Source organism: Herbaspirillum sp. DW155 (genome assembly GCF_037076565.1).
Classification (GTDB): Bacteria; Pseudomonadota; Gammaproteobacteria; order Burkholderiales; family Burkholderiaceae_D; genus Herbaspirillum.
In genome coordinates this window covers 1-57,671 of sequence record NZ_AP029028.1, presented here as the reverse complement: position 1 = coordinate 57,671, position 57,671 = coordinate 1, and the positions used below count along the sequence as shown (strand labels likewise).

At 62.9% G+C, this 57,671-nt stretch carries 45 protein-coding genes and 2 pseudogenes (1 of these 47 running past the window's edge); 25 read left to right on the top strand and 22 right to left on the bottom strand.

What is annotated here, in order from left to right:
• Positions 1 to 969, top strand: partial view of an IS1182 family transposase gene (locus tag AACH55_RS00235; RefSeq protein WP_338714814.1) — the 3' portion only. 498 nt of this gene lie to the left of the window's left edge; 969 of the gene's 1,467 nt are visible here — the last part of the coding sequence; its start codon lies beyond the left edge, outside the window; the stop codon is at positions 967 to 969.
• A gap of 95 nt (positions 970 to 1,064) precedes the next feature.
• On the opposite strand, the gene AACH55_RS00230 is transcribed toward AACH55_RS00235, so the two are convergent.
• Complete coding sequence (locus AACH55_RS00230) at positions 1,065 to 1,415, bottom strand: hypothetical protein (protein ID WP_338717417.1); 351 nt, start codon at positions 1,413 to 1,415, stop codon at positions 1,065 to 1,067.
• Between the two features lie 163 nt (positions 1,416 to 1,578).
• Complete coding sequence (locus tag AACH55_RS00225; protein ID WP_338717416.1) at positions 1,579 to 2,322, bottom strand: glutamine amidotransferase; 744 nt, start codon at positions 2,320 to 2,322, stop codon at positions 1,579 to 1,581.
• A gap of 494 nt (positions 2,323 to 2,816) precedes the next feature.
• On the opposite strand from AACH55_RS00225, the gene AACH55_RS00220 reads away from it, so the two are divergent.
• The 4 genes from AACH55_RS00220 to AACH55_RS00205 all read left to right on the top strand — a co-directional run bounded on the left by AACH55_RS00220 (position 2,817) and on the right by AACH55_RS00205 (position 4,805).
• Entirely contained in the window at positions 2,817 to 3,221 is a 405-nt protein-coding gene (locus tag AACH55_RS00220) for a DUF4148 domain-containing protein (RefSeq protein WP_338717415.1), read from the top strand.
• Between the two features lie 519 nt (positions 3,222 to 3,740).
• Entirely contained in the window at positions 3,741 to 4,031 is a 291-nt protein-coding gene (locus AACH55_RS00215) for a DUF4148 domain-containing protein (RefSeq protein WP_338717413.1), read from the top strand.
• Between the two features lie 104 nt (positions 4,032 to 4,135).
• A complete protein-coding gene (locus AACH55_RS00210) occupies positions 4,136 to 4,459 on the top strand; it encodes a hypothetical protein (protein ID WP_338717412.1) in 324 nt (107 codons plus the stop codon).
• On the top strand, positions 4,452 to 4,805 hold the full coding sequence (locus tag AACH55_RS00205; RefSeq protein WP_338717411.1) for a DUF4148 domain-containing protein: 354 nt from the start codon (positions 4,452 to 4,454) through the stop codon (positions 4,803 to 4,805). Before AACH55_RS00210 ends, AACH55_RS00205 begins: the two co-directional genes overlap by 8 nt.
• Before the next feature lie 93 nt (positions 4,806 to 4,898).
• Here the strand turns inward: AACH55_RS00205 and AACH55_RS00200 are convergent, their stop codons facing one another.
• The 3 genes from AACH55_RS00200 to AACH55_RS00190 form a co-directional block, all read right to left on the bottom strand.
• Positions 4,899 to 6,026, bottom strand: a complete 1,128-nt coding sequence (locus AACH55_RS00200; RefSeq protein ID WP_338717410.1) for a mechanosensitive ion channel domain-containing protein — start codon at positions 6,024 to 6,026, stop codon at positions 4,899 to 4,901.
• Positions 6,027 to 6,110: 84 nt separating this feature from the next.
• Positions 6,111 to 8,279, bottom strand: a complete 2,169-nt coding sequence (locus AACH55_RS00195) for an FUSC family protein (protein WP_338717409.1) — start codon at positions 8,277 to 8,279, stop codon at positions 6,111 to 6,113.
• Between the two features lie 266 nt (positions 8,280 to 8,545).
• Positions 8,546 to 9,442: a LysR substrate-binding domain-containing protein gene (locus AACH55_RS00190; protein ID WP_338720420.1), complete on the bottom strand. Its 897-nt coding sequence runs from the start codon at positions 9,440 to 9,442 to the stop codon at positions 8,546 to 8,548.
• Positions 9,443 to 9,624: 182 nt separating this feature from the next.
• Between AACH55_RS00190 and AACH55_RS00185 the strand changes: the two genes are divergently transcribed.
• Complete coding sequence (locus tag AACH55_RS00185) at positions 9,625 to 11,127, top strand: acetyl-CoA hydrolase/transferase family protein (RefSeq protein WP_338717408.1); 1,503 nt, start codon at positions 9,625 to 9,627, stop codon at positions 11,125 to 11,127.
• A gap of 46 nt (positions 11,128 to 11,173) precedes the next feature.
• Here the strand turns inward: AACH55_RS00185 and AACH55_RS00180 are convergent, their stop codons facing one another.
• Both AACH55_RS00180 and AACH55_RS00175 read right to left on the bottom strand, forming a co-directional pair.
• Entirely contained in the window at positions 11,174 to 11,377 is a 204-nt protein-coding gene (locus tag AACH55_RS00180; RefSeq protein ID WP_338717407.1) for a hypothetical protein, read from the bottom strand.
• 230 nt (positions 11,378 to 11,607) lie between these two features.
• Positions 11,608 to 12,582, bottom strand: coding sequence for a LysR substrate-binding domain-containing protein (locus tag AACH55_RS00175; RefSeq protein WP_338717406.1), 975 nt, complete (start codon positions 12,580 to 12,582; stop codon positions 11,608 to 11,610).
• 134 nt (positions 12,583 to 12,716) lie between these two features.
• Between AACH55_RS00175 and AACH55_RS00170 the strand changes: the two genes are divergently transcribed.
• The 3 genes from AACH55_RS00170 (at position 12,717) to AACH55_RS00160 (ending at position 15,178) form a co-directional block, all read left to right on the top strand.
• Positions 12,717 to 13,952 (top strand): MFS transporter, encoded by a 1,236-nt coding sequence (locus AACH55_RS00170; protein ID WP_338717405.1) that lies wholly within the window; start codon positions 12,717 to 12,719, stop codon positions 13,950 to 13,952.
• Positions 13,953 to 14,230: 278 nt separating this feature from the next.
• Positions 14,231 to 14,479, top strand: a complete 249-nt coding sequence (locus AACH55_RS00165) for a hypothetical protein (RefSeq protein WP_338717404.1) — start codon at positions 14,231 to 14,233, stop codon at positions 14,477 to 14,479.
• 60 nt (positions 14,480 to 14,539) lie between these two features.
• A complete protein-coding gene (locus AACH55_RS00160) occupies positions 14,540 to 15,178 on the top strand; it encodes an ATP-binding cassette domain-containing protein (RefSeq protein WP_338717403.1) in 639 nt (212 codons plus the stop codon).
• A gap of 88 nt (positions 15,179 to 15,266) precedes the next feature.
• Here AACH55_RS00160 and AACH55_RS00155 read toward each other — a convergent pair whose 3' ends face one another.
• The gene (locus tag AACH55_RS00155) at positions 15,267 to 16,169 is read right to left on the bottom strand and encodes a LysR family transcriptional regulator (protein WP_338717402.1); all 903 of its coding nucleotides are present in this window, start codon (positions 16,167 to 16,169) and stop codon (positions 15,267 to 15,269) included.
• Between the two features lie 144 nt (positions 16,170 to 16,313).
• Between AACH55_RS00155 and AACH55_RS00150 the strand changes: the two are divergent.
• The 6 genes and pseudogenes from AACH55_RS00150 to AACH55_RS00125 all read left to right on the top strand — a co-directional run bounded on the left by AACH55_RS00150 (position 16,314) and on the right by AACH55_RS00125 (position 23,260).
• Positions 16,314 to 17,357: pseudogene (locus tag AACH55_RS00150) on the top strand (cupin domain-containing protein).
• 69 nt (positions 17,358 to 17,426) lie between these two features.
• Positions 17,427 to 18,620 (top strand): 3-hydroxybenzoate 6-monooxygenase, encoded by a 1,194-nt coding sequence (locus AACH55_RS00145; RefSeq protein ID WP_338717401.1) that lies wholly within the window; start codon positions 17,427 to 17,429, stop codon positions 18,618 to 18,620.
• A gap of 14 nt (positions 18,621 to 18,634) precedes the next feature.
• Positions 18,635 to 19,276 carry a maleylacetoacetate isomerase gene (maiA, locus tag AACH55_RS00140; RefSeq protein WP_338717400.1) on the top strand — a complete coding sequence of 214 codons (642 nt, stop codon included), beginning with the start codon at positions 18,635 to 18,637 and terminating at the stop codon, positions 19,274 to 19,276.
• A 53-nt stretch (positions 19,277 to 19,329) separates the two neighbouring features.
• Positions 19,330 to 20,034 (top strand): fumarylacetoacetate hydrolase family protein, encoded by a 705-nt coding sequence (locus AACH55_RS00135; protein ID WP_338717399.1) that lies wholly within the window; start codon positions 19,330 to 19,332, stop codon positions 20,032 to 20,034.
• Positions 20,035 to 20,122: 88 nt separating this feature from the next.
• Entirely contained in the window at positions 20,123 to 21,451 is a 1,329-nt protein-coding gene (locus AACH55_RS00130; protein ID WP_338717397.1) for an aromatic acid/H+ symport family MFS transporter, read from the top strand.
• Between the two features lie 204 nt (positions 21,452 to 21,655).
• Positions 21,656 to 23,260, top strand: coding sequence for a methyl-accepting chemotaxis protein (locus tag AACH55_RS00125; protein ID WP_338717396.1), 1,605 nt, complete (start codon positions 21,656 to 21,658; stop codon positions 23,258 to 23,260).
• Positions 23,261 to 23,300: 40 nt separating this feature from the next.
• Here AACH55_RS00125 and AACH55_RS00120 read toward each other — a convergent pair whose 3' ends face one another.
• The 6 genes from AACH55_RS00120 to AACH55_RS00095 form a co-directional block, all read right to left on the bottom strand.
• Positions 23,301 to 23,567, bottom strand: coding sequence for a PAAR domain-containing protein (locus AACH55_RS00120; RefSeq protein ID WP_338717395.1), 267 nt, complete (start codon positions 23,565 to 23,567; stop codon positions 23,301 to 23,303).
• 63 nt (positions 23,568 to 23,630) lie between these two features.
• Positions 23,631 to 24,686: a T6SS immunity protein Tli4 family protein gene (locus AACH55_RS00115; RefSeq protein WP_338717394.1), complete on the bottom strand. Its 1,056-nt coding sequence runs from the start codon at positions 24,684 to 24,686 to the stop codon at positions 23,631 to 23,633.
• Positions 24,683 to 26,413 carry an alpha/beta hydrolase gene (locus tag AACH55_RS00110; RefSeq protein ID WP_338717393.1) on the bottom strand — a complete coding sequence of 577 codons (1,731 nt, stop codon included), beginning with the start codon at positions 26,411 to 26,413 and terminating at the stop codon, positions 24,683 to 24,685. The genes AACH55_RS00115 and AACH55_RS00110 overlap by 4 nt, the downstream gene beginning before the upstream one ends.
• A complete protein-coding gene (locus tag AACH55_RS00105) occupies positions 26,410 to 27,471 on the bottom strand; it encodes a T6SS immunity protein Tli4 family protein (RefSeq protein WP_338717392.1) in 1,062 nt (353 codons plus the stop codon). The genes AACH55_RS00110 and AACH55_RS00105 overlap by 4 nt, the downstream gene beginning before the upstream one ends.
• Positions 27,468 to 29,189 carry an alpha/beta hydrolase gene (locus tag AACH55_RS00100; RefSeq protein WP_338717391.1) on the bottom strand — a complete coding sequence of 574 codons (1,722 nt, stop codon included), beginning with the start codon at positions 29,187 to 29,189 and terminating at the stop codon, positions 27,468 to 27,470. Before AACH55_RS00100 ends, AACH55_RS00105 begins: the two co-directional genes overlap by 4 nt.
• 3 nt (positions 29,190 to 29,192) lie before the next feature.
• A complete protein-coding gene (locus tag AACH55_RS00095) occupies positions 29,193 to 31,934 on the bottom strand; it encodes a type VI secretion system Vgr family protein (protein WP_338717390.1) in 2,742 nt (913 codons plus the stop codon).
• 307 nt (positions 31,935 to 32,241) lie between these two features.
• Here AACH55_RS00095 and AACH55_RS00090 point away from each other — a divergent pair, with 307 nt between their 5' ends.
• Positions 32,242 to 33,888 carry an acyl-CoA synthetase gene (locus AACH55_RS00090; protein ID WP_338717389.1) on the top strand — a complete coding sequence of 549 codons (1,647 nt, stop codon included), beginning with the start codon at positions 32,242 to 32,244 and terminating at the stop codon, positions 33,886 to 33,888.
• 21 nt (positions 33,889 to 33,909) lie between these two features.
• Here AACH55_RS00090 and AACH55_RS00085 read toward each other — a convergent pair whose 3' ends face one another.
• The gene (locus AACH55_RS00085) at positions 33,910 to 35,190 is read right to left on the bottom strand and encodes a DUF445 family protein (RefSeq protein WP_338717387.1); all 1,281 of its coding nucleotides are present in this window, start codon (positions 35,188 to 35,190) and stop codon (positions 33,910 to 33,912) included.
• Between the two features lie 259 nt (positions 35,191 to 35,449).
• Here AACH55_RS00085 and AACH55_RS00080 point away from each other — a divergent pair, with 259 nt between their 5' ends.
• Positions 35,450 to 35,710, top strand: coding sequence for a helix-turn-helix transcriptional regulator (locus AACH55_RS00080; protein ID WP_338717386.1), 261 nt, complete (start codon positions 35,450 to 35,452; stop codon positions 35,708 to 35,710).
• Positions 35,711 to 35,909: 199 nt separating this feature from the next.
• On the opposite strand, the gene AACH55_RS00075 is transcribed toward AACH55_RS00080, so the two are convergent.
• Entirely contained in the window at positions 35,910 to 37,325 is a 1,416-nt protein-coding gene (locus AACH55_RS00075; RefSeq protein ID WP_338717384.1) for a heavy metal sensor histidine kinase, read from the bottom strand.
• The gene (locus tag AACH55_RS00070; RefSeq protein WP_338717383.1) at positions 37,322 to 37,993 is read right to left on the bottom strand and encodes a heavy metal response regulator transcription factor; all 672 of its coding nucleotides are present in this window, start codon (positions 37,991 to 37,993) and stop codon (positions 37,322 to 37,324) included. The genes AACH55_RS00075 and AACH55_RS00070 overlap by 4 nt, the downstream gene beginning before the upstream one ends.
• 221 nt (positions 37,994 to 38,214) lie before the next feature.
• Here AACH55_RS00070 and AACH55_RS00065 point away from each other — a divergent pair, with 221 nt between their 5' ends.
• The 5 genes from AACH55_RS00065 to AACH55_RS00045 all read left to right on the top strand — a co-directional run bounded on the left by AACH55_RS00065 (position 38,215) and on the right by AACH55_RS00045 (position 44,841).
• Positions 38,215 to 38,505, top strand: a complete 291-nt coding sequence (locus AACH55_RS00065) for a DUF4148 domain-containing protein (RefSeq protein ID WP_338717382.1) — start codon at positions 38,215 to 38,217, stop codon at positions 38,503 to 38,505.
• A 115-nt stretch (positions 38,506 to 38,620) separates the two neighbouring features.
• Positions 38,621 to 38,992, top strand: a complete 372-nt coding sequence (locus tag AACH55_RS00060; RefSeq protein WP_338717381.1) for a cobalt transporter — start codon at positions 38,621 to 38,623, stop codon at positions 38,990 to 38,992.
• 66 nt (positions 38,993 to 39,058) lie between these two features.
• Positions 39,059 to 40,327 (top strand): TolC family protein, encoded by a 1,269-nt coding sequence (locus AACH55_RS00055; protein ID WP_338717380.1) that lies wholly within the window; start codon positions 39,059 to 39,061, stop codon positions 40,325 to 40,327.
• An 8-nt stretch (positions 40,328 to 40,335) separates the two neighbouring features.
• The gene (locus tag AACH55_RS00050; protein ID WP_338717379.1) at positions 40,336 to 41,604 is read left to right on the top strand and encodes an efflux RND transporter periplasmic adaptor subunit; all 1,269 of its coding nucleotides are present in this window, start codon (positions 40,336 to 40,338) and stop codon (positions 41,602 to 41,604) included.
• Positions 41,605 to 41,664: 60 nt separating this feature from the next.
• On the top strand, positions 41,665 to 44,841 hold the full coding sequence (locus tag AACH55_RS00045) for a CusA/CzcA family heavy metal efflux RND transporter (protein WP_338717378.1): 3,177 nt from the start codon (positions 41,665 to 41,667) through the stop codon (positions 44,839 to 44,841).
• Between the two features lie 5 nt (positions 44,842 to 44,846).
• Here AACH55_RS00045 and AACH55_RS00040 read toward each other — a convergent pair whose 3' ends face one another.
• Positions 44,847 to 47,180 (bottom strand): EAL domain-containing protein, encoded by a 2,334-nt coding sequence (locus AACH55_RS00040; protein ID WP_338717377.1) that lies wholly within the window; start codon positions 47,178 to 47,180, stop codon positions 44,847 to 44,849.
• A 48-nt stretch (positions 47,181 to 47,228) separates the two neighbouring features.
• Positions 47,229 to 48,146, bottom strand: coding sequence for a hypothetical protein (locus AACH55_RS00035; RefSeq protein ID WP_338717376.1), 918 nt, complete (start codon positions 48,144 to 48,146; stop codon positions 47,229 to 47,231).
• A 257-nt stretch (positions 48,147 to 48,403) separates the two neighbouring features.
• On the opposite strand from AACH55_RS00035, the gene AACH55_RS00030 reads away from it, so the two are divergent.
• From AACH55_RS00030 to AACH55_RS00020, 3 genes and pseudogenes are all read left to right on the top strand, one after another.
• Positions 48,404 to 50,017: a TonB-dependent receptor gene (locus tag AACH55_RS00030; RefSeq protein ID WP_338717375.1), complete on the top strand. Its 1,614-nt coding sequence runs from the start codon at positions 48,404 to 48,406 to the stop codon at positions 50,015 to 50,017.
• 147 nt (positions 50,018 to 50,164) lie between these two features.
• Positions 50,165 to 50,548, top strand: a pseudogene (locus tag AACH55_RS00025) (integrase core domain-containing protein); the annotation flags it as partial.
• A gap of 86 nt (positions 50,549 to 50,634) precedes the next feature.
• Complete coding sequence (locus AACH55_RS00020) at positions 50,635 to 51,552, top strand: restriction endonuclease (protein WP_338717374.1); 918 nt, start codon at positions 50,635 to 50,637, stop codon at positions 51,550 to 51,552.
• Between the two features lie 319 nt (positions 51,553 to 51,871).
• Here the strand turns inward: AACH55_RS00020 and gyrB are convergent, their stop codons facing one another.
• The 3 genes from gyrB to dnaA all read right to left on the bottom strand — a co-directional run bounded on the left by gyrB (position 51,872) and on the right by dnaA (position 57,671).
• On the bottom strand, positions 51,872 to 54,370 hold the full coding sequence (gene gyrB / locus AACH55_RS00015; RefSeq protein ID WP_338717373.1) for a DNA topoisomerase (ATP-hydrolyzing) subunit B: 2,499 nt from the start codon (positions 54,368 to 54,370) through the stop codon (positions 51,872 to 51,874).
• A gap of 136 nt (positions 54,371 to 54,506) precedes the next feature.
• Positions 54,507 to 55,613, bottom strand: coding sequence for a DNA polymerase III subunit beta (gene dnaN, locus AACH55_RS00010; protein ID WP_338717372.1), 1,107 nt, complete (start codon positions 55,611 to 55,613; stop codon positions 54,507 to 54,509).
• 657 nt (positions 55,614 to 56,270) lie between these two features.
• A complete protein-coding gene (dnaA, locus tag AACH55_RS00005) occupies positions 56,271 to 57,671 on the bottom strand; it encodes a chromosomal replication initiator protein DnaA (protein ID WP_338717371.1) in 1,401 nt (466 codons plus the stop codon).

The window sequence follows — 57,671 nt, the reverse complement described above, 5'->3', positions numbered from 1 at the left end:
ACACCCTCGGCCTATCTGGCCGAACTGGATGCGGCTGTGGATATCGACCGTGCCGAGCATGGCAAGAAGCCGCTCAAACGTGACGATGATGATGAGCCGCCCACCAAAGAGATCAAGGTTAGTCGCACCGATCCCGAGAGCGGCTACATGGTGCGCGACGACAAGCCCAAGGGCTTCTTCTACCTGGATCACCGCACCGTCGATGCCAAGCATTGCATCATTACCGATACCCATGTCACGCCCGCCTCAGTCCATGACAGTCAACCTTATCTGGCACGCCTGGATCGTCAGCGCCAGACGTTCGGATTTGATGTACAGGCCGTTGGCCTGGATGCTGGCTATTTCACACCGGCCGTCTGCCAGGGACTGGAGAATCGCGAGATCAGCGGCGTGATGGGCTACCGCACACCCAACCACAAGCCGGGGACATTCTTTAAACGGGCGTATGAGTACGATGCCTACCGTGACGAATACATCTGCCCGCAGGGCCAGTCCTTGCACTACAGCACCACCAATCGGCAGGGGTATCGGGAATACAAATCCAAGCCTGAACAATGCCGGGGCTGCAAGGTACGCGAGCAATGCACCAATAGCGCCAATGCGGTCAAGGTGGTGACGCGCCATGTGTGGGAGCGTTCCAAGGAGAAGGTGGATGATCGGCGTCGTACCGAATGGGGCAAGCGCATCTATGCCCGACGCAAGGAAACGGTAGAACGCAGCTTCGCCGACGCCAAGCAATTGCACGGACATCGCTATGCCCGCATGCGCGGCTTGCGCAAGGTCGCCGAGCAGTGCTTGTTGGCGGCGGCGGCCCAGAACATGAAGAAGATTGCCCTGCTGGTGGCGCGCTTGCGCGCGCTTTTACCGGGCTTGAACGCCTATGCCAGCGTACAAAAGTGGCTACAGAGAAAAATGAGCGCATTGCTTGGCTTCTGCGCCATCGACCATCTGCAAATTACCTGCGCCTGAAAAACAAAACCCCGTGTTCGAAAACACGGGGTTCGTCATCAACCTGAATCCCCGGCCGCAGCCGGGGATAATCCTCAAGAATTCAGACGGTCAACTCAGGGAGTCCGGTCGGTCTTGGTTGCCGGCGAGGTCGCCAGGGCTTCGTTGCGCTGCGCGGTCGATTCCATCTTTTCCTGCTTCAGTTGCTCCTTGGCCGCCTTCTTGTCGGCCTTGTACTCCTGCTTGGCGGCCTTCTTCTGTGCCTTGTACTCGGCCTTGGCGTCGGCGTCAGCCTGGCGCTTCTGCACGAAGGGATCATTGGACGGCACGGCCGACGGCGTGGTGGTCGAGGCGGCGCTCATCGGTGCGGCCGCCACGGCGTTGCCGCTGGTCGGTGCATTTTGCGCCATCGCGCTACCGGCCAGGGCCATGAACAGGGACGAGATCAGGATGTGACGAGTCTTCATGCTTACCTCCTTGCATTGTGTTTATCGGAAAGCCCGAGGGGTCATGCAACCCGGGATGCTGGATCGGCGATCCATGCAGCCACTATAGGCAAGCTTGCTGTTGCGCTATGTCGGACAAGGACTGATTTGGCGCCTCTCCGATGCCGCAAATGCATGAGCGATTTCAGGTATCGCCCTGCGCCAGCGCCGCCGACTGGCCCGGCAGGCTCGCCAGCCATCCCTGCCAGAAGCGCCGCACTGCGGTCTCGAACTGCCGGCCGTGGCGCTGGGCGTCAGCGCGCAAGCTGGCCAGGCTGATGTTGCGCGTATGCGCGATCTCATGCGCATGGCTGATGAGCCAATGCTCCACCGTGCGCACGTCCACCTCGGGATGAAACTGCAGGGCCAGCCCATGCCGGCCCCACGCAAAGGCCTGGTTGGGATAGCGCGCCGAAGAAGCCAGATGGCGCGCTCCCGGCGGCAGATCGAAGGTATCGCCATGCCAGTGCAATACCGGTGTCTGCTGGTCCACCAGTTCCTGCAACCAGGGCGAATCGGCCAGATGCTGCCCGGCCTGCAGGCTGGCCCAGCCGATCTCCTTGCCGCAACTGCCGGGATAGACGCGCGCATGCAAGGCCGACGCCATCAACTGCGCGCCCAGTCCTATGCCCAAGGTAGGCAAGTCCTCCAGCAGGCGCGCGCGCAACCACGCGACTTCCGGACGCAGCCAGGGATAAGCCTCGCTGTCATAGACCGCCACCGGACCGCCGAGCACGATCACCACGGCCGCATCCAGCGGCGAGACATCGGCAAAGGCATCCACCCCCACATCGAAGTAGCGGATCTGGTAGCCATTGGCCGACAGCAACGGATACAACTGGCCGAGATCTTCATTGGCGACGTGACGCAGGGCGAGGGCGGTGGGCATCGGGCTGTCCTGTGATCGGGTGATGGAAGAAGGGGAGGCAAGGTATCGGCTAGATCGACATAGCGCTATATCTTATCGTATACAACGTGTGCCTGAAAAACTTGCTCAAATAGATTGAACAAGTTATTGGTATTCTCTATTGGGACGATTGAAAAATCTTTGCGGCATCGCAAAATCGGTGGCACCTCGAAAATGGCCCCATGAAGGTTTATTCCTGCCTTTTCCTTGAAAATCAATCACTTGAGTCGCATACATCGATGCAAGATATGCAATTTCTTGTCAAAAATCGATGTGCAGATGCGGCGTAAAAATCCCGGTACAGCCTCGAAAAAATTGATTGTTCGCGTTTCTGGAATGATGTATTCCGCTTTGTCTTCTTTTTCCGGGCGCGATGAATCCCTACACTTGGTTTCACGATGACAGCACACAACGACTGAACCACAAGGGTAGTCACAGGTTGCGGTGCTCATCCTCTTACTCACAAAGGAACGATCATGAACACCAAGAACATTGCCAAGAATCTGTTTGCCGGTCTGCTGTTGACCACCGCCGTCGGTGCCGCGATGGCCGAAGCACCGTATCCTCCTGCCAACCAGATCGTCTCGACCAAGAGCCGTGCCGAAGTGATCGCCGAGCTGAAGCAGGCACGCGCCAATGGCGACATGCTGGTCAGCGACCAGTATCCGGTGGACAAGCCCTTCGTCTCCACCAAGACCCGCGCTGAAGTGCGCGCTGAGCTGCAGCAAGCCCGCGCCAACGGCGAACTGCTGGTGACCGATCAATATCCGGCGGACAAGCCGTTCCACTCCACCCTGACCCGCGCCCAGGTGCAAGAGCAACTGCAGCAAGCCCGTCAGGACGGTAGCGCCATCAGCAACAGCCAGGCACCTGCACTGTAATCAGCACGCCCGCATTGCCCCGGCTCAAGCGCCGGGCCGATGCCGCAGCAAGCGCAGCGGCGATCCCGCTGCGGCAGTTTCTCCCCAGGCGGATCTCACGAAAGCGACATTCTCTCCCCTCGGTCGCCGGTAGCGGGGTCCGCCTGACCTTTTTCCGGGTCTTCGCCTCTGCGCATGCGTCCCGTTCCTCATTCCCCATTTTCTAAGTTTCCGGCAGCGTATTGCGCCTGCCAGAATGACGTATTTCCCCTATGAGAATGCGCCATTATTTGCCATTTTCATATTTCACAAATACTTATATTTCGTGTTTTACGTTTCTAAGTTTTCATTATTTGTGTTTCTAAGTTTTTATACGGACCATCTTGTTCGGAATTCCGGAATGATGAATTCCGGTTTGGCCGCTTTATCCGCCCCGCGTGGATCTCTACACTTGATCCCAAGATGACAGCACACAACGACTGAACCACCAACGCCGGTCCGGGTTGAAGTGCTCATCTCCACACTCACAAAGGAACGATCATGAACACCAAGAACATTGCCAAAAACCTCCTCGCCGGCCTGCTGTTGACTACCGCCGTTGGCGCCGCCATGGCCGAAGCCTCGCGCGTGCCCGACACCAGGTTCGTCTCCACCAAGACCCGCGCCGAAGTCATCGCCGAACTGCAGCAAGCCCGTGCCACCGGCCAGTTGCTGGTCACCGACCGCGACCAGGACGTGAAGACTGTGGCCTCCGCCAGGAGCCGTGACGAAGTGCGCGCCGAACTGGCCACCGCGCGTGCCAACGGCGAGCTGGCCATCTCCAATCAGTAAGCGGCAGCACGCAGCATCTCCATCGCGCCGGCGACACCGGCACCAGCGTTTCTCCCCAGGCGGGCCCACGAAAGCGACACTCTCTCCCCTCGGTCGCCGGTAGTGTGGCCCGCCTGCCTTTTCTGCGTGATCATCGGATCGCGCCAGATCATTTCTGCCGTTCCTCCCGCGACATCAACGATCTCATTTCTCTAAGTTTCTGGACACCGTCATTCTTAGAGATGGCTTTTCCTCTTTCTAAGTTTTTTATTTCTTTCCGACAGCAAAAATCCCGGCGTCTCTCCTCTGCTTTCCGGGCCATGTCCGGCAATCCTGCAAGGATGAAAATTGTTAGTGTTTTCCGGAACAATGAATTCCGGATTTTCGGCTTTTTCTTTGAGGCGCGGATCTCTACACTTGGTTTCACGATGACAGCACGCGATGACTGATCCCCCTTCGGAACGGGTTGACGTGCGCATCTTCTCTCACGAAAAGGAAGCCATCATGAACACCAAGACCATTGCCAAGAACCTGTTTGCCGGCCTGCTGCTGACCACCGCCGTTGGCGCTGCCATGGCTGAAGCCCAATACCCCGCTGAAAGCCGTTTCGTCTCCACCAAGACCCGCGCCGAAGTCGTCGCCGAACTGCAGCAAGCCCGTGCCACCGGTCAGCTGCTGGTCACCGACCGTGACCAGGACGTGAAGGCCGTGGCCTCCACCAAGAGCCGCGATGAAGTGCGCGCCGAACTGGTCCAGGCCCGCGCCAATGGCGAGCTGGCCATCTCGAATCAATAAATTGAAGTCGCAAAAAAGGCGCGCCGGACCAGCCGGCGCGCCAGATTCCCCCTCCAGGCGGGCCCCACGCAAGTGCGGCCCGCTTCGTTTTGTTCAGCCGGTTTTTTCTCCCGGCGCACCGTCGATAATGGTGTCGGGCGCTTCCGGCCGGTTGCGCGCCTCCACGTCGGCACGCAGGCGGGGCAGGGCGCCCGGATAATTCGCCGCGATGAAACCGATCATGTGTTCGCGGATCTGGCAGCGCAGGTCGAAGGCACTGCCGGAATCCCGCGCCGAGACCAGCAGGCGGATCTGCATGCTGCGTTCGCTGGTATCGGTCACGTGCATCACGCACACGCGCTTGTCCCATAGCGGCAGGGTCTGGCAGACCCGCTCGAATTCGGCACGGATGGCCGCCGTCGGCACCGAGAAGTCCAGCCACAGGAAGACCGTACCGAGCAGGGTAGAGGACGTGTGGGTCCAGTTCTCGAAGGGATTTTCGATGAACCATTGCAGCGGCACGATCATGCGCCGCTCGTCCCAGATCCTCACCACGACGAAGGTGCCGGTGATCTCTTCCACCCGACCCCATTCGCCCTGGACGATCAACACGTCATCGATGCGGATCGGTTGCGAAAACGCGATCTGCAGGCCCGCAAAGAAATTGCCCAGCACCGGCTTGGCGGCAATACCGGCGACGATGCCGGCGACCCCGGCCGAGGCCAGCAGGCTGGCGCCGAACTGGCGCGCACCGGGCAGGGTGAGCAGGACGAAGGCCAGGCCCAGCAGCGCGATGATGAAATAGGCGCTGCGCGAGAGCACGCGGGTCTGGGTCAGGATGCGGCGCGCCTTGAGATTGTCGGCCACGTCGTAGGGATTGAGACTGATGACGGTCGTGCTGACCGATTTCACGCAGCGCATGAGGAACCAGGTCAGCGCCAGGATGAAGGCCACCGAGGTCAGATAGGAAATCCGCGTGAGGCCCGGCGTGTTGTCCGGGGCACCGGCCAGCACCAGGCGCAGCATGAAGAGGATCACGCAGGTGCGGCTGGCATTGAAGGTGACGCGGGTGGCCGTGGTGGTGAAGGGCCGCCCGTGCGCGAGGCGCCGCACCAGGGCGATGCCCATGCGATGCAACAGGATCGCCACCAGTACTGCCACCACAGCCACGCCCAGTACGATCAGGCCGGAGCGCAGCGGCCCCTCGTTCATGTTGTACAGAAAACCGAGATCCAGATGCATTGTTTCCCTTCCATCCAATGTTGTTGAAGCGGTAGGCGCGTTGCGCTTTTCCGGTTCGAACGGGGAAGGGGAATTTTGTTTCCGCTAATTGCCCGCAGGCTGTGCATCGGCTGCCTGCGCGGCCTCCAGCGCCGCCACCAGCAGGCAGGCGGTCTCCACTGCGGCCGCCTGGGCCAGTTGCACCGGGGCAGGGCGCTGGCGCGTGAGAGCGTGCAGCGCCGCCGTGTCCTGCTCCTGCAGAGCTTGGGTCAGCGCACGCAGCCACTCCGGCAAGGCCGGCTCGACCGCATGCGGATGCGCCCACACATGGCTGGCGGCCGCCGCCAGGCGGCGCGACAGGGCCACGGCGGTGCGGCCACGGCCCTGGTCGCGCTCGGGCCAGCCGCGTTCGCGTGCCTGCCGCTGCAACAACAGACCGGCCTCGACATTGGCCACGCAGGCCTCGCGCCGATGTGCGTGCAATTGCGTCAGCCGGGTCTTGTCCGACACCGCATCGCGCCCGGCCAGCGCGGCCGTGAGATAGGCCAGGTTGAGCCGGGCCATGGCGCGCAGCTGGCGTTGCGGGTCGTCCTGCTGGCGACGCGGCCAGAACAGATAACTGGCCAGCACCGCCACCAGCGCACCGATGACGTTGTTGCCGGCGCGCAGCGCCGCATTGGTCAGTTCATGGGCAGGGTCGCCACCGACATCGGCCACCAGCACGAAGACCGGCGTAAGGAAGGTGGCATACAGCCCATAGCTGACCGGGCGCAGCGCCATGGTCAGCACGGTCAGCGGAAACACCAGCAGCGCCAGGCCCAGCGGCGAGTGCACCACCAGACAGACCGCCATCGCCAGCACGCCGCCGACTACGCTGCCGACCGCGCGCTCCATGCTGCGCGACCAGCTGTCGGCGATGCTCGGCTGCATGACCAGCATGGTGGCCATGGTGGCCCAATAGCCGAAGGGCAATTCCAGCAGATGCACGATCAGGTAAGTGGCACCGGCAGCGGCCGCACAGCGCCAGGCGTGATGCCATTCGGCCGAGCCGGCGCGTACGTGCAGCGCGGCCTTGCGCGCCAGCGCGCGCACCAGATGCAGCACGGTCGCCATGCCGCCACGCTCGGCACGCGCCGTGCGGGCCGCCTGCTTGAGACGGGCAGGGTCGTCGGCGCCCAAGGCCAGCGGCATATCGAGCTGTTGCAGCAGCCGTGCGGTCCCGCTGGGCAGGCGCGCCACCAGCTGGCGCAGGCGCAGCATGATGCGGGCATCCTCGTCGGCGGCGATGGCCTGGCCGCGCTGCATCTCCCGCTGCATGGCCTGCAACTGCTGGGCAATCGCACCCAGCACGCGGGCGCTGCGCTGACGCGCGCGCAGCGGCTGGTAATGCGTGAGTTGCAGATCGGCCAGTACGGTGATGCCATCCAGCAGCGCGTCCGCACGGGCCAGACGCACCAGCAGGTTTTCATACAGGCGGCGCGATTCGGTGCGTTCGATCGCGACCGCTTGCAGCGCCCGATGTGCCGCCGCCAGATCGAAGCGCGCATGACGGCGGGTATGGGCGGCCAGTTCGGCGGCATGCACGGCATAGGCCGCATCCTCCAGGTCGGTGGCCGCGGCAATGGCCGCCAGCTCGGCCAGCGTGCCATAGGCACGCGCGACGGCCTGACGCGCCGGCGCGAAGGGGTGGATGCGCCACACCGTCAGGCCCAGCAGCAGCGCCCACAGGCAACCGGCAAAGTAGATCAGCACGTGGCTCTGCGCCAGCGGCCACAGCACCACGGGGGCATCGGCCATGATGGCCGAGACGCCGGCGGCCAGCATCAGCACCAGTCCGGCGGCGGCACCATAGATGCGCGAGAAGCCGGCCACGCCGGCACAGGCCATGATGGCCAGCAAACCCGCCTCCACGCTCCAGCCGGCCGCGCTGGCGGCGACCATGCCACCCAGGGTGGAGGCCAGCGCGAAGCCGCCCATGGAGGCCAGGCGCGCGCGGTTGGACCCGGCACTATCGGCCAGGCAGGTCAAAAAGGCGCCGATGGCGGCCCAGGAGAAAAGGGGATTGCCCAGCCACTCGCCCAAGAGCAGCATGGCCGCCGCCCCGCAGGCCGCACGCAGGCCCTCGGACAGGTTGGCATGGCGCAGCGGGAACTGCATGCGCCAGCGCTCCACGCGGGTGCGGCAGCGGCGGCAGTAATGGAGCAGCAGGAAACGGTACAGCGAAAAACGCGAAAACAAACGCGAAGAAAAACGCGACGACAAGAGCGGCGGCATGATCGTGCTGGCGAGAGAGCGGATGGTGGAGGGCAACGCACTGCGTGGAGGTTGCCGACACCCGTGCGCTCACGCGCTATGACGTCATTCCGGTTCCATCTTCACGGGTGAGGGGGGTGCGGCAGGTGTCGGCATGATCAGTATAGGAAACCGCTTCATGCACAGCATGACTTAAATTCACCGATTCCATTCCAAAATGGAATGCATTGTCTGCGCCCTCACATGGCCTGAAAAATCCGCCTTGATATCGCCTGTCCCCGTGGGGGTCATTTCCGTGAACGGCCACCGGCAAACAAGTCTTCGCTCAGGGCCATCCACGCCCGCGCCGCGTGCGAGAGATAGCCGCCCCGCGTGACGTAGGCCACCTGCCACTGCACTTCCGGCTCCACCAGCCGCACCGCCTGCAACTGGTCGCTGGCCAGGCGGTGGATGAAGGGCTCGGGCAGCAGGGCCGCGCCCATGCCGGCCAGGGCCATGGCCACCAGCCAGTCCCACTGGGCGCTCTGGGCGACGATCTCGGGGGCGATGTCCAGCTCCCGGAACATGCCGCGCAGGCTGCGGGTGAGGCCGAACTCGTTGTTGAGCAGCACCAGCGGCATGCCATCGAGCTGGGCGCAGCGCAGGGTGGCGCGGTTCTTCTGGAAGCGCCCAGCCCGGGCCACCGCCCACATGGGATAGCGCGCCACCGGCAGGGTCTGCAACTCCAGCTCGGGGTCGGCCGGCAGCACGGTCATGCCGATCTCCAGTTCGCCATTGGCCACGCGCTGTTCGATCTGCGGGCCGGTGTCTTCGGTGAGCACGATGGCGATCTCGGGATGGCGCTCGCGGAAGGCCTTCAATACCGGCGTGCAGAGGATGTTGATCATGGGCGGGATACCGATCTCCAGGCGGCCGCAGCGCAAGGCCTTGGTATCACGCACTTCGGCATCGAGCCGCTGCATGGATGCCAGGATCTGCTGGCCCTGTTCATAGACCACGCGCCCGGTATCGGTGAGCAGCAGGCGGCGGCCATCGCGCACCAGCAGCGGGGCATCGACCTCTTCCTCCAGTTGCCGCACCATCTTGCTGACGGTGGACTGGGTGACATGCAAGGCATCGGCGGCACGGCTGAAGCTGGCCAGGCGGACCGTTTCGGTGAAGTAGCGCAGGGCGCGGATGTCCATGGCAGCGGCTTTGAGCGTGGTGGTTGGGGTCGGGGAAGTATGCATTTTCCGACTGGAACAGCGGAATTTTAATCATACAGCGCATACCTCGCGGCTCCTATACTTGGGCCAAACAAGATGCAAGAAGTCCGTCAAGGATGCACTGCACATCCCCTAAAGAACCCGAGCAGGAGCACACTCTCATGGATAGCCAGCGCATCCGCCAGCCCGCCTTGGCCGGCAAAGTCATGTCCGCCGCGCAGGCGGCGACCTTCTTCCACAACGGCATGACCATTGGCCTGAGCGGCTTTACACGCGCCGGCGACGCCAAGGCCATGCCACGCGCGCTGGCCGACCGGGCGGCGCAGGAAGAACTGCATTTCACCGTCATCACCGGCGCCTCGCTGGGCAATGGCAGCGATGGGCTGATGGCCGAAGCGGGCCTGCTGGCCCGGCGCCTGCCGTTCCAGGTCGACCCGACGCTGCGCAGGAAGATCAATGCGGGCGAAGTCATGTTCATCGACCAGCACCTCTCGGAGACGGCCGAGCAGCTGCGCAGCGGCACACCCTCGCGCATCGACATCGCCGTCATCGAGGCCGCCGCCATCACCGAAGAGGGCATCGTCCCCACCATGTCGGTGGGCAATTCGGCCAGCTTCGTGGAGCAGGCACGCCACATCGTCATCGAACTCAACACCAGCATGCCGCTGGCGCTGGAGGGCCTGCACGACATCTACCTGCCGGCCGCGCGTCCCGAGCGCAAGCCGATTCCGCTGACGGCGGCGGGCGACCGCATCGGCCGTCCGGTGATTCCTTTCGATGCGGACAAGGTGGTGGCCATCGTGCTCACCGAGACCCCCGACAGTCCGTCCTCCGTGCTGCCGCCGGACGATGAAACCCGCGCCATCGCGCGCCACGTCATCCATTTCCTCGAATGCGAAGTGGAAGCCGGCCGCCTGCCGCACACCCTGGCGCCGCTGCAGGCCGGTATCGGCACGATTGCCAATGCGGTGCTGCACGGGCTGGTGGACTCTCCCTTCCGCAACCTGGTGATGTATTCGGAGGTGTTGCAGGACAGCGCCATCGATCTGCTCGACTCGGGCCAGCTGGCCTTTGCCTCGGCATCCTCGATCACGCTGTCGCAGGCCAAATACGCCCACTTCCTGACCAACATCGAACGCTACCGCGACAAGCTGGTGCTCCGTCCGCAGGAGATCAGCAATCATCCCGAGCTGGTGCGCCGGCTGGGCATCATCGGGCTGAACACGGCGCTGGAATTCGATCTCTATGGCAACGTCAATTCCACCCACGTGGGCGGCACGCACATGATGAACGGCATCGGCGGCTCGGGCGACTTTGCGCGCAACGGGCAGATCTCGATCTTCGTGTCCAAGTCAGTGGCCAAGGACGGGGCGATTTCCAGCGTGGTGCCGATGGTCTCGCATGTGGACCACAGCGAGCACGACGTCGACGTGCTGGTGACCGAATGGGGCCTGGCCGACCTGCGCGGTCTGGCACCGCGCGAGCGGGCGGTGAAGGTGATCGAGCAGTGCTGCCATCCGGATTACCGGCCGCAATTGCGCGACTACTTCGAGCGGGCCTGCCAGGCCGGCGGGCATACGCCGCATCTGCTGGGAGAGGCGTTCTCGTGGCATCAGCATTACGCACGGCATCGCACCATGCGGCTGGATCAACAGCGGGGATGACGTCTTCGATCCGACAAGGAGATGTAAAGCAAGAACCTCATGCGTATCAGCATGAGGTCTTCCTGGCCCTGGCAATTGCCGCCACGGCCACGGCTTGAGCAGAACCGTCTGCGTGGACGCCGGCAAGAAGCGCGATGTCTTCAAACGTCGATGTCAGGCTGTCCATGATTTCCTGAATCCTGTTGAGCTGATCGACCAGCTCTTGTGAACGGTGGCGGGCAAGATCGCCGCCGGCTTCTTCGATACCCATGTTCTTGTTCTCCGCTTGAGCAAGCCGATAGGAATGGCGATCCCTGCGCCTCTTTGCAAGTCATCATTCATTTCCAAAGTTGCTCTGGCCGGCGGGCTCGTCTGCGGCCGCCATTCCGAAAGGCAACTTCTCGGCTGCACTATAGACGCCCGGCTCATCCTTGAACCTCAGGCGTTTCCTGAAGGAACCACATGGCCGTGCGGGTTGGCGAGGATTGGCGCGACCAGCACTCAGGCTCCGTGCGCACCCCAGCCCACCGCCCTGTGCACCACGGCCGGCATCGCTTCCTTCATGGTATCGATGAAGTGGCGCAGCCGCGCCGGATAGAAACGCGCATAGGGATACATCAGCGACACCGGCAGCGGTGCCGGTTCCCACTCCGGTAGCAACTGCACCAGACGACCCGCCGCCACGTCTTCGGCCAACACCCACGACGACCCCACGGCCACCCCCATGCCTTCGATGGCGATGTTGCGCAGCGCATACAGGCTGTCGGTCACCAGTTGTGGCCGCAATGCCACACGGCGCTGCTCGCCGCTGGTGGCATGGGTCAGCGTGATCTCGCGGCGATAGAAAGCGGGAATAGCAATCCACGGAAAAGCGGCCAGGTCCTGCGGGCGGCGGGGCAGGGGGCGGCCCCGCAGCAGCGCGGGCGCCACCACCGTCATGCGCGGCACCTCGGCCAGGTGGATGGCGACCACCGAGGGATCGCTGACTTCGCCGACCTGGATGGCGCAATCGATGCCCTGGCTGATGAAGTCCGCCGCGCGGTCATGCAACAGCCATTCGACGGTGATGCGCGGATGGCGCTGCATGAACTGCAACAAGGGCGCGATCAGCTGCTTCTGACCGAAGGCGTGCGGCACCACCACGCGCAGCGTGCCTGCGGCGTGCTGGCGGGCGCCGCGCAATTCGCTTTCGAATTCATCCCAGCCGGCCAGCAATTCCTTGGCGCGCTCGTAGCAGCGCTCGCCATCCTCGGTCATCTTCATCGCATGGGTGGAACGCTGCAGCAGGCGCACGCCCAGCGAGCGTTCCAGCGCCTGCAGGCGGCGGCTGACGGTGGGCTGGGTGGTCGCGAGCTGGGCAGCGGCGGCCGAGAGGCTGCCGGCCTCGACGATGCGCACGAAGGTCTGGATCAGTTCGATGCGGTCGGTCAGGCCGGTGGCCGAGAAGCTGGAGGCAGGGGAGGGCGGCTTGGTCATACGGCTAACGTATAACAATTCTGCCAGCTGCGCTACTACCGGATGCGAGCCGGGAAGCGGACAATCCGTTCCAACGCTGGCAAAGAGGGGATTTCCCGGGCCGGCCGCCAGACCCACTTTATCGAGGTGCCATCATGAACAGCATTCCCAAGACGCATACAGCCGCCCCTGCAGCGGCTTCCTCCCACGCCCACGGGCTATCGACCGGACTGATCGGCCTGTTGGCCAGCGGTGCCGGCCTGGCCGTGGCTTCGCTCTACTATTCGCAACCCATGCTGGGTGTGCTGGCCGATGACATCGGCGCCTCCGAGCGCGCCGTGGGCATGGTGCCGATGTCGACCCAGCTCGGCTATGCGCTGGGCATCCTGCTGCTGGCCCCGCTGGGCGATCGTTATGACCGCCGCCGCATCATCCTCATCAAGGCCGCCATCCTGACGGTGGCACTGCTGCTGGCCGGCGCGGCCTCGGGCGTGGCGACCCTGCTGGCGGCCGGCCTGGCCATTGGCCTGACAGCCACGCTGGCGCAGGATATCGTCCCGGCTGCCGCCACCCTGGCGCCGGAACAACATCGCGGCCGCATCGTCGGCACCGTCATGACCGGCTTGCTGCTGGGCATCCTGCTCTCGCGCGTGGTCAGCGGCTTCGTGGCCGAGCACTTCGGCTGGCGCGCCATGTTCGTGGGCGCGTCGGCCAGCATCGCCCTGATCGGCCTGGCTGCATGGCGCGGACTGCCGCGCTTTCATCCGACCACGCATCTGTCGTATGGCGCACTGCTGGGTTCGCTCGGCACCCTGGTGAAAAAGCATGGCGCGCTGCGTCGCGCTGCACTGGCGCAAGGTTTGCTGTCGGTGGGCTTCTCGGCCTTCTGGTCGACTCTGGCGCTGATGCTGCATGGCGCTCCGTTCCACCTGGGCAGTGCCGCTGCCGGTGCCTTCGGCCTGGCCGGTGCTGCCGGTGCCCTGGCTGCGCCGCTGGCAGGCCGCATTGCCGACAAGAAGGGCCCGGAACTGGTGACCCGTCTGGGCGTGGCCCTGGCCGCCCTGTCTTTTGCATCGATGGCCCTGTCGCCGTGGTTCTCGACCCAAGGTCAACTGGTGCTGCTAGCGCTGGCCGCGATAGGCTTCGACCTCGGCGTGCAGGCCACGCTGGTGGCGCACCAGACCATCGTCTACAGCATCGAACCGGGCGCCCGCAGCCGCTTGAACGCCGTGTTGTTCGTGGGCATGTTCATCGGCATGGCCGCCGGTGCCGCCCTGGGCAGCCTGGCTCTGGCGCAGTGGGGTTGGATCGCGGTGGTGGCGCTGGCAGTGATGGCGTCCGTGCTGGCCCTGGTGGTGCGGATGTGGCCGGGGGCTGCCAAGGCGCGTTGATCAAGGCGGGTACGTTTCCAGTACCAGGGAGCAACGGTTCCGGCATCTGCCGGGACCGTTTTTTTTATATTTTTTCCACAGGTCCGTCATCCCGCACGGGCAGGCTCAAGCATGTTTGCCGGGTGGGAAGATGCGCCGCCGCCTCGCCCCGGCTGGCGACATCTTTTATAATCGCGCTCAGGAGACAACCCATCGCCAGCATCCTGCCCGCTAGTCAGTACGCCCCCTGCGGCGCGACACCCGGGCCATGCGGCGAACGACAAAGCAGGGTGAATGGCATGGCACTGTATTTCAAGAACAAGCGACAGAAGACCTTCCTGGGTGCGCCCGTGGGATGGCCATTGATGTGCCTGATGGCGGTGGACCTGTGCATTGCCGTGCTGATGTTCCTGTCGGACCATGACTGGAGCGGCCTGATCCTGCTGTATCCGCCGCTGGCACTGGCACTGGCGATGCTGGCCGATGCCAGGAAGGAAAAGCAGGCCGCCGAAGAGGCCCGGCGTCAGGCTGCACGCCAGCGCCGCTGATTACCCGCACGGCCGCGAATGCAGCGTGCCGGTTTCACCGACTCACCACGATCCGCAACGATGACCCAAGCTTCCGACCGCGCAGCGCTGCTGCTGGTATCGCGCCTGAATTTTTCCTATCCCGGCCTGGACCTGTTCCAGGATTTCTCGGCCCGTATCCTGCCCGGCGTGAACCTGGTACGCGGTGGCGATGGCCGCGGCAAGACCACGCTGCTCAAGCTGCTGGCCGGCTTGATGCCGGCGCGCGACGGGGTGCTGGAGTTGAACGGCCTGCGGCTGGACAGCGAGCCTGAGAACTATCGTCGCCAGGTGTTCTTCATCGATCCGCGCAGCGAAGCTGATGACCAGATGACGCCGCCGGAAGTATTTGCCGCATTGGCCCAACGCTATCCGCATTTCGATCACGCGCGCTTGCCGGCGTTGATCGAAGGACTGTCACTGACGCCGCATCTGGAGAAAAAGCTCTTCATGCTCTCCACCGGCAGCAAGCGCAAGGTCTACCTGGCCGCCGCCTTTGCGGCACAGGCCACGCTGACGCTGCTGGACGATCCCTATGCCGGCCTGGACCGGGCTTCCATCAACTTCGTGGCGGCGACCCTCGATGAGCATGCCGGGGATATGCAGCAGGCATGGGTCGTAGCGATGTACGAGACGCCCCAGGCGATCCGGCTGGCGGGGACCATTGACCTGGGTGACTGAAGGCCGGCCTGCCGTAGCGGGCCGATGAAGATGGTATCAGCTGTTACCAATCCGACCTTACTTTTTCCGACGGCGCACGGCACACGACTCAACGTCGCGCTGTCGACAACAGATCCGACACCACCCCGCGTAACCAACGATGACCCGGATCGTGATGGTAGCGCTCGTGCCAGTGTTGCTTGACCGCATAATCGGGCAGCGCGAAAGGCACCGGGAAGACCTTGAAACGTCCGCGTCCTTCCAGGACTTGCGCCAGGCGTTCCGGGATGGTCACCAGCATGTCGGTCTGCTCGATCACAAAGGCAATGCCGAGGTAATTCGGCACGCGCAGGGCGATGTTGTGACGGATGCCCTGGCTGGCGATCTCCTTGGCCAGGATCAGGTGACCGGTGCCGGAGGAGGTGACCACGGCGTGCTCCTCGCGCTCGAACTGCCTGAGCGTCAGGCGCTGGCGGATGCGCGGATGGTCGGCGCTGGCCACGCAGACGTAGCGCTGGCGAAACAGCGATTGCTGATAGAAACCCGCCTCCAGTTGCGGTACGAAGCCCAGGGCCAGGTCGGCTTCGCCGGACTCCAGCAGACGCGGGGTCTGCTCCGACAAGGGCACGATGTCGATATGGACGCCCGGCGAGGTGCGCCGCAGGTGTGCCCACAGGCGCGGCAGCAACACCAGCTGACTGATGTCGGTCATGCTGATGGTGAAGGTGCGCTCGGCCCGGGTGGGGTCGAAACTGCTGCGGTAACCAAAGACCTGTTCCAGCGAAGCCAGGGTGCCATGCACCTGCTCCTGCAACTCGCAGGCCAGCGGCGTGGGTTCCATCACGTTGGCGATGCGCACGAACAGCGGATCGTTGAAATGCGCGCGCAGACGCGCCAGGGCGATGCTCACCGCCGGCTGGCCCAGCCCCAGATGCTCGGCCGCGCGGGTCACGCTGCGGGTCTTGTAGATCTCGTCGAATACCTGCAGCAGGCGGATGTCTGCGGTTTGCATGGGTCTCGCTTTATTCGTTATTCGAATGGAATGCATTAATACCATTGCATAGACCGAATGTCGATGCGGCGCGTACATTTCCGGCATCAGAAAAAAATCAGCACTGGCCGACGCGCCAGGCGTGACAACGACACTGGAGATACCATGCTGCAACTCGGCACCCTGGATGACCTGCCATCCGACTATCGTGACGCCCTCACCCGGCAACATCTGGTCCCGCTGTGGCCCAGCCTGCGCAAAGTGCTGCCGCCGGGCAAACCGATCCCGCAAACGCGCCCGGCGCACTGGCGCTACGAGAGCCTGCGCCCGCTGTTGATGCAGGCCGGCGAACTCACGCCGATGGAAAAGGCCGAGCGGCGCGTGCTGGTGCTGGCCAATCCCGGCCACGGGCTGGAAAAGATGCAGGCCAGCGCCGCCATCTAACTGGGCATGCAATTGCTGCTGCCGGGCGAATGGGCGCCCGCGCACCGTCACACGCCCAATGCCGTGCGCATGATCGTCGAAGGCGAGGGCGCCTACACCACCGTGGAGGGCGAGAAATGCCTGATGCAGCGCGGCGACCTGATCCTCACACCGACCGGCCTGTGGCACGAGCACGGCCACGATGGCAGCGAACCGGTGGTCTGGCTGGACGTGCTGGACCTGCCGCTGGTGCATTACCTGGAAGCTTCCTACGTGCAGGAAGGCGCGCCGCAGAAGGTCAGCCGGCAGGGCCAGGAGCGCGCCTATCGCAGTGGCGGCGTGGTGCCGGCGCCGCTGTTCGTGCGCAGCCGGCAGTCCTATCCCATGCTGCGCTATCCCTGGTCGGAAGTGCGCCAGAGCCTGCTCGCACTGGCGCAATCGCAGCCAGCCGGCGAGGCGGTGCAGCTGGCCTACATCAACCCCGAGAGCGGAGGCGATTGCCAGAACATTCTCGGCTATTCGGCACTGATGCTGCGGCCCGGCGAATCGCTGCGGCTGCCGGCGCGCTCGCCGGCGGCGGTGCTGCACCTGATCGAGGGCAGTGCCAGCGTCCAGACGGCGCAGGCGCAGTTCACGCTGGCCCAGGCCGACACCTGCTGCGTGCCGGGCTATGGCGCCGTGCAGTTGCGTAACCGTTCGGCCAGCCAGCCGGCCTTTTTCTTCATCGCCGATGAGAGCCCGCTCCATCGCAAGCTGGGGCTTTACGAGGTGCGCAGCGAGGATTGAGGCGGCCGTCTTCCCGGCATCGGCTGACGCAGGCCGCTTTTCACTCCCTATGAACAAAAAGGATATCCCATGACGCAATCCCTCCCCGTGATCGTCGCCGGTGGCGGCATTGGCGGCCTTGCCGCTGCCCTGGCCCTGGTGCGCCAGGGCTTCGATGTGAAGGTATTGGAACAAGCGGCCGAGATCGGCGAAATCGGTGCCGGCATCCAGCTCGGCCCCAATGCCTTTCATGCCTTCGATGCCCTGGGCGTGGGCGAGAAGGCGCGCGCGCGTGCGGTCTATACCGATGAGATGGTCATGCACGATGCCATCGATGGCGCCCTGGTGGGGCGCATTCCGACCGGAGAGGCCTTCCGCCAGCGCTTCGGCAATCCCTATGCGGTGATCCACCGGGTCGATGTGCACCGCTCGCTGCTGGAAGGCGCGCAGGAAAGCGCACGCGTGAGCCTGGTCACCTCCACCCGCGTGCAGCAGGTAGAACAGGATGACCACAGCGTGACCGTCTACGACCAGCATGGTCAGGCCCATCGCGGGCTGGCGCTGATCGGTGCCGATGGCACCAGGTCGGTGGTGCGCGCGCAATACGTCAACGATGCGGCGCGCGTGACCGGGCACGTGGTCTATCGCGCCGTGGTGGAGCGGCAGGATTTCCCGGTCGACCTGCAGTGGAATGCGGCCAGCATCTGGGTCGGTCCCAACTGCCATCTGGTGCATTACCCGCTGCGCGGTGGCGAGCAATACAACGTGGTGGTGACCTTCCATAGCCGCCAGCAGGAACAGTGGGGGGTGACCGAAGGCAGCGCCGAGGAAGTGCAGAGCTATTTCCAGGGCATCTGTGCGCAGGCGCGCCAGCTGATCGACCTGCCCCGGAGCTGGAAGCGCTGGGCCACGGCTGACCGCGAGCCGATTGCGCAGTGGAGCTTCGGCCGCGCCACGCTGCTGGGCGACGCCGCCCATCCCACCACGCAATACATGGCGCAGGGCGCCTGCATGGCGCTGGAAGATGCGGTGACGCTGGGCCAGGCGCTGCGCGCGCATGACAACGACTTCCTGGCCGCCTTCGATCTGTACCAGCGCTCGCGGGTGGCGCGCACGGCGCGCATCGTGCTGTCCTCGCGCGAGATGGGGCGCATCTACCACGCCAAGGGGGTGGAACGCCTGGTGCGCAACGATCTGTGGAAGGGCCGCTCGCCGGAACGCTTCTATGACGCCATGCAATGGCTCTATGGCTGGAATGCCGAGCGCTGCCTGGCGCGCGACTGAGCAGGAGAAGCTTGATGCAGCTCTACAATTTTTTCCGCAGCGGCAGTTCGCACCGCCTGCGCATCGCCCTGAACCTCAAGGACCTGGCCTACGATTACATCGCCGTTGACCTGCGCAGCGAAGAACACCTGGGCGAGGCCTTCCGCGCCGTCAATCCGCAGGCGATGGTGCCGGCGCTGGTGGCGGACGAACTCACGCTGATCCAGTCGCCGGCCATCCTGGAATGGCTGGAAGAACGCCATCCGGCACCACCCCTGCTGCCCGCCGATGCCGATGGCCGGGCCCGGGTGCGGGCGCTGGCGGCCATCGTCGGCTGCGATATCCACCCGGTCAACAACCGCCGCATCCTGCAATACCTGCGCAAGACGCTGGGCTGCGACGAGGCCAGTGTCAACGCCTGGTGCCGGCAGTGGATCAGCGAGGGATTTGCGGCGCTGGAAGCCCTGCTGGCGCAGGATCTGCAGCGCGGCGAATTCTGCTATGGCCAGCAGGTCACGCTGGCCGACGTTTACCTGATTCCGCAGGTGGAAAGCGCACGCCGCTTTGCGCTGGACCTCGCCCCCTATCCGCGCATCCTGGCCGTCGAGCGCGCCTGCCTGGCCCTGCCGGCTTTCCAGCGCGCAGCGCCGGCGGCGCAGGTGGATGCGACCTCCTGATATCACCACGTTCCGTTCTGACCCTGACCTACCTTGACCCGGAAATTCTCTCCATGAACTATCTCTTCGCTCCCATGACCGTAGTCGGCCTGCCGGTGGCCGACAGCCCCTCCTTGTTCCCGGTGCGCCGGGTCTACTGCGTGGGCCGCAACTACGCCGCGCACGCGCGTGAAATGGGCTTCGACCCTGATCGCGAACCGCCTTTCTTCTTCTGCAAACCCAACGACGCGCAATCCATCGTCCCGGTGCCGGCCGGTCAGTGCGTACGTCTGCCGTATCCGGACCAGACCAGCAACTATCACCACGAAATCGAACTGGTGGTCGCCATCGGCAAGGCCGGCAAGAATATCGCCGTGGACCACGCGGCTGCGCACATCGCCGGCTATGCGGTGGGACTGGACATGACCCGGCGCGACCTGCAGATGAAGATGCGCGAGATGGGTCGTCCCTGGGAAATCGGCAAGGCCTTCGATTATTCGGCGCCGGTCGGTCTGCTGCATCCGATCACCCGGACCGGTGAAATCACGCGCGGGGAAGTGGTGCTGGAGGTCGATGGTGTGACACGCCAGAGAAGCGATCTCACCCACCTGATCTGGTCGGTCAACGAAATCATCGCCAATCTTTCGACGCTGTTCGAACTGCAGCCGGGCGACCTGATCTTTACCGGCACCCCGGATGGCGTGGGCGCCGTCCAAGCCGGCCAGACCATGACGGCACACATTGCCGGGCTGACCCCGATCACGGTGGCCGTGGCCTAGGGCCGGTCATCACGCATTCCGCTTTTTCCCTGCACACGAAGCCGCGCCCATGTCGCGCGGCTCACCCTATCCAGAGAGGAGACATGCCATGCAAACCAGGCAAGACGTACAGCAATTCATCGATGCACTGCCTTTCTCGCGGCTGCAGCGGCTCACGCTGTGGCTGTGCTTTTTCGTGGTGACGGTCGATGGTTTCGACACCGCCGCCATCGGCTTCATCGCCCCCGCCATCCGTGCCGAGTGGCAACTGAGCGCGGCCGCACTGGCACCGCTGTTCGGGGCCGGCCTGTTCGGTCTGATGGCCGGCGCCCTGGTCTTCGGTCCGCTGGCTGACCGCCTGGGGCGCAAGACCATCCTGGTGTGTTCGGTCCTGTTCTTCGGCCTCACCAGCCTGGCGGCGGCCTGGTCACCCAGCCTGGGCTGGCTGGTGGCGTGGCGCTTCCTGACCGGGCTGGGCCTGGGCGGCGCCATGCCCTGCGCCATTACCATGACCTCCGAATACTGTCCTTCGGCGCGACGCTCCACACTGGTGACGCTCATGTTCTGCGGCTTCACCATCGGCTCGGCCGTGGGCGGACTGGCCTCGGCGCATCTGCTGGCCAGCGTGGGCTGGCGCGGCGTGCTGCTCGCCGGCGGGATCCTGCCGCTGCTGCTGGTGCCGGCCCTGGTGCTGTGGCTGCCGGAATCGCTGCGCTTCCTGGTCAGCCGGCAGGCCGCGCCCGCGCGCATGCAAGCGCTGCTGCGCCGTCTGGCCCCGGCCCTCACGCAGACGCCACTGCTGAGCGTGGACGAGAAGGCCAGCGGCACACCCGTGCGCGCGCTCTTCAGTGCGCAATATGCGATGGGGACGATATTGCTGTGGATCAGCTTCTTCATGAGCCTGTTGATCATCTATCTCATTTCGAGCTGGTTGCCCACGCTGCTGACCAATGCCGGGGCATCGATGAGCAAGGCCTCGCTGGTAACATCCACCTTCCAGATCGGCGGCACGCTGGGAGCCATCGTGCTGGGCCGCTGCATGGACCGTGCCGGTGCGCATCGCACCCTGTCGCTGGCCTATGTCCTGGGTGCGGTCAGCGTGGTGGCCAGTGGCCTGAGCGGCGGCCATCTGTGGCTGCTGGTGCTGGCCATCTTTGGCGTCGGCATCTTCGTCAGCGGGACACAGGTCGGCGCCAATGCCCTGGCCGCCCAGTTCTATCCGACCCACAACCGCGCCACGGGCGTCAGCTGGGCCAATGCGGCGGGTCGCTGCGGCTCGGTGGTGGGATCGCTGTGCGGCGGCTGGATGATGTCGATGAACCTCGGCATGGAGTTGATCCTGGCCATGCTGGCCGTGCCTGCCCTGGTATCGGCACTGGCCATTGCCGTGCTGGGCAGGCGGGCGCCGCAACGGCCGCTGGTTCCGGCCGCTACCTGATCGCTCTCGCGCTGCCTGGTCTGCGCCGCCGCCTTGTGCTGCGGCGTTTTTCACGGACCGGGCCTGGCCGTGCTTGGCTTCCTCCTGCTTGTCTCCTATGCTGAAGCTGCCGCACGGCAAGCAGGATGCCACTCAACGATTGATTTCCTGTTACGCCACGGCATCGGTTTGCCTGACGACAACCAACGATAACAGGGGAATTCCATGCAGCTTTCCAACGTCACCATTCGTCTCCGCCTGTGGCTGGGCTTCGGCCTGCTGATGGTACTGATGCTGGCCATGGCCGCCAACGGCATCGTCCGCCTGGGGCAGCTCAACGTACAGATGAAGGATGTGATCAACGACAAGTATCCCAAGACCGTGGTGGCAGGGGATATCGTCGACCAGCTCAACCTGATCGCGCGCTCGGTACGCAACATTCTGCTGTTGAAACGGGAGCCGCAGATCAAGAGCGAGTACGAGCGCATCACCGGCGCCGACCGTGCCATCAAGGAGGATCTGGCCCAGCTGGACAAGCTGCTCACCGATGAGGACAGTCGCACTGCGCTCAACAAGCTGGTGACGGCCCAGAGCGCCTATTTCGAGAAACGCGACAAGGTGCTGGCCATGGTGCAGCAGGGTGGCAAGGAGGGCGCCATCGACGTGCTGATCGACGAAGTGCGCCCGGTGCAGAGCGCAACCATGAATGCCGCCGACGCCCTCATCAAGCAGCAGCACGCCATGATGGAAGCGGCCGGCAATGAGGTCGAAAGCAATTACGTGCAGGCCCGCACCCTGCTGCTGGCCCTGGCCGCTGCGGGTCTGGCTGCGGCTGCAGCGATTGCCTGGATGATCACGCGCAGCATCACCGCGCCCCTGGATCGCGCGGTGCGCGTGGCCGAGACGGTGGCCGCCGGGGACCTGACCTCGGCCATCGATGCGCATGGCCGCGATGAAACCAGCATGTTGCTGCGGGCACTCAAGAAGATGAATGACCGGCTGCTGGAAATCGTCAGCCAGGTGCGCGTCTCGACCGATACCATCGCCACGGCCAGCAGCGAAATCGCGCGCGGGAACCTCGATCTGTCCTCGCGCACGGAAGAGCAGGCGGCCTCGCTGGAAGAGACGGCTTCTTCGATGGAACAGCTCACCGCCACCGTCAAGCAGAACGCCAGCCATGCCGGCCAGGCCAACGAACTGGCCGGATCGGCCAGCGACATTGCGCGCCAGGGTGGCGACGTGGTGAATCAGGTCGTGGAGACGATGGGCGCCATCGATGCCTCTTCCAAGAGAATCGTCGACATCATTGCGGTCATCGACGGGATCGCTTTCCAGACCAACATCCTGGCCCTGAACGCCGCCGTGGAAGCGGCCCGCGCCGGTGAGCAGGGACGCGGCTTTGCGGTGGTCGCGTCGGAAGTGCGCGCGCTGGCACAGCGATCGGCCACCGCCGCGCATGAGATCAAGGCGCTCATCGCCGACTCGGTGGCGCGCGTAGGCAATGGCAGCAAGCTGGTCGAACAGGCCGGGCGAACCATGCACGACGTGGTGCAAAGCGTGCAGCGGGTCGGCGAGGTGGTCAACGAGATCAGCGCCGCCGGCCAGGAGCAGAGTGCGGGGATCGAACAGGTCAACCTGGCCATCGTGCAGATGGACCAGGTGACGCAGCAGAATGCCGCACTGGTCGAGCAGGCTGCAGCAGCGGCGCAATCCTTGCAGGACCAGGCGGCGCAACTGGCGCGACTGGTGTCGGTGTTCAAGCTGGAGGGCGGAGCGCCGGCACTGAAGGTGGTCGCGGCGCCATCGACTGCGCGATTGACCTATGCCTGAGATGCACTGGCCGGAAAGGTGAGGGCGTGGCGGTACGCTGTCACTGTGCGCTGAAGTAGCCGGTACTGGCGATGAGCGTGGCCCCGCAGCTGGTCTTGTGGCCTTCGTAGGCGACGGCGATGCCATCGATCTTGTGATGGGGATGTCCTTCGGCGATGGTGCAGTTGTCGTGTCCTTTTTGCGGACAGCTGCAGGCATCGCCGACCCGCGCGACGGGTAAGCCGCCGACCGTGAAATGGGTGGCGCTCACTTGCGTGACCTGGCCTCCGTGGGAAGTGGCGTCACCCAGGCGGATGATGTTGGGCATGGTGGATTCCTTTCGATAGGTATCAGGAAGCAGTAGCGACAAGACGGCGAAGGGCGACGCTGGCTACGTCGGCGTAAGAGAGGCTGGCACAGCCCGGATCGGGCGCAGGCGGAAACTGTCCAGCACTTCGTCCCACAGCTTCATGGCTTGTTCATCGGTCAGCCTGGTTTGTTGCGGATTGCCGTTCTTGTCACGATGGCCGGTGGTCAATTCGATCTTCAGCGCGGGGGTATCGAGCGTGCCTTCTCCTTCGGTCTCCCAGATAAAGCTGTGGCCGCGCAGACCGCCGCTGTTGGGCGCACTCACCAAAAATTCCTGACCCTTGTAGGGGCCGACCTGGCGGTCGCCTCGACGTAACACGTGCACCGAGGTCGCCATGCGACCCAACATTTGCAGCACGTCACCCATGCGATCCAGCAGGGGACGGTCGTGCTTGCTCATTGCCAGTGGATAGAACCAGACAGAGACAAAGGCATCGGGGTGGCCGGCGATGTCGATGTCGATGCCGGCTTCTTCGTTTTCCCACTCTGGATTGGCGATGAAGCCGCCTTCGAAACAATATCCGGGCTCGGTGGGAATATCGTCTTCGGGTCGATAACGGAGGTTGAACAGCAGCTGTCGCATCGCATCCAGACCTTCCGAGTGGTGATCATCATCGACTTTCATCGAGAAGGAAAAACTGCGGCCCTCCGTCCAACGATAGCCAGTCATCGACATCACTACGGTGCTTGCATCATGGTTCCAGGAAACCAATATCGCACTATCGTGGTCCGGCCGGATTATGTCGATCAGCATTGGCGCACCGGAGTCATGCTGTGTAGTTCGCAGATACGTCGCTCTAGCCAGTACCTCCTTTTCAAAGTCATCCTTGCCCATCGTCTTCGGTGCTTCAATGCGGGCAAAAGCATATTGGTAGTTTCCCCCGCTTAGTTGGGAACCTGCCGGAAGATCGATCAGAAATCTGCCCGTACAAAATGTGCGGACCGGCGTTTCATTGTTTGTGTCCATATTTTTATTCATCATGTGCGAGCTGGCTCGGCCGGGTGACTGATCAAATGCCGTTGTCGCGCTCAGAAGCGTCGATACGAGGATCAAAACGATAAGTTTCTGGAGCTTCACGACTTGGCTGAAGAACGTGTAACCAGGTCGGACTCGGAGACCATCTTGACGATGCAATACAAGGTCACTGCCTGAGTGGTTGGGGAGTTATACGAATACTGATGGTCGTAGGAGTCGTGACCGCTGGACCGTCCACCATGCCTGAAGATTTGAACGACATGCTTTTTCGCACTTGCGGCCGATTCGGCCGGCACAGTGCCATCTCCATTCCCGCTACCACCTTGAATCAGAAAACGGTATCGTTTGTTACCATTGAAGAGCAATTCTATGGAACCGTTTAAATCATCTTCCGCAAGTAAAGCGTAGCGAGGATCGCCAGGCACGGGCGTCTGACATTTCCACTGCACCTCATTCCAAGTCAACCTTTCTGGATCGCTGGCGTAATATGCGTAGCTATTTGAGTGGTATCGATCTTTGATGATCGAATGAAGCTTCCGAGAGACGTCGAGATTGTCCTGGAATTTTTTAAAGTCGGAGGCCGGCTCTTTTGCCTTGTCTTTTCCCGCGCTTCGCAATTTCGCCCTGTCTTCTCTTCCAGCCGGATCGATCAAATCTTCGCGGATCAACTTCCACCAATCCGCAGTATTGTTCAGATAAATCTTCGCGTAAGGATCTCCCTCACCCAGGAAGCTTTCCATCTCCTCAGGCATCCCACGCTGTCCGATACCCACATAACTGACCCGCAGCCAATGCCGTTCTCCTTTATTGCTCCAGGTCTTGTATTGCGCCGTCGGCAGCAATTCCAGCGGGCCAGGTGCATTGGCCATCACCGCCGAACACTCGGCGCCATTGCGCCCCAGAATCACCTGCGCCGCGCCTTCAAACCCCGCCCGGATACGCTTGTAGGTCGCCGGGGCGCCGATGGCCGGCATCACACCATGCACCACACCCAGGATACGTTCGGCCATCTGCGGCAACTGCGCGCAAGCTCTCGCCACCAGGCCGCCCATGCTGTGCGTGACCAGAATCACCTGCTCGCAACTTTTCCCCTTGCTGCGGTAATACGCAGTGATCCGTTCGATCTGGTCAGCCAGCCGCTGTGCCGACACCTTGTTGCTCTGCAGCCAGTTATAGCCCACCGCATGCACCGGATAGAGCAGTTCGGCAGCGTCCTGCAACTGCTTCTCCTGCAGTGGTGTGAACGGCTTCTGCGCGCCTAGCCTGGTCGCATCCTGGCGCGCCATCACCAGTTCCTGCCAATGTGAAGTGAGTTTCTTGCCCTGGCTGGCCGGATCGAAGATCAGCGCCATGCTCGTCTCCAGCAGTGAAAGAATCGGCAAATAACTGTCCGCATGAAGCTGCCCCCAGCCACGCCACTTGATGCGCTCGGCATCAGTCTTGCCAGGGGCGAAAGCCAGCAGCGTCTTGCTGATGTCGTCAGGATAGGCCGGCCCGTCTTGATCCACCTCGGTGGTATCGGGGTTGAGCAAGCGCTGGCGGTCTGCAGCAGTGCGGCAAAAGTGCTTGAGCAGCAGCACGACGGCTTCCCATTTGGCCTCGGGCGGGAACCATGCCGGACCCTTGTCACGCCCGATGACCTTGAGCCTGGTCCCCATGATGCCCGGTACGAACAGGATCGGGACCACCACATCCGGTGTGGTCAGGCACAAAGCGCGCACCTTCATGCGCTTGCCAGTCAGCACCGATTGCGCCACATCATTGCCCTCTTCATCCCAGGCTGTGCCGACCAGGCGGGTCGGTTCGATGCCGGCTGTCGAACGCGTCATGGTCGCGTCTCCTGCGCACTGACGACGGGACGCAGGCGGAAACTGTCCAACACGTCGTCCCACAGCTTCATGGCCTGGGCGTCGGTCATCCTGGTTTGTTGAGGATTGCTGTTTTCGTCGTGATGGCCGGTGGTCAATTCGATCTTGAGCGCGGGGGTATCGAGCGTGCCTTCTCCTTCGGTCTCCCAGATAAAGCTGTGACCGCGCAGACCGCCGCTGTTGGGCGCACTCACCAAAAATTCCTGGCCCTTGTAGGGGCCGACCTGGCGGTCGCCTCGTCGTAGCACGTGCACTGAGGTCGCCATACGACCCAACATTTGCAGCACGTCACCCATGCGATCCAGCAGGGGACGGTCGTGCTTGCTCATTGCCAGTGGATAGAACCAGACAGAGACAAAGGCATCGGGGTGGCCGGCGATGTCGATGTCGATGCCGGCTTCTTCGTTTTCCCACTCTGGATTGGCGATGAAGCCGCCTTCGAAACAATATCCGGGCTCGGTGGGGATATCGTCATCTTGACGGGTTCTCAGGTTGGCGAGCGTCTCTCGCATTCGGGCAACGGCGTAGTCTTGGCGACTGCTGATCCCGGGGGGTGGCGCACTCATTCCGGCCTGGGTCTTCAGTAAAAACTGGACACCGTTCGTCCAGAGATAGCCATCAACCTCGGCAACGGCAGTGATATGGGCGCTCTGCCAGTAGACATATATTCTGGAATAGGTGTCCGGTATTTCCACCAGACGTAGAAGGCTCGGTTCGCTCTTGTGTTTTTCCTCTCTGAGAAAGCGCTCCCTTTCGGCATGACGGGCGGAAAATGCCTCGACCTCCATGGCCTGCGGTCGCTCTATCCGCGTGAAGTCGTAGAGATAATTTCCGCCACTCAGCGTTGAGCCTTGGGGAACATCAATCAGAAAACGCCCAACACAAAAGGTCGTCACGGGGCCAAGTGATTTGTTCATGCTTGCAGATCCAGAATAAATTGACAGGTCTCCAGACAGCGCAAAGGTACACAACACCATGGAGAGGCCATTGATGAAAGACAGGCTGTTGAAATTCATCATTTCTTGAATTCCCTTCGCACCCATGCCGATTCGCTGACGATGCTCACGATGGAATACAGCGTCGCTGCCTGCGCGATCCTGCTGTTGTAGGAATACTGATGGTCGTAACTGTCATGCCCTTTCGCGTTTCCTTCGTGCTTGAACATCTGCAGGACATGAGGAGTAGGCGCCGCACCCGATTCGACCGGTACGGTACCGTCACCTGGTCCTGTCGGTTCCTGCAAGACAAAACGGCGTGCACTCCCTTTCCTGAACGCCAGGAAAATCTCGCGATTCAGGTTGTCATCCCTGAGCATCGCCGTTTTAATATCGTCCGGAACAGAAACTGGACACTTCCATTGCACTTCATTCCAAGAAGGTCGTTGAGGATCCGCCGCATAGTAGGCGTAGGTTCTTGCGTGGTACTTTTGGTGGATGAGTTCGTGCAACTCACGGGCCTTCTGCAAGTTCAAAGCAAACCTGTCGAAGTCTGGCTTGCGGAGATCGTTATCAGGGATGCCCGTTCCTCTTGCTTTGCTCGCCGCCTTTTCTTCCCGCCCTGCCGGATCAATCAGATCCTCCCGAATCAACTTCCACCAATCCGGCGAGTTGTTCAGATAAATCTTCGCGTAAGGATCCCCCTCACCCAGGAAGCTTTCCATCTCCTCAGGCATCCCACGCTGTCCGATACCCACATAACTGACCCGCAGCCAATGCCGTTCTCCTTTATTGCTCCAGGTCTTGTATTGCGCCGTCGGCAGCAATTCCAGCGGGCCAGCTGCATTGGCCATCACCGCCGAACACTCGGCGCCATTGCGCCCCAGAATCACCTGCGCTGCGCCTTCAAACCCCGCCCGGATACGCTTGTAGGTCGCCGGTGCGCCGATGGCCGGCATCACACCATGCACCACACCCAGGATACGTTCGGCCATCTGCGGCAACTGCGCGCAAGCTCTCGCCACCAGGCCGCCCATGCTGTGCGTGACCAGAATCACCTGCTCGCAACTTTTCCCCTTGCTGCGGTAATACGCAGTGATCCGTTCGATCTGGTCAGCCAGCCGCTGTGCCGACACCTTGTTGCTCTGCAGCCAGTTATAGCCCACCGCATGCACCGGATAGAGCAGTTCGGCAGCGTCCTGCAACTGCTTCTCCTGCAGTGGTGTGAACGGCTTCTGCGCGCCTAGCCTGGTCGCATCCTGGCGCGCCATCACCAGTTCCTGCCAATGTGAAGTGAGTTTCTTGCCCTGGCTGGCCGGATCGAAGATCAACGCCATGCTCGTCTCCAGCAGTGAAAGAATCGGCAAATAACTGTCCGCGTGCAGTTGCCCCCAGCCACGCCACTTGATGCGCTCGGCATCGGTCTTGCCAGGGGCGAAGGCCAGCAGCGTCTTGCTGATGTCGTCAGGATAGGCGGGCCCGTCTTGATCCACCTCGGTGGTATCGGGGTTGAGCAAGCGCTGGCGGTCTGCAGCAGTGCGGCAAAAGTGCTTGAGCAGCAGCACGACGGCTTCCCATTTGGCCTCGGGCGGGAACCATGCCGGACCCTTGTCACGCCCGATGACCTTGAGCCTGGTCCCCATGATGCCCGGTACGAACAGGATCGGAATCACCACATCCGGTGTAGTCAGGCACAAGGCCCTGACCTTCATGCGCTTGCCGGTCAGCACCGATTGCGCCACATCATTGCCCTCTTCATCCCAGGCTGTGCCGACCAGGCGGGTCGGTTCGGATCCACTCATCGTCTACTCCTTCACAATGCGCAGCCGCGCGATGCGCATGGCCATGTCCTGGCTCAGTGCAGTTCGGCCCTGTTCGTCAGTGACACCTTCGATGACGCTGCCGTCATCGAGCTCGATGCGATAGCGCTGCCGCACGTGAGGCCGGCCACTGCCGCGTCGGGCCAGGATGAAGCGCTCGTCGGTACGCATCGCACTGGGCGGCAACGCTACGCCGGGAGGCTCACCGTGGGCAGCGCTCACGTGATGGAAATTGGCCGAGCGGATCGTGTGGTCGCCGCTGCTCTGCTGGGTGATCGCATCACCCCCCAGGTCGATCTGCGCACCCTGTGCCAGCAGACGCAGCCGGGGTGCCTGCAGCACGATTTCATCAGCGGCGGTCAATACGATGCGGCGGGCTGAGGTCGCTTCGATATCGCCGCCATGCGTCTGCAATTGCAGCTTGCCGTTGGCGGCAATCAGTTGGATGCCCAGGCGCTGGGCGAACAGGCAGATACTCTCCGCCACGCGCGCCAGCAGCTTCTTGCCGACAGAGAGTTGCGTGTTGCCCGCGCTGATGAGATCGACTTCCTTCTGTGCGCCGATGACCACACCTTCCTCGCTGGTGACGGCCACGCCGGCCGGTGCAGTCACGGCGACCACTGGCTCGCCGCCGCCATCGTTGTCGGTCTGCGTATTGCTGCCGGCCTCCCACGCATCGAGCTGCTGGCGCAAACGGCGGAAGGTCTGCACCTGCGTGTCATCGGCATGATGGGTCTGGGCCAGGTCAGCCAATTGCTGCTGCACCTCTTGCAGCACGCTCATCAGGCCCAGCATCTCGGCGCGATCCAGCTGCGTGCCGCTGGCCCCCTTGCGCGCAGCGGCGCTGATCAACACCCCCTGGCCGCCCCGCAGCGCCAGGGCCCGGTCGGTACGCAGCTCGGCGCCTTCGCCACGGGCGTTGCTCTGACCCTCGGTGCGGGGATGGGTGAGCCAGCCCAGGTTCAGTTCGCTCTGTCCATGCTGGGAGGCGAGCTGGGCGCTGATCTGGCGCGGCGTGTCGTCCAGGCGCAGCTGGTTGTAGCGCTGGCCCTGGATTTCCTTGCTTCTGATGCCGGCCAGGAAACGGTTGTCCGGCAGGCTGCCGACGCCGCTGAAGGCCGGGGGCAGGGACTGGCCGTTAAAGACCCGGCCGATCACGATGGGCTTGTCGGGGTCGCCGCCAAGAAAGTCGACCAGCACTTCATCGCCCACGCGCGGCAAGCTGATCGCGCCCCATTGTCGGCCCGCCCAATGACTGGCCACACGCACCCAGGCAGAATCCCGCTCGCTGTCGCTGGCGCCGGCGCCACCGGCATGCTGATGGTCCTGCATGCGGGTGGCGTGAAAACGCAGCCTGATGCGGCCCAGCGCATCGCAGTACAGCTCTTCACCAGGCGGTCCCACCACGTGGGCATTCTGTAGCTGCGGTTCGGGCAGATCCACGCGTGGATCAAAAGGCGGAACCAGCGGCATGCCACGGCGCACGCAGACGAAGCGGTTCAGATAGCGCCGGCCCTGCGCGCGGCAACGCTGGCGCAATGGGGTCAGGTCCTCGAAGGCGCTTTCGGGATGCAATGCGGCTTGCTGCAGGCGCTGGTCCAGGGATGCCGGAAGATTGTTCTCGGCGTAGACCTCCAGCCGGGTGAGGACGAATTCGCGTTCGTGTGGCCGATGCCGGTCCAGTTCAGGATGTCCCTCCACGCTGATCCACTCGCCCACACGCAGCGCACGCACGGTGGAGTCGGCCCGGAACTCCGTGGTCTCCTGCGCCAGCCGCTGCATGCGGGCCTCACAAATCCGGTCAAGATCTTCACGATCCTCGGCGATGTGCGGTGCTTCGATCAGGTAGTCGTCCAGCAGACGGGCGAAGCGGTCACCCAGTTCTCCCTGCTCTGTCGTGATGTTCACCTGACTGCGCATGGGCCCATCCTGCACATGGTCCCAGGCATGGCGGCTGACGCTGCCTGCACGCAGGCGGCGCGTGGCCTGCCAGCGCAGGAGGCCGTCCTGCTCGCCGGGCGCGTGATCCTGTCGGCAGGCAAGGGTGCCCGCTGCATTGCGCGGCAGCTGCATCGCATCGTTGAACAGCACCAGGGTATGGCGCGGACTGACTGCCTGACCCGGCAAGGGTGGCTCACCGGGCCGGATGAACCAGCCGATGCCGCGCCGCTTCCACAGGCGACGCAGGAAAGCGGCATCGGATTCGTTGTGCTGCATGATGAATTCGCGCAGCGGATAAGGCTCTGCCAGCAGCGACCAGTCCACCTCGAAACTGCCGGCCATGAGCGTACTGCGTTGGCGCCATTCGCTGATCAGGACCTGGGTGACGTCTACCTCGCTGGCCCGCAGGAAGACCCGGGTATTGGTGCGCTGGCCCAGCAGGCTCAGGGCATCGCGCAGCACCAGGCGGTAGCTGCTCAACTCGCTGTCCAGCTGGCCCGCATGGGCTTCGGCGATGAAGCCGCATATCGTGCGCAGTTCTCCCTGGTCCGTCACCAGCTGGATTTGCGCCGGCACCGCCATGCACTCCTCAAGCGCCAGGTCCGCGTGCGGCGACAGGCACAGCAGCTCATATTCCATCTCGCCGCAGAGCGCTTCGCGGCCCGTCACGTGCATGACCAGCAGCGCATCCTGCAAGGTCTGGTGCGATGGCGGCAGTCGCAACCGGATGGCGCGGGCCTGATGGGTCCAGAAGATGAATGCTTCGGAAATGGTCCGGTAGAGCATGCGGGGATCCTTGCAGGAAATCCGTCTCCGACCGCGCAGGAGGAGCAAGGCGAAGGGGGCGCGGTGAACGGGCAATGACGATGGGAGCGGCCATGCTAGAGGACGCGGGCGCGCCCTTGCGCAAAGCGCCTGAGGTTGACGAGCAAAATCGTCAGAGTTCGACGGCGTGCATTGCGCCGCTCACATCGTGTTGTGCCATGCCGATCGCCAGCGGGGGCGCTATGATAGGCGCCATGCCCACTTCCGGCGAACACGGAGCCGCGCCCCATGCAGGCAGGCCCATCGGACATCCCATAGGAGACAAGACATGCCCCCCGACATTGCGCCACGCCCCGCCATCACTGCCGCGCACTACCGTGCCGACGCCCCATCCCCCTACCACTGGCAGATCCCCGAGTACTTCAACATCGGCCTGGCCGCCTGCGACCGCTGGGCCGATGGCAGCGGGCGGCCCGCCATCATTGCGGAGGACGGCGATGGCAGCGTCACCACCTGGAGCTTCGATCAGATCAAGGTCTTGAGCGATCAGTTTGCCAACGTGCTCGCAGAGGCCGGCATCGGGCGTGGCGACCGCATCGGCATCTACCTGTCGCAACGCATCGAGACGGTCATCACCCACATCGCCGCCTACAAGCTGGGCGCGGTGACGGTGCCCCTGTTCTACCTGTTCGGGCCGGAAGCCATCGCCTACCGGCTCGACAACAGCCAAGCCGCCGCCCTGGTGACCGATGCGGCGGGCATGGACAAGCTGCATCTGGCCGGGGCATTACCGGCGCTGAAGGTGGTGTTCAACGTGGAGCCGACCGACATCGTGCTGCCCCAGACCACCGACTTCTGGGATCGCCTGCGCGCCGCTTCGCCAGTCTTTGAGCCGGTGGCCACGCGCGCTGACGATGCGGCCCTGATCATCTATACCTCGGGCACCACCGGCAAGGCCAAGGGCGCGCTGCATGCGCACCGCGTGCTGCTGGGCCACCTGCCCGGCGTGGAAGTCTCGCACGACGGTTTTCCGCAAGCCGGTGACCGCTTCTGGACGCCCGCCGACTGGGCCTGGATCGGCGGCCTGCTCGATGTGCTGCTGCCCTCGCTTTATCACGGCGTGGCGGTGGTGGCGCGGCGACTGGAGAAATTCGATGCACCCGCGGTGTTCGGCCTGCTGGCCCGGCATGGCATCCGCAACGTGTTCTTCCCGCCGACGGCCCTGAAGATGCTGCGCGGCACGCCCGATCCGCGCGCGCAATGGGACTTCGCGCTGCGCAGCGTGGCCAGCGGCGGCGAGACGCTGGGCGACGATCTGATCGCCTGGGGCCGTTCGGCCCTGGGCGTGACCATCAACGAGTTCTACGGCCAGACCGAATGCAACCTGGTGGTGTCTTCCTCGTCGCAGCTCTATCCGGGTGCCTCCGGCAGCATGGGGCGGGCGGTGCCGGGGCATGACGTGCAGATCGTGGATGAAGAGGGCGGGATCCTGCCGCGCGGCGAGGTGGGCAACATCGCCATCCGTGCGCCGGATCCGGTGATGTTCCTGCGCTACTGGCGCAATGAGGAAGCCACGCGCGAGAAGTTCGCGGGCGACTTCCTGCTTACGGGTGATCTGGGCAACATGGATGAGGCCGGCTACATCCGCTACCTGGGCCGCAATGATGACGTCATCACCAGCGCCGGCTATCGCATCGGCCCGGCGCCCATCGAGGAATGCCTCATGCGCCATCCGGCGGTGCGCATCGCGGCCGTCGTCGGCATCAAGGATGCGCTGCGTACCGAGGTGGTGAAGGCTTTTGTGGTCCTCAAGGAGGGACACGCCCCGGATGCCGCGCTGGTGGCGGCCCTGCAGCAGCACGTGCGCGCGCAGCTGGCGGCGCATGAATATCCGCGCGAAATTGCGTTCGTCGATGCGCTGCCTACCACGGCCACCGGCAAGATCATGCGCAAGGCGCTCAAGGAGAGCGCTTAGCAGTCTCCTGACATCGATGCCTCAAGAAGGCCCGTGCATCAGCCATTGCATCAGCCACGACAGCCCGAACAGCAGCGCCCCGATCAGGCCGCCGACCAGGGTGCCGTTGATGCGGATGTACTGCAGGTCGCGGCCGATGTTGAGCTCGATCTGCCGCGACAGCTCGGCCGTGTCCCACTGCTTGATGGTGTCGCTGATGTGGCGCGTGAGCAGTTGCGCCACGTCCGGGCTGAGGCTGGCGATGGCCTGTTCCAGATGGGTGTTCAGCGAAGCGCGCAGCCCGGCATCCTCCTGCAGGGCGCGGCCTATCCACTGCGTGGCGGCGCTGGCCTGCGCGTGCAGGGCCGAATCGGGCCGCGCCAGGTCTTGCCGCAGCCATAGACGCAGGCTGTCCCAGAGGCTGCCCACGTAGGCGTTGACGGCCTCGCCCTGCAAGACCTCGCGCTTGATCTCTTCGGCGCGTTCCCGCAGTGCCGGATCTTCCTTGAGCCGCGCCACGAAACCTGCCAGCTGGTGGTCGAAGGCCTGGCGCAGCGAGTGCTGTGGATCGGCGGCGATGCCGGTGAGGAGCTTGTCGAGGATATCGGCCAGGGTCTCGGCGGACTTCTCGCCGATCCAGTTCGAGGGCAGCAATTTTTCGATCTTGGGATATTCGCGCTGCAGCCATTCCACCATCCGCCCGGCGATGAAGGCGCGCGTCTGCTCGCGGTTGAGCAGCTCGGCCAGCGCCACGATGGCACGGTCCAGCAATTGCTGGTGGCGGCCATCCAGGGTCAGGGTATCGAGGATGCTGGCCAGCGAGCGCGACAGGTCCAGCTTGCCCAGCGCCGTCTGCAAGGCCTCGCGCACGAAAGCCTGGATGCGGCGGTCGTCGGTGAGCGTGAGCACGCCGGCCACGGCCTGCGCCATATAGCCGCCCAGGCGCGCGGCGTTCGCGGGGGCGGCCATCCAGGCCGCGAGCCGCTGCGCCGGATCATGGCGGCGCACCAGGCCGGTGAGGGATTGTGGACTGAGGAATTTTTCTTCCACGAAGACGGCCAGGTTGTCGGCAATGCGTTCCTTGTTGCGCGGGATGATGGCCGTGTGGCGTGCCAGCAGCGGCAAGGGAATGCGGCGAAACAGCGCGGTCACCGCAAACCAGTCGGCCAGCGCGCCGACCATGGCGGCCTCGGCCACGGCGCGCAGCAGCGCGGCCCCGATCGAGGGCGGTGCGAGCGAGGCCGCCACGAACAGCACCGCCGATCCCAACAGGCAGACAAGGGCCAGACGCTTGGCACGACGCAAAGCAAATGATTTATCCATGGCAGCTGATGAGAAGTGAGCGGACGCCGCACTCGCGGCATGAGACGAGGAGTGTAAACCAGGGGCAAAGTTCTGAAATTATTCGAAAGCTCACTAGAAGATTTTCGAAAAATACACGCTCAAATTACGGCGGGAATCTCGATAAATTTCGATTATTCAACAAGAGATTCGCGGGTATAAGTGGATTGTCACCGATAGTTTGTGCCTTTGTAATTGTAGCTAATCGACCGTCACCCCTAGCCGCCCGATCCTTGCGCTCATGAAAAATTCAGAGACTCCACCGAGCGCCCGCGTCATCTTCGGACAGAACGTCCGCAGGGTACGCCGGCTGAAAGAGATGTCACAAGAAGAACTGGCCTTCCGTGCTGACATCAGTCGCACCTACCTGAGCGAAGTCGAACGCGGGGAAAGGAATATTTCCGTCGACAACATGGAGGCCCTGGCCTGCGCGCTGGAGATGGAATTGCCCGACCTGATGCGCGTGAGGCTGTTGTCCTTGCCCAGCGAGGATTCGCGCTGAGCAAACATGATTGCTCCTGAAGGCGCATGGTGCGCCTTCCCGCTTCCCACCATTTTGCTGCGCGTTTTTTTAAGTTTTACTGCCGATATTTTTTACGCTTTTCGATACACCTTCGGCCTGCATCATTCCTTTCCCAATCCCCTGACGCCACTCACGCTCCCACGCCAGCGTCAGGTTTCAGCCCGTCGCACGACTTCGCTCATCCCTTGCCCGGCAAGCTCACTGGTGCCTGCGGGAAACGCAGGGTGAATACCGTGCGCTTTCCGGGTTCACTCCACGCGCTGGCCTGTCCGCCATGCAGAGACATGATGGTACGCACGATGGCCAGGCCCAGGCCGCTGGAACCGCTGGCGCTGCTGCGCGCCGGATCGGCGCGGTAGAAGCGGTCGAAGATGCGCTCGATCTCGGCCGGCGCGATGCCCGGCCCGGGATTGGCGACCTCGATCAACATCGCCTCTGCCAGCGCCGTGGCCTGCAGGCTGATGACGCCCTGCGCCGGGGTATAGCGGATCGCATTGGCCACCAGGTTACCCACCGCGCGGCGCAGCAGGTTGGGATCGGCGTACAGGGTGCCGCTGCCGGCCACCGCAATGCGCACCTGTGCCTCCTCGGCAATGCCTTCGAAATACTCGGCGATGCGATTGAGTTCCTCGCTCACATCCAGCGCCTGGATCTGCAGCACCACGTGGGCATTATCGGCACGGGCCAGGAACAGCATGCTCTCCATCATGCGCGAGAGCCGTTCGTATTCCTCGATGTTGGAACTGAGCAGGGCCTGGTATTCGTCCAGGCTGCGCGGTTTGCCCAGCGCCACCTGGGTCTGCACCATGAGGTTGTTGAGGGGCGTACGCACGTCATGCGCCAGATCGGCTGAGAACTGGCTCAGTTGCTGGAAGCTGCGATGCAGGCGGTCCAGCATGTCGTTGAAGGATTGCACGATCTCGTGCAGTTCACGCGGGGCCGCTTGCAGGTCGAGCCGGGTATCGAGCCTGTTGGCCGAGATCGCGCGCGTCTGCACCGCCATCATGCGCAGGGGACGCAAACCGCTGCGCACCAGGAAATAACTCAGCAGCGTGGCCAGCACGGTCCCGATCGCTGTTGCCCACCACAGGTCGGCACGATAGTCGGCCAGCAGCAGCATGCGGTCCGAGGCGGTACGTACCACCAGCACGATGGCTTTTTCCCCCGAGCGCGTGGCTGGCATGCTCGCGATGTAGCGCGCACGCAGTTCGCCCATGCGCAGCGTTTCGATGCGATCCCAGCCGGCGATCCTGACGGTGGACAGATCGATGCCCGGTGCGGTGCGCGTGGGATCGTGGCTTTCCAGGAGGGTGCTGCCATCGGCGCGGGCGATGCGCACCAGCAGTTGATCGTGGCCGGAGAGGGTGTCCAGCACCAGATGACGGCGCGCCAGGATGTCCTCCAATGAGGCCGCATGCTCGACCAGATGATTGATGGAACGGCACTTGCCGGCCAGCTCCTCGTCATCGCGACGCTCCAGCTGCATGTGCAGCGAATGCGAAAGATAGCTGCCCACCGCCGTGAAGAGCACCAGCGCCAGCAGGCCAAACAGCACCACCAGGCGCAGGCTCATCGAGGCGGTGTTGCGGCTCACGCACGCACCTCGAACACATAGCCCATGCCCCACACCGTGTGCAGCAGTTTGCGGTCGAAGCCTTCATCCAGTTTGGCCCGCAGGCGGCGTACGGCCACGTCGACCACGTTGGTATCGCTGTCGAAATTCATATCCCATACCTGGGACGCGATCTGCGGCCGCGACAGCACTTCGCCAGGGCGGCGGATCAGCATGTGCAGGAGCGCAAATTCCTTGGCGGTCAGGTCGATGCGCTGCCCGGCGCGGCTGACCTTGCGGCGGATGACGTCGACCACCACATCCTCATATTCGATCAGGTCCGCCTCGCGGCTCGGGCCGCGCCGCAGCAGGGTGCGCACGCGCGCCAGCAGTTCGGTGAAGGCGAAGGGCTTGACCAGGTAATCATCGGCGCCCAGCTCCAGGCCCTTGACGCGATCCTCCACCTCGTCGCGCGCGGTCAGGAACAGCACCGGCGTGTCATGCGTGCGGCGCAGTTCGCGCAGGATGTCCCAGCCATTCATGCCGGGCAGCATCACGTCCAGGATGATCAGCTTGTAATCCAGCGTGCGCGCGTTGTGCAGGCCATCTACGCCGGTCTGCACCCAGTCCACCACGAAGCCGGACTCGGTAAGGCCACGGCGCAGGTATTCGCCCGATTTGGGTTCGTCCTCTACCAACAAGATGTGCATGATCGGAATTCCTGACGGATAAGCCGATATTGTGAACGAGCCGGATGCGGCATTCATTACAAATCTGTAATGACTGGGCAATCTTTCTGTGCGGACCGGCTCCCTAGAATCCAGTCCAACGAGTCGCCAACACCGCACGGCGACCGCGCCACCGCCTGGCCTCGCACCTTGCGTGCAGAACCAGCGGTCTTGTGAAACAGCCATTTCAAAGGAGTCTCATCATGAAAACCTCGCACCTCATCCTCGGCACCCTGGCCACCGTTTTTTCCCTGTCCGCCTTCGCCCAGTCCACCGTGACCACCGAGGCCGCACGCGACCAGGCCAACCTGAACATCGGTGAAAACTATCCGGTGGTGCAGTACCAGGGCAGCAAGACCCGCGCCGACGTGCTCGCCGAACTGCAAGCCGCGCGCCTGGGTGAGCCGATGCAAAATACCGGCGCCAAGCCTTCGGTCGCCGACAGCAACACCCAGGGTCAGGCCTTGGATTCGTCGCTCTACAACGGCGCATGATCGCCGCGTTCGGCTGCCGCCACGCGGGCGGCAGCGATACGCCACGGCTACCCGCCTTGTGCCGGTAGCCGTTGTCATGAACATCTAACATTTCGCTCCCCCCCCTTTTTACTCCATGCGCGTACTGGTTCTTTTCCTGGCCTTGTTGTTGCCGCTGCAGCTCTCCTGGGCAGCCGTGGCCAGCTATTGCCAGCCGCAAAAGGAAAGCGCCAGCCATCCCGGCCACCCTGGTCACCATACGCACGCCGCGCCAGCCTCCGCACAGCTCGATGCCGGCGACAGCGGCAACGATGACACCAGCAAGGGCGACAAGGATTTCGCCTGCGGCCTCTGCCACCTCTCCAGCCTGAAATCCGTGCAATGGAACCGTCCCGACATGGCTGAACGAACCGGCACATGCCGTGACGTTTTCTGCACCATCGCCCCCGCACCCGACTCCCACATCGCCGACGGGCCGGACAAGCCCAACTGGCTGCTCGCCGCCTGAGTCGGCGAGAACGCTTCCCCTCTTTCTGCTCTCGCCGGATTCCCCTCATTCAACCTGGAGAATTCGATGTACCGGCACAGCTCTTTGCTGGCGCTCGTCCTGCTTGCGCCCGCATTCGCCGTGGCGCAGGCCACGGCGCCCATCCCATCCGTCACGCCAGCCTCATCGGCAGCGCAAGGCGATGTCCTCACCCTGTCGGCCGCGCAGGAACTGGCGGCCACGCGCAGCAGGTCGCTCTCGGCCGCCCGCCTTGAAATCGAAGCGGTCGAAGGCAGCCTGATGCAGGCCGGTGCGCGCCCCAATCCGGAGTTTTCCGCATTGATGGAAGACACCCGCAAGGCCACGCGCACCACCACCTACCAGATCAACCAGCCCATCGAACTGGGCGGCAAGCGCAGCGCGCGCATACAGGCCGCGCAGCGTCAGCTCGACATGGCCCGGCTGGATTACGCCACGCAGCAATATGCCCTGCGCACGCGCGTCGCGGCGGCCTATCACGATGCGCTGCTGGCCGGCGAACGCCAGCACCTGGCCACCGAGCTGGTCGGTCTGGCGCAGACCGCCGCCGACATGAGCGCCCGCCGCGTGCAGGCCGGCAAGGTCTCGCCGTTGGAGCAGACCCGGGCGCAACTGGCCTTGTCCAGCGCCCGGCTCGATGCCCAGCAGGCCGGCAGCGAAGCGCTGCTGGCCCGGCGCCATCTCGCCAGTCTGTGGGGCAGTCAGGAGTCGGACTTCACGCTGGCCGCAGAGGGCGCAGACAAGCTGCCGCCACTGCCCGCCATCGCCGATCTCACCGCCCGCGTGGCCGAAGGACCGGCGGCGCAACTGGCCCGGCTGGAAGTCGAGCGCCGTCGCGCACTGGCGCGCATCGAGAGCAGCAAGCGCGTGCCGGACCTCACGCTCTCATTTGGTAACAAACGTGACCAAGAGGCGGCGCGCAACATGTGGGTGGTCGGTGTGTCGATACCGATCCCGGTGTTCGACAGCAATCGCGGCAACGAGCTGGAAGCCATCAAACGCACTGACAAGGCGCGCGATGAACTGGCGCTGACGCAACTGCAGATGCAGGGCGAAGCCGCACAAGCCTATGAGCGCCTGCGCAATGCACGCGCCGAGGCAGAGGCCCTGCAAGGCGACCTGCTGCCCGGCGCGCAGAGCGCCTATGACGCCGCGCGCACCGGCTTTGCGCTGGGCAAGTTCGGCTTTCTCGACGTGCTCGATGCGCAGCGCACCTACTTCCAGTCGCGCACGCAGTACTGGAAAGCACTCTCCACCGCCTGGCAGGCCGCCGCCGAACTGGACCGCCTGACTGGCCACACTGCCCGACAACCATGAGAACCCCCATGACCCGCAAACAGACATTCGCCATCGCGGCGATCATCGCCATCGCAGCGCTGCTGTCCGGATGGACCCTGATGAAGGGCAACGGCAGCGCCACCGCAGCAGCCACGCATCAGGAAGAGAGCGGCCACGACAAGGAAGCCAGGGACGACCACGGCAACCATGACGACGGCGACCAGAAAAAAGCAGAACACGCCGAAGACGAATCAACGCATCGCGATGAAGAAGGCCGCATCGCCCTGAGCCAGGAGCAGATCAGCGCCGCCGGCATCGTCTTGCAGAAGGCCGGCCCGGCCCGCATGGAAACCGGACTGCAATTGCCCGGTGAAATCCGCTTCAACGAAGACCGCACCGCGCACGTGGTACCGCAGGTGGCCGGCATCGTGGAATCGGTCTCGGCCAGGCTCGGACAGAAGGTGCGCAAGGGCCAGGTGCTGGCCGTCATCAGCAGCAGCGCGGTGTCGGAACAACGGGCCGAACTGCTCAATGCCGAACAGCGGCTGGCGCTGGCCCGCAGTACGTGGCAGCGCGAGAAGCAGCTGTGGGAACAGAAGATTTCAGCAGAGCAGGATTACCAGCAGGCACAGGTCGCCCTGCAGGAAGCCGAAGTCGCCGCGCGCAACGCGCGCCAGAAACTGCGCGCCATCGGCGCCACCGCGACAGTCGACAGTAGCGGCGATAGCGGCAGCCTGAACCGTTACGAAATCCGCGCGCCCTTCGACGGCACCGTGGTGGAAAAACACCTGAGCCTGGGCGAGGCCGTGCGCGAGGATGCCAATGCCTTCCTCATCGCCGATCTCTCCACCGTGTGGGCCGAGATCATCGTCTCCCCCAAGGACTTGCAGACGCTGCGCGTGGGCAGGCGCGCGGTGGTGCGCGCCACGGCCTTCGAGGCATCGGCCACCGGCAAGGTGTCCTTCATCGGCGCACTGATCGGCGAGCAGACCCGCACGGCGCGCGCCCACGTGGTGCTGCCCAATCCGGAAGAACGCTGGCGCCCCGGCCTGTTCGTCTCGGTGGATGTCATGAACGACACGCGCGAGGTGCCGGTGGCCGTGCAGGCCGAGGCGGTGCAGACGGTGGAGGACAAGCCGGTGGTCTTCGTGCGCGTGGACGATGGCTTCAGGGCGCAGCCGGTGCGCCTGGGGCAGAGCGACGGCAAGAGCGTGGAAATCCTCTCCGGCCTGCAGCCGGGCCAGCAATACGCATCGACCGGCAGCTTCGCCATCAAGGCCGAGCTGGGCAAGGGTGCGGCCGAGCACAGCCACTGATGCGTCCGTCGGCTGACGCACGCTGCTGTCCATTCATGAAGAATCACTGAGAGAAAAATCATGTTCGAACGCATCATCCGCTTTGCCATCGAGCACCGCTGGCTGGTCCTGCTGGCGGTGCTGGGCATGGCCGCCTATGGGGTGTACAACTACCAGAAGCTGCCCATCGACGCCGTGCCCGACATTACCAACGTGCAGGTCCAGATCAATACCGCCGCGCCCGGCTACTCGCCGCTGGAGACCGAGCAGCGCATCAGCTATCCGCTGGAAACCGCGATGTCGGGTCTGCCGCATCTGGAGCAGGTGCGCTCGCTCTCGCGCTACGGCCTGTCGCAGGTCACCGTGATCTTCAAGGAGGGCACCGACCTCTACTTCGCGCGCCAGCTGGTCAACGAGCGCATCCAGCAGGCCAGGAGCCAGCTGCCCTCCGGCATCGATCCGGCCATGGGACCGATCTCCACCGGCCTCGGAGAAATCTACCTGTGGACCGTGGAGGCCCGCGACGATGCCCGCAAACCCGATGGCAGCCCCTACAGCGCGGCCGACCTGCGCGAGATTCAGGACTGGATCATCAAGCCGCAACTGCGGCTGGTACCGGGCGTGACCGACATCAATACCATCGGCGGTTACGCGCGCGAATATCAGGTGGCCCCCTCGGTGGAGCGTCTGGCCTCCTACGGCCTGAGCATGGATCACCTGCTCAGGGCGCTGGAGAAGAACAACGGCAATGTCGGTGCCGGTTACATCGAACGGCGCGGCGAGCAAACCCTGATCCGCGTGCCGGGCCAGGTCGGCTCGGCAGAGGACATCGGCAATATTGTTCTGGCCAATGTGCGCGGCGTGCCCATTCATATCCGTGATGTGGCGCAAGTCGGCCAGGGGCGCGAACTGCGCACGGGTGCCGCCACCGAGAATGGCCGCGAAGTGGTGCTGGGCACCGTCTTCATGCTCATCGGCGAGAACAGCCGCACGGTCTCGCAGGCGGTGGACAAGAAGATGCGCGAGATCAACCGCAGCCTGCCCGAAGGCGTGCAGGCCATCACCGTCTATGACCGCACCGTGCTGGTGGACAAGGCGATTGCCACGGTCAAGAAAAACCTGATCGAAGGGGCGCTCCTGGTCATTGCGGTGCTGTTCGTCTTCCTCGGCAACATCCGTGCGGCCATCATCACGGCCATGGTGATTCCGCTGGCGATGCTCTTTACGTTCACCGGCATGGTCTCCAACAAGGTCAGCGCCAATCTGCTGAGCCTGGGTGCGCTGGATTTCGGCATCATCATCGATGGCGCCGTGGTGATCGTGGAAAACTGCGTGCGCCGCCTGGCCCACGCCCAGCAGCATCACGGCCGCGCGCTCAGCCGCAGCGAGCGCTTCCATGAAGTCTTTGCGGCGGCGAAGGAAGCGCGCCGTCCGCTGCTGTTCGGACAGCTCATCATCATGATCGTCTACCTGCCCATGTTTGCGCTGACCGGCGTGGAGGGAAGGATGTTCACCCCCATGGCCTTCACCGTGGTGGCTGCGCTGCTGGGCGCGATGATCCTGTCGGTTACCTTCATACCGGCTGCAATCGCCCTGTTTATCGGGGAGAAGGTCGCGGAGAAGGAGAACCCGCTGATGGCCGCCGCCAAGCGCCTATATGCCCCGCTGCTGGAACGCATCATGGACAACAAGCCGGTGGTGCTCAGCTTGGCGGCGGCGCTGATCGTGGTCTGCGGTGTGCTGGCCACGCGCCTGGGCACGGAATTCGTCCCCAGCCTCAACGAGGGTGACATGGCCATCCAGGCGCTGCGCATCCCCGGTACCAGCCTGTCGCAGTCGGTGCAGATGCAGCAGCAGATCGAGAAGACGCTCAAGCAGCAGTTCCCGGAGATCGAACGGGTCTTCGCCCGCACCGGCACGGCCGAAGTGGCCTCGGACCCGATGCCGCCCAACATCTCCGATGGCTACATCATGTTGAAGCCCGAATCGCAATGGCCGCAACCGCGCAAGACGCACGATGAACTCAAGGCCGCGATCCAGCAGGCGGTAGCCCGCATCCCGGGCAACAGCTATGAGTTCTCGCAACCCATCCAGCTGCGCTTCAACGAACTGATCTCGGGCGTGCGCAGCGACGTGGCCGTCAAGATCTTCGGCGATGACATGGCCGTGCTCAACGACACGGCCGGCAAGGTCGCCGCCGTGCTGCAGAAAACGCCCGGTGCCACCGAGGTGAAGGTGGAGCAGACCACGGGATTGCCCATGCTCTCCATCGACATCGACCGCGAGAAGATCGCGCGCTACGGGCTGAACGTGGCCGACCTCCAGGACACGCTGGCCACCGCCATCGGCGGCACCCAGGCCGGCACGCTGTTCCAGGGCGACCGCCGCTTTGCCATCGTGGTACGCCTGCCGGAAGCCGCCCGCGCCGACCTGGACGCACTGCGCCGGCTGCCCATTGCACTGCCGCCGCAGGAAGGCGCCACCCGCACCAGCTATGTGCCGCTGGGCGAAGTGGCGGCGCTCAACATCGCGCCCGGTCCCAACCAGATCAGCCGTGAAGACGGCAAGCGCCGCATCGTGGTCAGCGCCAACGTGCGCGGACGTGATCTCGGTTCCTTCGTGGCCGATGCCGGAGCCGCGCTGCAGGCCCAGGTCAGGATACCCACGGGCTACTGGACCACCTGGGGCGGCCAGTTCGAGAACCTGCAATCGGCAACGCGGCGTCTGCAGATCGTCATCCCGGTGGCGCTGCTGATGGTGTTCGTGCTGCTGTTTGCGATGTTCAACAACGTCAAGGATGGCTTGCTGGTGTTTACCGGTATTCCCTTTGCGCTGACCGGCGGGATTCTGGCGCTGGCCGCGCGCGGCATTCCGATGTCGATCTCGGCGGCAGTGGGTTTCATTGCGCTCTCGGGGGTGGCGGTGTTGAACGGGCTGGTGATGATTTCCTTCATCCGCAGCCTGCGCGAAGAGGGACGCCCTCTGGATGCGGCCATCCGCGAAGGAGCCATGACCCGTCTGCGTCCGGTGCTGATGACGGCGCTGGTGGCGTCGCTGGGCTTCGTGCCGATGGCGCTGGCCACCGGCACCGGCGCCGAGGTACAGCGGCCGCTGGCGACGGTGGTCATTGGCGGCATTCTCTCTTCCACGGCACTGACGCTGCTGGTGTTGCCGCTGCTGTATCGGATGGCGCACGGGCGCGATGAGGAAGCGGTGCCAGCCGCTCGTCCCCGCAACCTGAATGTGAACCGGCCCTAGTGCGATCAGGCCACGCGCTGCCGTCCTTCCAGCAGCGCCGTGAACTGTTCGCCGGGCATCAGGCGGCCGTACCAGAAACCCTGGTACAGCGTGCAACCCAGGGCATGCAGCTGGTCTCGCTGTTCCATCGTCTCCACCCCTTCGGCGATGATGGACAGCCCCAGGCTCTGGCCCAGCATGATGATGCTGCGCACGATGCTGGCGGTGGCGGCATCCTTGGGCATCTGGCGTACGAAGCTCTGGTCGATCTTGAGCTGGTCGATGGGGAAACGCCCGAGATAAGACAAGGAGGAATAGCCGGTGCCGAAATCGTCCAGCGATATCGACACGTCGCGGGATTTGAGGTCATTCATTTTTTCGATGACCTCATCGATGCTGTCGATCATCATGCTTTCGGTCAGTTCCACCTTGACCGCCCTGGAACTGATGCGGTGCTGGCGGATGGTCTCGTGAAAGCGCGCCACGAAATGATCAACCTTGAATTCCTGCGCCGAGACGTTGACCGCAATCACCACATCCTGCGCCAGGCCTTCGCGCTGCCAGGCTTCCAGATCGCTGCAGATGGCTTCGAGCACCTGGTGGCCGATCTCTTCCATCAAACCCATGTCTTCGGCCACGGGAATGAAGAGCGCCGGCGACACCATGCCCTTGGCCGGATGCCGCCAGCGCACCAGGGCCTCGGCCCCCACGACATCACCGTCATAGGTGACTTGCGGCTGGTAATGCACCACGAACTGACGTTGCGCCACGGCGGCACGCAACTCCACTTCCAGGGCGCTGCGCTGGGTCGCCAGGGCCTGCATGGCAGGATCGAAAAAGCGGAACACATTGCGGCCTGCTGCGAGCGACTGCACCATCGCCAGCTTGGCCTGCATCAACGCTTCCTCGGCCGATTGCACTTCGCCGCGCAGGATATTGATGCCGATGTTGAGAGAGCAGGGGAAGGTCTCCAGCGTACCCGGCGGTGGTGCCAGCGCGGCGATCAGTCGGTTGGCCAGCGCCTCGCATGACTTGATGCCTTCGGCCAGCTCCTTGCTGCCGAGCTGGCCGCCCAGGGCAAACCGTTCGCCATCGATGCGTGCCAGCATGTAATCGTTGCCGACGCTGGCTGCCATACGACGTGCGCACTCCCCCAGGAAGCGATCCGCATCATCGGCCTTGACCAGACCATGCGAGAGATCGGCGCGATGGATCTCCATGTAGAACACGATCAGCGGCATTCCGTGCGACTGCTGGCGTATGAGCGCACGCCGCAGCCGGTCGAGGGAAAGCTGGCGGTTGGGCAGCTGAGTGACCGGATCGTAGAAGCTCAGGCGGGCGATGCTGCTTTCGGCCTCCAGTCGTTCGGAGACATCGATGAGTACCCAGATCTGATCCTGCTCGCGCGCCGGATCGATGAGCGAAGTGCGCAGTTCGGCCGGCAAGGTCCGGCCATCGGCGCGCCTGAGCATGACGATCTCTCCCACCCTGCCGTGATGGTGCGCCAGCTTGCTGTCCAGGTAGGCGGCCTGTTGCACCGGCTCTTCAAAGATCTGCGCGCTCGATAGCGCAGTGAGCCCGGTGTCGCTCATGCCCAGCATGGACTGGGCCGCGTCATTGGCGAAGGCGATGCGGCCATTGCGCACGAACAGTACACCGGCAGGGATATTGCCCAGGATCGCGGCCTGCTCGTCGAAGAGGGTTTTCAGGCTGGTCTGCATGGCCTCCATGCGGTGCGCCAGCAGGCCGATCTCATCACGTTGCGGCAGTGCGATGCGGGTATCGAAATGGCCCCGCTCGATGCGCGCGGTGGCCACGGTGAGCTTGCGGATGGGCGCGAGAATGCGGCGGTAGACGAGGACCCCGATGATGAGCAAGGCCACCACGCCCTGGGCCACCAGCACGCAGGTCTGGAGGCGCTTGTCGGAGGCCAGCTTGCGCTGGAGCTGGGTGTCCGACACCACCATCTGCACGCTGCCCAAGGTGACCGTACGGTCCTGCTGCGGCATGGTCAGGGGCAGGGTGCGCGTGAGCAGCTTGCCACTGCGGCGCAGCGGTTCTTCCAGACGCGCGAGGGTGCGCTCTTCGGGATCGCGGATGTCGACCGAGACTACCTGGGTATCGAGCAGGCTTGCTTGCAGCAGGGACGTCATGGCCGATTGATCGAGATTCCATACCGGCAGCACCAGGCTGTGCGCCAGGGTCTGGCTCTTCTCATCGATCAGGGCGGTCATCTCCAGACTGATCTGCTGTTCGCGCGTGCTGTTGAGCACGGTCAGCGCCACCACCACCGGCAGGCTCAAGGCCACCAGCAGGGCACAGGCGATATAGAGGCCGAGGCTGGTGGTCTTCGTCATCATGGCGGGCGGTGCAGATCGGAGGTTGAAAAGAAGGGCAAGCGTACGGAATTACTTGAACCAGTCCATCTTGTAGGTCTCGATGGCCAGGCGTTCTGAGGGGGTCAGGCGGTCGTTCTGCAACACGATCACGCGCGGATGCGCACCCTGCAGGGCCAGGCGCACGTGACGGGTGGAGTGATGCTTCTGGATCAGCTCCAGCAGGGCGCCATTGCGATGGATCTTCCTGAGGCCGTCGAGCAGGGCTTCGCGGATGTCGTCGCGTCCGGGTGTGGTGTAGAAAAACAGGTCGGTGGGGTAATACAGCACCAGGTCCGGCACGATGGCCAGCTGGTGTCGCGGATCATAGGCATCCAGTTCGCTGGCAGCCTCGAAGATGGAACGGTTGTAGAAATCGAAGCGGCCGGCCTTGAGCATCTCGAACAGGCTCATGTAATTGCCCTGCGCGACCTTGAGCTGGTTGGCCTGCATGATGCTGGTATCGAGCCAGCCGATGCCGGAACCGATGGTGAAGGTGCGCAGCTCATCGAGGCTGCGGATACTGCCGGCGCGCTCCAGGCTCGCGCGCCTGGCCAGCAGCACGCGATAGCCGCCACCGCCGAGGTAGATGGGGAAGGGGATGGCTTCCAGTGTCCGGGTCATGCCGCTGCCGGCGGAGGTGGCCATCAGGTTGCAATACTGGCCGCCCTGGATCAGCTGCACGTAGCGCTGGTCCGAGGTCGCCACGTTGGCCACCTGGCAGCCCTTGATGACGAAGGGGCGGCCGCTGGCGCGCATGGCCAGTTCCAGAAGGGCCTTGCGATAGTCGATCACGGGATTGTCGTCATTGAGATCGGCGAGCTTGATCTCGATGACGGGCGCGTTCGCGGCGGTGGTGTGGGCACGGGTGGAGGCGGCGCAGAACAGACTCATCGCCAGGACGAGTACGGCCGCAGCTACGCTTCGGGCACTCGTCTTGTCTCTGCTCATGGCGGTGGGGGCTCGAATTGTTCCGCTGCATGGTATGCAAGTACAGGCGCAACCGCAAGCTTTTGTGCGGAGTCGTGGATATTGTTGTGGTGCGCTTGCACGGCAGCGAGGAACCGGGCGCAATGCGGCAGCCTTACAGGTTTTTTTGAAGATGGGATGGCCATTTTCAGTCAACGTATTGATGTGCTTTCCCGCGTCTTTCGGCCAATAAATGCCCTTGTACTAACACGAGTAGCGGCGCATCGGCAGCACCACCTTTGGCCACGGTCAACTTCATCCGCAAGCGTCCGACCAAGGACTTCCAGGCCTCGGCGAGCGTGAAGCTGGGGTCCTGGGATACGCGCCGGGTCGACGCCGACCTGTCCGGTCCCATCAATACGGCCGGCACGCTGACCGCGCGCGTGGTGGCCTCGCATCAGGAAGGCAATTCCGACCTCAATCGCTATCGACCGACCAGGGATGTGTTCTATGGCGTCATTGAAGCCGACCTCGGCAATGAGACCCTGCTGACAGCCGGTTACAGCTATCAGAAGGTGCATGGCAAGGGCGCGATGTGGGGCGCATTGCCGCTGACCTACACGGACGGCAGCGCGACCAACTATGGCGTGGGGACCAGCACGTCGGCGGACTGGTCGTATCTGCATACCACCCAGGAACGCAGTTTCGCCGAGCTGCAGAAGGCCGTAGGCGACGGGTGGCAATGGAAGACCACCGTGGGTTACAACGAGATCCGTAGCGACGCGGCGCTGCTGTATATCTACGGGACACCGAACAAGACCACCGGCACCGGACTGTTCTCTTATCCCTCCCTGTATGACAGCGCCAACAAGCAGAGCTATGCGGACAGCAATCTGACGGGCAAGTACACCTTGTTCGGGCGCGAACATGATGCCAACGTGGGTATCAGTATTTCTGATTCGAAGCTCAGTGATATCAGCCATTATGGGCAAGGACTCAACAGTCCGATCGCCACGTCGCAGGCCTTCAATGGTTCCTATATCGAGCCGACGTTTGACTACATGATCAATGGCAGCAGCTATGACGACCGCCGCAAGACGATCTATGGCGCCACGCGCCTGAATCTGAGTGACCGGCTGAAATGGCTGATCGGTGCCAACTACACGCAGGCAGATTCGACCGGCCAGGCTTACGGCGTGGCGCACCAGCTGAGCCAGTCGGCCGTATCGCCTTATACCGGTGTGGTGTTTGATCTCACGCAGAACATCTCGGCCTACGGCAGCTATACGCGCATCTTCAATCCGCAGAGCAGCACCGATGCAAGCGGGGCAGTACTGGCGGCGGCCAAGGGCAAGGCCTATGAGGTGGGCCTGAAGGGCGAATTCTTCCAGCGCAGGCTCAACACCTCGCTGGCGTTGTTCCGTGTCGAGCAGAGCAATATTGCGGAGCGGGCGGGGTACATCGGAGCGACTGCTTACTATCGCGGCATCAATGCCAAATCCGAAGGGATCGAATATGACCTCTCGGGGGAACTGGCCAAGAACTGGCAGGCCAGTGCGGGGCTGGTGGTCCAGCGAATCACCGGCGACGATGGCCGCTCGGTCAGGCTGTATGTGCCGCGCCATCAGTTGCGCCTGTCCACCACCTATCGCCTGCCGCAGATGGAGCAGGTCAAGGTGGGGGCGAGTTTGAATTATCAGAGCAAGACCAGCTATGACAGTAGCAATGCGGCTTATCAGGGCGGGTACTCGGTGGTCAACCTGATGGCCTCTTACGACATCAGTAAGAATCTTAGTGTGTCGGCCAATCTGAATAATTTATTCAATAAAAAATATTTGACCAGCGTTTATTGGAGTCAGTCTTATTATGCGGCGCCGGTGAATGGGAGCGTTTCCATTAACTGGAAGTATTAAATCAGATTATCTCTTCAACGAAAAAGCCGGCGCTCACATGCAAGGCCGGCTCTTTTGTCAGATCGCTCTGCGTCTTCGATTGGACTGCCGGAAGGACGACACGGTATCTGCCCGGCTTTAAGAAATGAACATCTGAATTGCGATACATCGCTGCCAGGCACACGGGTCGTATCAGTGCTGTCGCGCCTATCAGAGCTTCGAGGATTGCCGCAATCGATTACCATCGACAACGGCCCCGAGTTCGCCGGCAAGGTGCTAGATGCTTGGGCCTATACACATGGATTGAAGCTGAACTTCATTGAACCTGGCAAGCCGCAGCAGAATGCCTACATCGAGAGTTTCAACGGCAAGTTCCGGGATGAATGCCTGAATGAACATTGGTTTGTTTCGATGCGGCATGCTCGTGAAATCATTGCCGCCTGGCGACGGGAATACAATTCCGAGCGGCCGCACAGTTCGCTTGGATACCTGACGCCGCAACAGTTTGCAGTGACTTTTTTAACCGCAGACTCCAAGTCGTTCTCGTACTAAATTGGGGAGCAGGTCAGGTCATCGCTACGCATCGTCGTATACTCAACGGTGCACTAAATTAGATCAAAAAATAAAGGAAATTTCTAATGGCCGAAATCACCCGTCGCCGCACCGGCGAGTTGCTGCGCGAGTTGTTCAGTATCTTGATGGCTGCACCCGAAGGGCGGCAAGCTAGTGAGGCGCTGCATATCCTCGCCTCTCGCGTCACCCTAACGCCCTACGAAGCCGACAATTTCGAGTCTGGCGGACGGCGGTTCGAGAAGATCGTTCGATTCGCTACAGTGGATTGCGTCAAAGCCGGCTGGCTGTTGAAGGATAAGGGACTTTGGTCTGTCACTGACGCAGGCCGGACCGCGCATGCCGCGCTGCTAGACCCAGAGGCTTTCTACAAGCGCGCCTGCAAGTTGTACGCCGAATGGAAGGCAGCGCAACCCGAAGCTGAGAGTGGAGTAGAGGCCATAGCGTCGAGCGCCAGCTCCGCTGAGGATGTCATTGATAATAACGCCAAGGCGGCAAGCGTGACGTTTGAAGAAGCCGAAGAACAGGCATGGGCAGAGATCTCACACTACCTTCGGGCGATGAATCCATACGACTTTCAAGATTTGGTGGCAGATCTGCTGCGCGCCATGTCGTATCACGTGACCTGGGTGTCGCCACCCGGCAAGGATGGCGGAGTGGACATCCTCGCCTGGCCGGACGCACTAGGGACGCGCCCGCCGCGCATCAAGGTGCAAGTGAAGCGCCAGCAACAGGCGGTGAGCGTGGATGGACTGCGCTCTTTCATGGCGGTTCTAGGCGACGAAGATGTTGGCCTTTTCATTTGTACCGGTGGGTTTACCAAAGACGCCGAAACCGAGGCACGCACTCAGGAGAAACGCCGGGTTACTTTAATTGGTCTAGAAAAGCTGTTTGACCTTTGGGATGAGCATTATGACAAACTGACCGACCGCGCACGCCGACGACTGCCGCTTCGGTCGATCCGTTTCCTTGCTCCTGGTGGTTAATCAAATAATCCGACACACTAGTAGTGATTCAACAAATAGGCGGATTCGAAATGGAGTGGCCAAAACGAGATTCAAATTGATGCTTTAGGCGCACGAGAACTTGACATCAGAATCGACGCGGAGTGGTCAATCCTACTCGCATACGGCTTCGCATTTACGTGCAATACGAAAAAACAGCGGTCACCTTAATAAGATGGCCGCTGCTATTTGCGAGAGGGTTGGCTAGGTGCCATCCACCCAAACTATCGAGACGCATCCCTCAATAAATGTCTCAGTGGATGCTTCCTAAAATCTCAGGTTATGGCTCCCGCTACACAAATCAAACGTCAATATTCCCCGCCTGCAACGCATTGGATTCAATAAACGCCCGACGCGGCTCCACATCATCGCCCATCAAGGTCATGAAGATCTGATCGGCAGCAATCGCATCCTCGATCTGCACCTTCAGCAAACGACGCACCGTCGGATCCATGGTGGTTTCCCACAGCTGCTCGGGATTCATCTCGCCCAAGCCTTTATAACGCTGCTTGTTGACACCGCGCTCGGCCTCATCACGCAGCCAGGCCATGGCCTGGCGGAATTCGGTGATGACCGATTCCTTGCGCTTCTCGCCCTGGCCGCGCGCCACGATGGCACCCTTGCCGATGAGTCCCTTGAAGGTCTCGGCCGCCGTCGACAGTTGCTGGTAATCCGGGCCGCTCACGAAGTCGGCATCGATCACGGTGGCCTTGATGTTGCCATGCTGGCGACGATGGATATGCAGCGCCACCTTCTCGCTGTGCTCATCCACGCGCGCCTGCACGTCGATGTTGATGTCGTTGATGGCCTTCTTCAGTTCTTCGGCAGTGGCGGTGGCCTGTTCGATGTTGTCCATCTTCAGGGCCACGCCGCCGGTCATGATGGCATTCAGGGCCGACTCATCGATGGCGCGCGACAGGCGCATGATGATGGCGTTGGCGGTGTTGTACTGGCGTGCCAGTTCCACCAGCGCCTCGCCGCTGATGGGCGCCGCCCCTTCGGAGGGCTTGATCTCGGCATCGTTCAGGGCGATCTGCATCATGTATTGCGCTTCCTCGAAGTCGTCCTTCAGGTAGCGCTCGTCCTTGCCGGCCTTGACCTTGTACAGCGGCGGCTGGGCGATGTAGATGTGGCCGCGTTCGACCAGCGCCGGCATCTGGCGATAGAAGAGCGTCAGCAGCAGGGTGCGGATGTGGGCGCCGTCGACGTCTGCATCGGTCATGATGATGATGCGGTGATAGCGCAGCTTGTCCGGGTTGAATTCGTCAGCGCCGATGCTGGTGCCCAGCGTCGCAATCAGGGTCGTGATCTGTTCGGAAGAGAGCATCTTCTCGAAGCGCGCCTTCTCCACGTTCAACACCTTGCCGCGCAGCGGCAGGATGGCCTGGAACTTGCGATCGCGGCCTTGCTTGGCCGAGCCGCCTGCGGAGTCACCCTCGACGATGTACAGCTCGCACAGGGCCGGGTCGCGTTCCTGGCAATCGGCCAGCTTGGACGACAAACCCAGGCCATCCATCACGCCCTTGCGGCGCGTCAGTTCGCGCGCCTTGCGCGCAGCCTCGCGGGCGCGCGCGGCTTCGACGATCTTGCCGCAGATGATCTTGGCGTCGTTCGGTTTCTCGGCCAGGAAGTCGGTCAGGGTCTTGGCGACGATTTCTTCCACCGGGCCGCGCACTTCGCTGGAGACCAGCTTGTCCTTGGTCTGCGAGCTGAACTTCGGTTCCGGCACCTTTACCGACAGCACGCAGGTCAGGCCTTCGCGCATGTCGTCGCCGGAGATCTCGACCTTGGCCTTCTTGGCGAGATCGTTTTCTTCGATGTACTTGTTGATGACGCGGGTCATGGCCGCACGCAGGCCGGTCAGGTGGGTGCCGCCGTCACGCTGCGGGATGTTGTTGGTGAAGCAGAGCACCTGCTCGTTGAAGGCGTCGTTCCATTGCATCGACACGTCCACCGACACCAGCGTGCCCTGGTCGGATTGCTTCTCGCCGGTGGCCTGGAAAATGGTCGGGTTGAGGATGCTCTTGTTCTTGTTGATGTATTCCACGAAGCCGCGCGTGCCGCCTTCGAAGGCGAAGTCCTCTTCCTTGCCGGTACGCTGGTCGGAGAGCTTGATATGAACGCCATTGTTCAGGAACGACAGTTCACGAATACGCTTGGCCAGGATCTCGTAGTGGAATTCGACGTGCGTGAAGATTTCTTCGTCGGCCCAGAAATGCACTTCGGTGCCGCGCTTGTCGGATTCGCCCACGACCTTGATCGGCGAGACCTGCACGCCATCGATCACTTCCAGCTCGCGGTTCTGCACGATGCCCTTGGCGAATTCCATGGCATGCACCTTGCCGTCGCGGCGGATGGTGAGCTTGAGCTTCTTCGACAGCGCGTTCACGCAGGACACGCCCACGCCGTGCAGGCCGCCGGAGACCTTGTAGGAGTTCTGGTCGAACTTGCCGCCGGCGTGCAGTTCGGTCATCACGATTTCGGCCGCCGAACGCTTGGGTTCGTGCTTGTCGTCCATCTTCAGGCCCGTGGGGATGCCGCGGCCGTTGTCGGTGATCGAGATGGAGTTGTCGGCGTGGATGGTGACGTGGATCTCGCTGCAGTAGCCGGCCAGGGCTTCGTCGATCGAGTTGTCCAGCACTTCGAACACCAGGTGGTGCAGGCCGGTGCCATCAGAGGTGTCGCCAATGTACATGCCGGGACGCTTGCGCACCGCCTCCAGGCCTTCCAGGATCTGGATGGAAGAAGCGCCATAGCTTTGTTGCGCGGAATTGGTGTTGTCTGCGGGGCTGGAGGACATGGTTACCTTCTGAAAATGCTAGCCAAACGACTAGGGAGCTGCAAAAAACGGAATTCGTGGGACGAATCTTTGGAATTCTTAAAAGCAACCGAGGGGCCGTCTCGGACGGCCCCTCGTGCGCGTGGAGCGGGTTTGCTCAGATCCGCATCGGCATGACGACGTACTTGAAGTCAGCGTTGTCAGGGATGGTGATCAGGGCCGACGAGTTGGCATCGCCCAGGGCGATGTTCACGTAGTCGTTCTTGAGGTTGTTGAGCACGTCGAGCAGATAGCTGACGTTGAAACCGATGTCCACGGTGTCGCCGCCGTAGTCGATTTCGAGTTCTTCGACCGCTTCTTCCTGGTCGGCGTTGGTGGAACTGATCTTGAGGCTGCCCGGTGCGATCACCCAGCGCACGCCCTTGAACTTGTCGCTGGTCATGATGGCCGCGCGTTGCAGCGAGCGCAGCAGCTGGTCGCGGCTGATGGTGAAGCTGTTCTTGTAACCCTTGGGCACCACGCGGGTGTAGTCGGGGAACTTGCCTTCGACCAGCTTGGAGATCAGCTCGATGTCGGCGAAGGTCAGCTTGACCTGGTTGTTGGCGATCTGCAGCTGGACTTCATCATCGCTGTCGTCGAGCAGGCGTTGCAGCTCGATGATGGTCTTGCGCGGGATGATGACTTCCTGGCGCGGGAAGTCCTCTTCGGTCTCGACCTGGCAGAAGGCCAGGCGGTGGCCATCGGTGGCCACTGCGATGACGTTCTTGCCTTCCACCACCAGCAGCAGGCCGTTGAGGTAGTAACGGATATCCTGCTGGGCCATGGCGAAGTGGACCATGTTGAAGAGGTGCTTCAGGGTCTTCTGCGGCAGGTTGACCTGGGCGTTGTAGTGCTCGGCCTGGGCGACCGTGGGGAATTCCTCGGCGGCCAGCGTCTGCAGGGCAAAGCGGGACTTGCCCGACTGCACGGTCAGACGTTTGTTGGAGAGCGAAATCGAGACTTCGCCGGAATCCGGCAGGGCGCGCAGGATGTCGAGCAGCTTGCGGGCCGCCACGGTGGTGGCGGTGGCCTCGCTACCCGAACCGACATCGGCGTGCGTGGTGATCTGCACTTCGATGTCGGTGGACAGGAAAGACACCTTCTCGCCGTCCTTGCGAATGAGAATATTGGCCAGAATCGGCAATGTGTGCCGACGCTCGACAATACCACTCACGATCTGCAGAGGACGCAGGAGCGTGTCTCGTTGGGTTTTAACCAATTGCATAGTCAGTTTGTCCTTGCTAATAGTGGTTTAAAGGGCGCCGTTGGCCGGCGTTCAGTCATGCCCATGTCGCGCGTGTTCCTCCTGTGGTGAAAAACTGCGGCTGCCGGCAGTGCACACTGCCTGACGCACTTCTCTCAATACGCAACGCTCCTGCTCGTGCATGACCGGTCGCTGCCCGTCCGGAACCCGTTCCCGAAAAGCTGGTGATACAGCGACCCGGCATTGTCCATCTGCGCCTGACAAACCCGGGCAGCCAGAACCACTTGGCTATACGTTTGGAACGTTTGAATACTTTTGCCGGATCTTGCCGGGTATTTATTCGAAGTTTCCGTGATACTTCGCGGATTTCCTGCTCCATGGCCGGCCCTTGCGTCCGCCTGCGAAATAACGCCTTCCATTGTACCAATCATCCCCTCTTCGTAATAGTGCGGCAGGGGGGCGGGGAGGGCCGTCGGGCGGCAAAAAGAGGCGGGTTGGGCGCGGATATTGTCTTTTTCTTCATATGCCGCCGAAGGCGGCTTTTTCAATTATCCACAGGCCTCCAAGGGCGTTTTCGGTAATGCCCTGTGGAAAAGAAATGCCGCCCGGTTCACGCTGGAAGCGGGCGGCAGGTCATCTTGTCCACAGGCTCGCGCCCGGGTCAGGAAAGGTCAGCAATCAACCCTTCAGGGTTTGCTCCAGCACGTGCAGTTCGTGATTGCATTCCGGGCTCTTGGCGCGGTCGGCGGCGATCTTGCGCACCGCGTGCAGCACCGTGGTGTGGTCGCGGCCGCCAAAGAGGTCGCCGATTTCCGGCAGGCTCTTCTGGGTCAGTTCCTTGGCCAGGTACATGGCGATCTGGCGCGGACGGGCGATGTTGGCCGGGCGCTTCTTGGAGTACATATCGGCGACCTTGATATTGAAGAAGTCGGCCACCGTCTTCTGGATGTTTTCCACCGAGATCTGGCGGTTCTGCACCGACAGCAGGTCCTTCAGGGCTTCCTTGACCACATCGATGGTGATGTCCTTGCCGTGGAAACGCGAGTAGGCCAGGATCTTGCGCAACGCGCCTTCCAGCTCGCGCACGTTGGAGCGCAGATGCTTGGCCACGAAGAAGGCCACGTCGTCGGACAGCACCACGTCTTCGGCGGACGCCTTCTTCATCAGGATCGCCACCCGCATTTCCAGCTCGGGCGGCTCGATGGCTACCGTGAGGCCCGAGTCGAAGCGGGAGATCAGGCGGTCATCCATGCCGCTGATTTCCTTGGGATAGGTATCACTGGTGATGATGATCTGCTTCTTGGCGGCGATCAGGGCTTCAAAGGCATAGAAGAATTCTTCCTGCGTGCGGCTCTTGCCGCCGAAGAACTGGATATCGTCGATCAGCAGCAGGTCCAGCGAGTGGTAATAGCGCTTGAAGTCGTCAAAACCCTTGCGCTGATACGCCGTCACCACATCGCGCACGTATTGTTCGGCGTGGATGTAGCGGATCTTCGCGCCCGGGTTATCCACAAGCACCTGGTTGCCGATGGCGTGGATGATGTGGGTTTTACCCAGACCGACGCCGCCGTACAGGAACAGCGGGTTGTACGAGGTACCGGGGTTGTTGGCCACCTGGGTGGCCGCCGCGCGCGCCAGCTGGTTGGCCTTACCGGTGACCAGGTTGTCGAAGGTCAGTACCGGGTTGATGCGCGACTGTTCCTGGCGCGGGGCGACCGCGCGCACCGGCTGGGCCGGCTCGGGGTCCAGGTGCAGCTGTTCGTGGTTGGGCAAACCCAGTCCGTTGGCGCCCCCGCCATTGGCCTGCGCATTGGCGGCCGGGCGGCGGCCCTGGTTGCCGCGCGGGTCCAGCACGAACTGCACTTCGGTGGGCGCGTCCCAGTATTCGCAGGCCAGCGCGGTGATGCGGTTGGCGAACTGCGTCTTGACCCAATCGAGCTTGAAGCGATTGGGCGCGGCAATGCGCAGCAGCCCGTCTTCGAAGTCGAGCGGCACCAGCGGCTTGATCCAGGCGCTGTATTGCTGAGGCGTCAGCTCCTGCTCAAGTTTGTGGGAGCAGGCCTGCCAGAAGTTTTCCAT

Bases quoted from the DNA above. Each gene is read 5' to 3' on its own strand.
- AACH55_RS00215 (WP_338717413.1), top strand. From the start codon at position 3,741: ATGAACACCAAGAACATTGCCAAAAACCTCCTCGCCGGCCTGCTGTTG.
- AACH55_RS00035 (WP_338717376.1), bottom strand. From the start codon at position 48,146: ATGAGCAGAGACAAGACGAGTGCCCGAAGCGTAGCTGCGGCCGTACTC.
- AACH55_RS00065 (WP_338717382.1), top strand. From the start codon at position 38,215: ATGAAAACCTCGCACCTCATCCTCGGCACCCTGGCCACCGTTTTTTCC.
- dnaA (WP_338717371.1), bottom strand. From the start codon at position 57,671: ATGGAAAACTTCTGGCAGGCCTGCTCCCACAAACTTGAGCAGGAGCTG.
- AACH55_RS00095 (WP_338717390.1), bottom strand. From the start codon at position 31,934: ATGCTCTACCGGACCATTTCCGAAGCATTCATCTTCTGGACCCATCAG.
- AACH55_RS00180 (WP_338717407.1), bottom strand. From the start codon at position 11,377: ATGGGTATCGAAGAAGCCGGCGGCGATCTTGCCCGCCACCGTTCACAA.
- AACH55_RS00060 (WP_338717381.1), top strand. From the start codon at position 38,621: ATGCGCGTACTGGTTCTTTTCCTGGCCTTGTTGTTGCCGCTGCAGCTC.
- dnaN (WP_338717372.1), bottom strand. From the start codon at position 55,613: ATGCAATTGGTTAAAACCCAACGAGACACGCTCCTGCGTCCTCTGCAG.
- AACH55_RS00190 (WP_338720420.1), bottom strand. From the start codon at position 9,442: ATGGACATCCGCGCCCTGCGCTACTTCACCGAAACGGTCCGCCTGGCC.
- AACH55_RS00070 (WP_338717383.1), bottom strand. From the start codon at position 37,993: ATGCACATCTTGTTGGTAGAGGACGAACCCAAATCGGGCGAATACCTG.
- AACH55_RS00225 (WP_338717416.1), bottom strand. From the start codon at position 2,322: ATGCCCACCGCCCTCGCCCTGCGTCACGTCGCCAATGAAGATCTCGGC.
- AACH55_RS00135 (WP_338717399.1), top strand. From the start codon at position 19,330: ATGAACTATCTCTTCGCTCCCATGACCGTAGTCGGCCTGCCGGTGGCC.
- AACH55_RS00145 (WP_338717401.1), top strand. From the start codon at position 17,427: ATGACGCAATCCCTCCCCGTGATCGTCGCCGGTGGCGGCATTGGCGGC.
- AACH55_RS00110 (WP_338717393.1), bottom strand. From the start codon at position 26,413: ATGACGCGTTCGACAGCCGGCATCGAACCGACCCGCCTGGTCGGCACA.
- AACH55_RS00230 (WP_338717417.1), bottom strand. From the start codon at position 1,415: ATGAAGACTCGTCACATCCTGATCTCGTCCCTGTTCATGGCCCTGGCC.
- AACH55_RS00125 (WP_338717396.1), top strand. From the start codon at position 21,656: ATGCAGCTTTCCAACGTCACCATTCGTCTCCGCCTGTGGCTGGGCTTC.
- AACH55_RS00050 (WP_338717379.1), top strand. From the start codon at position 40,336: ATGACCCGCAAACAGACATTCGCCATCGCGGCGATCATCGCCATCGCA.
- AACH55_RS00105 (WP_338717392.1), bottom strand. From the start codon at position 27,471: ATGATGAATTTCAACAGCCTGTCTTTCATCAATGGCCTCTCCATGGTG.
- AACH55_RS00220 (WP_338717415.1), top strand. From the start codon at position 2,817: ATGAACACCAAGAACATTGCCAAGAATCTGTTTGCCGGTCTGCTGTTG.
- AACH55_RS00195 (WP_338717409.1), bottom strand. From the start codon at position 8,279: ATGCCGCCGCTCTTGTCGTCGCGTTTTTCTTCGCGTTTGTTTTCGCGT.
- AACH55_RS00175 (WP_338717406.1), bottom strand. From the start codon at position 12,582: ATGACCAAGCCGCCCTCCCCTGCCTCCAGCTTCTCGGCCACCGGCCTG.
- AACH55_RS00020 (WP_338717374.1), top strand. From the start codon at position 50,635: ATGGCCGAAATCACCCGTCGCCGCACCGGCGAGTTGCTGCGCGAGTTG.
- AACH55_RS00170 (WP_338717405.1), top strand. From the start codon at position 12,717: ATGAACAGCATTCCCAAGACGCATACAGCCGCCCCTGCAGCGGCTTCC.
- AACH55_RS00085 (WP_338717387.1), bottom strand. From the start codon at position 35,190: ATGGATAAATCATTTGCTTTGCGTCGTGCCAAGCGTCTGGCCCTTGTC.
- AACH55_RS00080 (WP_338717386.1), top strand. From the start codon at position 35,450: ATGAAAAATTCAGAGACTCCACCGAGCGCCCGCGTCATCTTCGGACAG.
- maiA (WP_338717400.1), top strand. From the start codon at position 18,635: ATGCAGCTCTACAATTTTTTCCGCAGCGGCAGTTCGCACCGCCTGCGC.
- AACH55_RS00055 (WP_338717380.1), top strand. From the start codon at position 39,059: ATGTACCGGCACAGCTCTTTGCTGGCGCTCGTCCTGCTTGCGCCCGCA.
- AACH55_RS00090 (WP_338717389.1), top strand. From the start codon at position 32,242: ATGCCCCCCGACATTGCGCCACGCCCCGCCATCACTGCCGCGCACTAC.
- AACH55_RS00160 (WP_338717403.1), top strand. From the start codon at position 14,540: ATGACCCAAGCTTCCGACCGCGCAGCGCTGCTGCTGGTATCGCGCCTG.
- AACH55_RS00130 (WP_338717397.1), top strand. From the start codon at position 20,123: ATGCAAACCAGGCAAGACGTACAGCAATTCATCGATGCACTGCCTTTC.
- AACH55_RS00155 (WP_338717402.1), bottom strand. From the start codon at position 16,169: ATGCAAACCGCAGACATCCGCCTGCTGCAGGTATTCGACGAGATCTAC.
- AACH55_RS00100 (WP_338717391.1), bottom strand. From the start codon at position 29,189: ATGAGTGGATCCGAACCGACCCGCCTGGTCGGCACAGCCTGGGATGAA.
- AACH55_RS00120 (WP_338717395.1), bottom strand. From the start codon at position 23,567: ATGCCCAACATCATCCGCCTGGGTGACGCCACTTCCCACGGAGGCCAG.
- AACH55_RS00040 (WP_338717377.1), bottom strand. From the start codon at position 47,180: ATGATGACGAAGACCACCAGCCTCGGCCTCTATATCGCCTGTGCCCTG.
- AACH55_RS00045 (WP_338717378.1), top strand. From the start codon at position 41,665: ATGTTCGAACGCATCATCCGCTTTGCCATCGAGCACCGCTGGCTGGTC.
- gyrB (WP_338717373.1), bottom strand. From the start codon at position 54,370: ATGTCCTCCAGCCCCGCAGACAACACCAATTCCGCGCAACAAAGCTAT.
- AACH55_RS00185 (WP_338717408.1), top strand. From the start codon at position 9,625: ATGGATAGCCAGCGCATCCGCCAGCCCGCCTTGGCCGGCAAAGTCATG.
- AACH55_RS00205 (WP_338717411.1), top strand. From the start codon at position 4,452: ATGACTGATCCCCCTTCGGAACGGGTTGACGTGCGCATCTTCTCTCAC.
- AACH55_RS00200 (WP_338717410.1), bottom strand. From the start codon at position 6,026: ATGCATCTGGATCTCGGTTTTCTGTACAACATGAACGAGGGGCCGCTG.
- AACH55_RS00165 (WP_338717404.1), top strand. From the start codon at position 14,231: ATGGCACTGTATTTCAAGAACAAGCGACAGAAGACCTTCCTGGGTGCG.